Here is a 57671-nt window from a genome sequence, read left to right as displayed (position 1 = left end):
ACTCGAAGAATGTCAATGTACGCCCGCAAGAAGTGCAGGCGGAGCGACGATTCGCAAATGTCTGACCAGCTGGAACACTTAAACCGACAACGTTAAAGAATGAGCCTAAAATTAAGCCGAAGACGAAGAGATAGATATGGATAGCCATCATTTATACAAAGTGCATGAGGATTCGATTGCTTTTCTATGAAACCCTAATAAAAAAATCCCTTCCGCTATGTAATCGTCACTGGGGCTCTTCATGATCATTCATTCCTCCCGTCATTTCATTAAGTAGATCCTACTATTCATCAATCATGTAAAATCAATATATAAACATATTTTAACAAAAATACTTGGTGATTTGTTATCAATCACTCTATTAGAGTTTTTTCTTTTCAAACGGCTCTGTTAACAAGGGAAAAGGACCTTTGAAAAGGTCCTTTCAGACTGCAGACAAACTCGATGAAAATCGTGTTTGCTTTCATTTATGATTTGGTGAAAGATAGGTATTCAGAGATAGGAAGCCCAAGTATTGATCCAGTTATATTAGCCAAACTGACTTTCAGTCAATTTACCTTCGGTATTCGTTCAATTCTACAATTGAAGAAGTTGAAACAAATATGGCTTACCGTTGGTTCTTAGGCTTTGGTTTCCATGATAAAGCGCCTCATTTCTCAACAATCGGGAAAAATAATTAGTCCACCGGTAAAAGCACATCCCTTTAGGCATCTTCTCTGATTAGGAACTCCCTCACAAGTGAAAGGAAATGGAGCGACCCTGTGATGACAAGAATCTCTTTTTCCCCTGTTTTCCTTCTGCCTTCCGTTATCGCCGCCTGCCAATCCTTGTTTATCCGTTTATTGGGATGACTGCATTTTTCATATAGCGTTTTCGCATCCGCCGCCCGTTCATGGTCGAATTCGGTAATGATGATTTCCATCGCTTCAGTTTCCAGTCCATGAAGCATCTCGGAATAATTTTTATCTTTAAATGAACTGAATACGAATCGGTACTTATAGTCGGGGTAATGCACTTTTAGCGTTTCCTTCAGCACGTCGATGCCGGCAGGATTATGTGCACCATCGATGATCACCAACGGCTCATCCGATATTTTTTCAAAGCGGCCATCCCATTTCGCTTCGCCTATTCCTTTAAGGATGCTTCTTTTATCGATATTTTCCATCCCTAATGTGACAGCAGCAATGGCCAGTGCCGCATTCTCCATTTGATGACGTCCTAGCATCCGCATTTCCACATTTTCGATGGACCTGTCGGCAAGCGAAAATGAGAAACTTTGCCCTCGTTCACTTTGCTTTATATTGCCTATATGAAAGTCTTTACCTAATTGGTAATAAGGTACGCCTAATGATGACGCTTTTTCTTCAATTACTTTTGCTGGTTCCCCGGCTGTGACTCCGCTGATGATCGGCGCCCCGCTTTTAATGATGCCAGCCTTCTCAAAAGCAATTTCCCCAAGTGTGTTACCCAGGATGCTCGTATGTTCCAAAGAAATCGAGGTAATGATCGAAAGAAACGGCTGGATGACATTCGTTGTATCGAGCCTGCCTCCCAAACCGGTTTCCATCAAAACCAAATCCACTTCCTTTTTGCTAAAATAAGAAAATGCCACCGCAGTCAAAATTTCGAACTGAGTAGGACCGTCCCCTTTACTGTCCATCTCTTGTATAATCGGCCAAAGCTCACGGAAGACAGCGATAAAATCCTTATCACTGATTTCATCTTCATTAATCTTGAGCTGTTCATTCATCCGTATTAAATAAGGTGATGTGAAGGAAGCGACCCGAATCCCTTGGGCAAGTAGGATCTCTTTAATATATTGCAGTGTTGATCCTTTCCCGTTAGATCCTGCAATATGAATATATTGTAGCTCCTTATGCGGGTCTCCTAATTCAGTTAACAATGCTTCCATCCGTGATAGGCCAAAATTCATGCCCAATTGAACTTGGCGCCGTTCAAAAAAATGATTGATTTCTTTCATGGTCGTTACCATTATCGTTGTGCCTCCTCTTTCTTTATACCGCTCTTATGCGTTAAGATTATTTTATCAATATATGAACGATTAACCTAGATGAAAGGTAGTGTTTTACCATGAAACCTTCAGATTACCACTGTTGGATTGTCGTTAACGGCTATTTACAGCATGATAAGTTTTCCAGTTTAGCTTTGTTCATTAAAGAGGCGGCTGAAAGGAAAGATATCATGGCAACTCTTATCCGTAATTCAGATCTCATTCCCATAATCGAAAAAGGAGTGCCACTGCTTAAAGGAGCTTTTGATAAGCTTCCTGATTTTGTTCTGTTCATGGATAAAGACATTCATTTGGCACGCCATTTGGAATTGCTCGGCCTCCCCGTTTATAACAGCAGTAAAGCGATCGATATTTGCGACAGTAAAGCAAAAACACATCAAGCATTAACCGGGCATGGCATACCAATGCCGAAAACCTTATTTCCCCCTTTTACATACGAAGGGATTGAAAGGGTCAATATGGATGCTTTTATCCAAATCGGCAATGAGCTTGGGTATCCGCTTATCGTTAAGGAAGCATACGGTTCTTTTGGGGAACAAGTATATTTGATCCAAACAGAGGATGAGTTACTAAAGGCGATCCGTAATCTTGGCCACAAACCATTTATAATCCAGGAATTCATCGAGCACAGTAAAGGTCGGGATATTCGTGTGAATGTCGTGGGCAATCAAGTCATAGCAGCGATGCAACGCCATTCGGAGCAAGACTTCCGAGCTAATATGACTGCCGGAGGGCAGGCTGCACCATATATACCCACCAATGAAGAAGCACAACTTGCCATCCGATGTGCGCAAATTCTGGGTGCCGACTTCGCTGGCGTCGATTTGTTGTTCGGTGAAGAAGGTCCGCTTTTGTGCGAAGTGAATTCGAATTCGCATTTACTGAATATTTATGAATGTACAGGCATCAACATCGCTGAAAGCATGTTCGATTATATCTTGAAAGAATTAGGAAAAGGAAGTGCATCTGATGAAAAAACAAGCAGGCTGGTTGATTTATAACCGTGAGGATGCCTTGAAAAACAAAGGATACATAGATTGGATGCTTGACGAAGCCAGTAAGCTTGATCTTGATTTACACTTTCACTTTCGGGAAGACCTTAGGATCGGTCATCGTTTCAACGAGTTGTACGTGGAACATGAGACGCAGCCAATTTCATTGCCAGACTTCGCTATCGTCCGGACCATCGATCCTTTTTTTACAAAGCAACTTGAGCAACTGGGGATTGCTTGCTTTAACTCCTCCTTCGTATCGGAAATCGCGAATGACAAAGCAAAGACGCACCAATATATGTCCTCGCTTGGGATTCCAATGGCCGATACCGTATATTGTAACGGAAGACCGAGTGCCGATGACATGGAGTTCCCTTTCATTGCTAAAGAAACAAGTGGACGCGGCGGGAAACAAGTATATCTAATACAACATGCCGATGATCTTGCCATACTGAAAGATGGAAATTGGATTGTCCAAAAACCCGGCTTATTCGGTAAAGATATCCGCGTTTTTGTAATTGGAAAAAAAGTGAAGGCTGCTGTACTTAGGGAGTCCGCTTCAAGTTTCAAGGCAAATTATACGCTGGGCGGATCGGCTTCACTATATGAGCTATCTGCAACTGAATTAGCCCTTGTCGAAAAAGTAATGAAGTCGTTTGATTTCGGCCTGGTCGGAATCGATTTCATATTTGCCGAAGATGGCAGCCCCATGCTCAACGAAATCGAGGATGTCGTCGGCAGCCGGACATTAAGTGCATTAAGTGATATGAATATCGTATCGGAGTACCTTACATTCATAAAAGAAAGAATATCCTCCTAACGAAACACAAAAAGGATGAACCGGCATAAAGCTGGTTCATCCTTTTGTTTTACAGTTGTTTCAGTTCGCTGATCCTGTGGATTACAGAGTCGCGTTTTTCGCTATAGTCTTTTTCCTTGGCACGTTCTTCTTCGATGACGCTTGCCGGCGCCTTTTTGACGAAGCCCTCGTTGCCTAGTTTTTTCTGTACACGCTCAACTTCTTTATTAAGTTTGTCGAGTTCTTTTTCAAGACGTTTCACTTCTTCGTCAATATTGATCAGTCCTGTCAGCGGAAGGATCAGTTCTACGCCAGTTACGACAGCTGTCATGGCTTGAGCAGGTTCCTCGACTTCAATTCCGATTGTCAATTGTTCAGGATTACAGAAACGCTCGATATAGCTGCTGTTTTTCTGTAACGTCTCTAAGATTGACTCATCTTTCGCTTTTAAAATCAAATTGATTTTTTTGCTAAGCGGTGTGTTCACCTCAGCACGGATATTACGTACGGAGCGGATGATTTCAACAAGCAGCTTCATTTCCTCGGCTGCAGCTGTATCTGTCAATCCTTCATTCACTTCCGGCCAAGCGGCAACAGTGATGGACTCACCTTGATGCGGAAGGTTCTGCCAGATCTCTTCGGTAATGAAAGGCATGAACGGGTGTAACAATCTCATCGTGTTATCCAGTACATAAGCCAAGATCGAGCGCGTCGTTTTTTTAGCTGCTTCGTCTTCGCCATATAGCGGAAGCTTCGCCATTTCAATATACCAGTCACAGAAGTCATCCCAAATGAAGTTGTATAGCACACGGCCCACTTCACCAAACTCATAACGGTCCGCAAGTCTGGTTACGTTGGAAATCGTTTCATTCAAGCGCGTCAAGATCCATTTATCGGCTACAGACTTCTCACCGCTTAAATCGATTTCGTCATAAGTCATGCCATTCATGTTCATCAAAGCAAAACGGGATGCGTTCCAAATCTTATTGGAGAAGTTCCAGACCGCTTCCACTTTTTCCGTGCTGTAACGAAGATCCTGTCCTGGCGAGCTGCCAGTGGACAAGAAGTAACGCAGTGAATCGGCACCGTATTGATCGATGACATCCATCGGATCGACACCATTGCCAAGCGATTTACTCATCTTGCGCCCCTGTTCGTCACGAACGAGTCCGTGGATCAGCACATCTTCAAATGGTCGTTCACCCGTGAACTCAAGAGCTTGGAAAATCATCCGTGATACCCAGAAGAATATGATATCATAGCCTGTCACAAGTGCCCCGGTTGGATAGTAACGTTGGAAATCGATACTGTCCTTGTCAGGCCAGCCCATAGTCGAGAACGGCCATAATGCCGAGCTGAACCATGTATCCAGAACATCCGTATCTTGTTCCCAGTTTTCAGCGTCCGCAGGCTCTTCGTGACCTACATACACTTCACCTGTTTCTTTATGGTACCAGGCTGGAATGCGGTGACCCCACCAAAGCTGACGGGAAATGCACCAGTCACGGATATTTTCCATCCAATGCAGGTACGTTTTTTCGAAACGATCCGGTACGAAATGAACTTTTTCCTCATCGGATCCTTTTTGAAGCTCAACGGATGCATCAGCCAGCGGCTGCATTTTAACGAACCATTGCGTCGAAAGATATGGTTCAACAACAGCACCGCTTCTCTCTGAATGTCCGACTGAGTGAAGGTGATCTTCGCTTTTGAAGAGTACTCCTTCTTCCTGAAGGTCTTTGACGATTTGTTTACGGCATTCAAACCGGTCCATGCCTTCATATTTACCAGCCTTTTCATTCATCGAGCCATCTTCATGCATGACAAGGATGCGCTCCAAATCGTGACGGTTCCCGATTTCGAAATCATTCGGGTCATGAGCCGGAGTAATTTTGACCGCGCCTGAACCGAATTCCATATCGACATAATCATCACCGACAATCGGAATTTCCCGGCCTGTAATTGGCAATCGGACCATTTTGCCGATCAAGTGTTTATAACGGTCATCTTCAGGATGTACAGCAACAGCAGTATCACCAAGCATCGTTTCTGGACGGGTGGTGGCAATTTCGATTTCACCTGATCCGTCAACCAACGGATATTTCATATGGTAAAATGCGCCCTGCACATCTTTGTAAATAACCTCGATATCGGATAAGGCCGTTTTAGTCGATGGATCCCAGTTGATGATGTATTCGCCGCGATAAATCAAGCCCTTGTTATAAAGCGAAACGAACACTTCGCGCACAGCTTTTGAAAGCCCCTCATCAAGAGTGAAGCGTTCACGTGTATAATCAAGTCCAAGACCCAGCTTTGACCATTGTTCACGGATATGGCTCGCATATTCCTCTTTCCATTTCCATGTCTCTTCTACGAATTTTTCACGTCCAAGGTCATAACGGCTCACGCCTTCCGCACGAAGTTTCTGTTCTACTTTCGCTTGAGTGGCGATACCGGCATGGTCCATGCCCGGCAACCATAAAACATCATAGCCTTGCATTCTTTTCATGCGTGTTAAAATATCTTGAAGTGTCGTATCCCAAGCGTGACCAAGATGAAGCTTACCTGTCACGTTAGGCGGCGGGATGACAATCGTGTATGGTTCTTTTTTATCGTCACCCGTCGTTTCGAAAAACTTTCCATCAAGCCACCATTTGTAGCGGCCTTTCTCTATCGTCTGCGGATCATATTTAGTCGGCATAGAAATTTGGTTCTCTTCCATATCATTTCCTCCTTTTTAGGCATAAAAAAAACTTCCATCATCACAAAAGGACGAAGGAAGTTGTTCGCGGTGCCACCTTTTTTCCGAAAAAGAAAAAAACTCTTTCGGCTCTCAAATCGGATAACGGCTCTTCACCGGCCTTCGCTACTAAGAGGTTCACGAAGACTGCTCGCGGACGACTTCGGATGCTGCTGCCTGGAAACCTCGCACCAATTTGGTTTCCTCTCTGAAAAGTGCATATCATCTTACTATTTCCGGTCTTTGCATTGATTTATATTCATATGTAAATTCATTGAATGCATATAGTATATAGTACAAAAAATATGGGGCTCCAGTCAATCATCTTTTCGCTTACTTTCCCAGGAATCATCCCATTTGATACATTCAAGGTCGTTTTCTTTATTTTATCCTCCAGGAACAGTGAATGTGACGGCTTTATCACCTTTTCCACTGCCCACCCATAGAATATAAGAAGTCCTAAAAAGGAAGGTAATAATATGAAGCGAAGATATACTCCCTATACTTTACCGCCTTGGATGAAAAAATTCCGCGGTGTCTGCCAGCAGTTCATCGTCCCCTTTATCGTATTCCAAGGATTACGCACGTTGATTTTTCCGACTTTCTTCGATATGCTCCTGCTAATCGCATTTATTTTCCTGGCCATGTCTTTATATTTCGAATGGATATAATTATTCCCTTACAGCAAAAAAATATACATGACTGGAGATAATCCAATCATGTATATTTAGCTTGGAGGTGATTGTTCTTCTTTGGCAGCCTCGGCAGCAGCCTTTTTCTGCTGTTCGATCTCTTCGATTTTCATCACCATATATTCAATATTTTTCAGAAGCCAAAATTGCCGCTGCAGTTGAGTAACATTCTCAAGCTCTGAACGATGGATCCTGCCATCGGAATAACTCTTCACTAATTCCAAAGCTGATCCAGGGAATGCCAGATAACTTTGCATGAGCAGCAATTCTTCTTCCTTCAACGGAAAATAACGAAAATAGTTATATAGCCAGTCAACGCAGTCATCGCATTGGACAGGATAGGTCCTGGCCGATTTAACGAGAAATGGCAGTAAATCGAAATGCGGCGGAGCCGTATTCGAATTCTCAAAATTGATGAAGTAGCCATACCCCCGCTCATCATAAACGAAATGCTTCAAAGAAACCTTTCCGTGCGTGACCACGGTTCGCACCTTTTCACTATCCTTCGTTTTTTCATACCAGGTTTCAAACTTCTTGATCGAGTACTTCAGCGCCTGTGAAATATCAGTGTAGAAAGAACAAACCGTCATTTCGAATGGAGACATATACCACTTCTTTTCACAGCTGACAATATACTCATCCATAAAGTCCTTCTCGTTATTCCAGGCATCAAGCGTCCGCTCATAATGGGCTTCCCTTTCCTCAATATCCACTTGTATTTCCTTAACGGAAAGTGTATGCATCCGAGCAAGCTCCCTGAACATTTGCTTATGTTTTTCATCGCGCTCCCCGTCCCCCTCATTATTGAGCCAGGGCATCAGGTAATACAAACGGCCATTATGAAGAACGGCGTAACGCTGATCCATCGTTTGATAAATCGGAACGATCCGATTATAGCCACGATGGTACAGTTTTTGAACATTTTTGATAAAATCAATGCCGTTCTGCGGTAACATCGATTTCAAGGCAAATGTACCGCGATCACTGTACACTTTTTTCACACGCCCGAAGTCCTCGATATATTGTACATACATGGCATATTCCTTCAATACGGTTTCCGTGTCCCGATTCAGATTGGCAGGCTGCTGATTCTCGTTTTCCCTCACGAGACTCACTCACTTTCTCTAAAAAACTAAAGATTCTCCAGCACCTAAAAAACAGGAGCAGACCATATGCTCTGCTCTCTGTCCCGATCAATTCTTATATGCAACCGCCTTCGGTATATAGATGACTTGCCCTTCATGAACGTTTTGATTCGACTCCAATTCATTGCTGAAAAGTATCGATTGAACCGTAACATCATATCGTTGAGCCAAGTCATCAAGCGTTTCCCCTTGCTGAACAATGCAGACTTTCATCCTTACCAGTTCTTCTTCCTGTTTCCGTCCGAATAAATCCATGATGGAAGGCTGCTTCTCACCATGATCGGCCGTTTCTTTATCATCACGTTCCGCGGTTTGTTTCCTGCCTTTGAAATTCTTAACCTCCTTAGCCGGTGGCGCAGGTCTTTCCCTCTTTTTGAATAGATCGCTTAAGGACGAATGAGATTCCTCTTCCTGCTCCACCTTTACATGTTCATTTAGAATAGGACCCGCTGCAACGCCATCCTCCTCCTGCCGTATTACTTCCTCGGTTTCTAAATTGGAAACAGGGCTATTTTGATGGATGGCTGCTTGACTTGGCTCTTCTACTACTTCTTCTTCTACTTCTTCTACTTCTTCTTTCAATGTCACTCTAGGAATCTCTATCTTCTCCACTGGATCCTGCCTGCTTGGTTCTTCCTCCAGTTTCCCCTCTTCCATGGAAGGTACCTTATCCGTTGGGTCAGACGGATCTCCAATAACTTCTTCCTCTACAGCTTCAGCTTCTTCCTGTCTATGCACTTCCGTTTCCCACTCCTCCTCTTCAGGATATGGTGAAACGGGAATTTCAAAAACTGGGGCACTATGCTGATCGCTTAAATAAATCGGCTCCTCTTCCTCTTCTTTATTTGCTTCAGAAACTCGTTTTGACTCTGCAGAAAAGGGCGCGTATAACTCTTCTTCCTCCTCATCACGGAAAACAGGCTGAAAGTCCGGAATCGGCGGCACTGCAGCCGCATAAGGAATATACGACTCATTTTCCCCATCCGTTTCTTCTTGTTCCTCTGTTTCCCCAACTTCCTGCTCCGTATCGAACCGTTCTTCCACATATGAATCATTATAGATTCCGGTTATCAAAAGATCCGCCTGCAATTTCAAACAGTTATGCTCTGGCAGGGCATAATCAAAGCTTTGAATCGAGACATCGACCTCATCCAATGAGGCAATCCGATTATTCGGAATCGTTATGTCAACCGGAAAACGGTGTGTGAACTCATTTAGTCCATTGAGATGCCTCTCGACCTTTTGAACCGCTTTTGGCAAAAAGGTCTGCGAAAACTCCTCTTCTTCACCATTTTGCGAGTCTTTATATTCACCGCTTAAATCCAACGAGCCTCGTATAAAAACATATTGGTCACTTTCTTGAATCGTCACATTTGGATCAAGCGAAATGGAATATAGCTCAGCCACTTCCTGTCCCTTCTGGAACCAAACGGATTCCTCTAAAGAAAATCGTAAATACGATTCATTTTCTTGCGACAAAAACAACTCCTCCTTTCAGCTTCAGGAAACGGTACCTATACCAATATCAATCTATGAAGGAAGGAAGCCGATTATTCCTTAATTTCATATGCCACACTCGAGACCTTTTATTTCCTGAACCTTTTAAAAAGAAGGGATTCAAATATTTCAGGCTAAAATCATAAGGGATTGTAACAATGGGCATGAAAATCCTGAATGAAACCATTAATTCGACTTTCCACGTACTGATTGAATTCAAAAAAACTGGCTGCCCTTCTCCAAAAGTTCTTGGAAAAAGGCAGCCAGTTCAAAGTTATCATTATTCAATTTATCGGTAGTTCGTGAAGCCTTGCATCATTTTTTTAATTTTGCAAAAGCCTGTTCTGCCGCTGTAATGGTCTTTTCGATATCTTCATCACTATGTGCAGTGGAAAGGAATAAACCTTCAAACTGTGACGGCGGCAAGTAGATACCTTGATTCGCCATTTCCCTATAGTAAGAAGCAAAGAACTCTAAATCGGATGTTTTTGCTGTATCATAGTTTACCACTTCTTCATTCGTAAAGAAAAGTCCAATCATGGAACCGGCACGGTTGAATGTATACGGGACTCCGTACTTTTTCGCTGCTTCCCCAATACCTTTTTCGAGCATATCCCCTTTTCGGGTGAACTCATCATAAGATTCTGGAGTCAATTGGCTCAGCGTTTCAAGGCCGGCCGTCATGGCAAGAGGGTTACCCGACAATGTTCCCGCTTGATAGATCGTCCCACTCGGGGCAATTTGTTCCATGAATTCTCGCTTGCCTCCGAACGCTCCTACAGGCAAGCCGCCGCCAATAACTTTCCCAAGGCAAGTCAAATCAGGTACGATGCCAAAATAGCCTTGTGCACAATTATAGCCGACACGGAACCCTGTCATAACTTCGTCAAAGATCAATAGAGCCCCGTATTGGGTGGTCACTTCACGTAAGCCTTCGAGGAAACCAGGTTGTGGCGGAACCACACCCATGTTCCCTGCAACAGGTTCTACGATGATACAGGCAATGTCTTCGCCAAATTGTTCAAATGCGTATTTGGTCGCAGCTAGATCATTATATGCTACGGTAATCGTATTTTTTGCAATGCCTTCCGGTACTCCCGGGCTATCCGGTAAGCCTAATGTCGCAACTCCGGAACCCGCCTTGATCAGCAAGGAATCGCCATGTCCATGATAGGAGCCTTCGAATTTCAGGATTTTATCACGGCCTGTAATGCCTCGTGCCAACCTTAGTGCACTCATCGTCGCTTCCGTGCCTGAAGATACCATACGGATCATTTCAATCGAAGGCACCCGTTCAATGACCAGCTTGGCCAGTTCATTCTCAATCAGTGTCGAGGTCCCAAAGCTTGTGCCTGATTCCGCTACCTTTTTCAATGATTCCACGACACGGTCATTCGTGTGACCCAGGATAAGCGGTCCCCATGAAAGAACATAGTCGATATATTCATTTCCATCGATATCATACATTTTTGAGCCTTTTCCGCGCTCCATGAAAATGGGATCCATGTCCACAGATTTGAAGGCACGTACCGGGCTGTTCACGCCGCCTGGCATCAAATTTTTTGCTTCAGCAAACGCTTTTTTCGATTTTTCATATGACCGCATGATTCAATCCCCTTTTTCCATTACAGGTTATATTTTTATATCATTGATTATCTTCGTTTATCCAGCGTGCTACCTCTTTTGAAAAATACGTAATGATCAAGTCGGAACCTGCGCGTTTCAAGCCTGTCAGCATTTCCATCACTATCGCTTTTTCATCAATCCAGCCATTTTGGGCAGCTGCCTTAACCATTGAATATTCACCGCTGACATTATAGGAAACGATCGGAAGATTAAAGTTATTTTTAACGTCCCTGATGATGTCCATGTAGGAAAGGGCCGGTTTCACGATTAGGAAGTCCGCACCTTCAGCAACATCGGATTCAGCTTCACGGAATGCTTCAAGGCGATTGGCGGGATCCATTTGGTAAGTTTTCCTGTCGCCGAATTGCGGCGCACCATTTGCGGCATCACGGAATGGGCCGTAAAAAGCCGAAGAATATTTCACCGCATAGGACATGATTGGGATATCTTCATAACCCGCTTCATCCAGACCTGCACGGATGGCCGCAACAAAACCGTCCATCATGTTGGAAGGTGCAATGATATCGGCGCCGGCCTCTGCCTGGCTGATTGCCGTTTTGGCAAGAAGGTCAAGTGAAGCGTCATTGAGGATTTTTTCCCCTTCTACGACCCCGCAATGGCCATGGCTTGTATACTCACATAGGCAGGTATCCGCTATGACAATAACATCGGGATATTGTTTTTTAATAAAACGGGTTGCCTCTTGCACAAGTCCGTTATGGTGAAATGCCCCTGTACCCTGTTCGTCTTTATCATGATCAAAAGGGACACCGAATAAAATGACTGATTTAATGCCCAGACTCACGACTTCATCCATTTCGGCCCCCAGATTATCCATGGATAGCTGATAGATACCTGGCATGGAGTTGATCTCATTTTTCACATTTTCTCCGTCGATGACGAAGATCGGATAGATCAAATCCTCTTTATGTAATTGTGTTTCACGGACTAAAGCCCTCATGCCGGCACTTGCACGCAAGCGACGGTGGCGATTGAATGGAATGTTTTTCATTTTAAAGTTCCTCCTTTTTACTTCTTTTCAAAATGAAGCGTATTAACTCAGCAACCATGGCATCCGTCGTATAAACTTCTGGACAGACATCGACGGATAGCCCATGTTTTTCAGCCGTTTTAGCGGCAATCGGCCCGATGCAGGCGATGATGATCCGGTCTATGTATGTATCCAATTCATGGCGTTTCATGATCTGTAAAAAATGATTGACCGTCGATGAACTCGTAAAGGTTATGATGTCGATATCGTCGTTCCTTATAAGCTGCACCAGTTTTTTTTCACTGCTTCGAGGAAGCACGGTATGATAAATAATCACTTCATCACAGGATGCACCAGCTTCATTGATTGCCTCCGCAATAACCGCCCTTGCGAGATTTCCTTTTGCCAGCAACACGCGGGACCCTTTATCAAGCACGGCATTGAACTCCGCCACGAACCCTTCGGCAACAAACTGAGTTGGAACGAAATCCGCCTTATATCCAAGCCGTTTCAGGGCCGCTTCTGTTTTGGAGCCGATTACGGCTATTTTCGGAAGCTTTAAAGGCTGGTTACCAAGAAGCTTAAAGAAGAAATCCACCCCATTTTGACTGGTCAAAATGATCCAGTCATATGTAAGTAACTCATCTAACCGCTGTTGTACATCTTCCAAATGATCAGGAAGAGTGAACTCAAGCAATGGCACAAGAAGCGGCGTTCCGCCATTTTTTTCGATCGACTCTTTTAAACCATCTGCCTGTCCTTTCCCTCTGGTGATTAATACCTGATAATCCTTAAGAGGTTGAAAGGGATTCATTACTGATCAAGCTCTTCTTTTACGCGATCGATCAATTCTTTACCGCCCATTTCGCTAATCTGTTTGGCAGCAGCATGCCCAACCGCCTCGGGATCGGTTCCCTCAACCATTTCTTTATAAATCACCTTTCCATCCGGGGCAGCGACCAAAGCCGTCAAGGAAACGGATCCATTATCTTTTGCCACCGCAAATCCGGCAATCGGTACCTGGCATCCGCCTTCCATTTTATCCAAAAAGGCACGTTCCGCTTCAACCGTTCTTTTAGTTTTTTCACAGGTCAATTTCGCAAGTTCCGCCAGCAGCTCTTTGTCGTCTTCACGGCACTCAATGGAAAGTGCTCCTTGTCCAACTGCCGGAATGCAAATATCTTCATCTAAAAATTCCGTTACGATGTCCTTCTCCCAACCCATTCTTGACAGTCCGGCAGCAGCTAAAATGATAGCATCATAATCTTCCGTTTTCAGCTTATTCAGACGGGTATCGATATTACCGCGAATCCATTTAATTTCAAGGTCCGGCCTTCTAGCCAATATTTGCGCGCCACGGCGCAAGCTGCTTGTACCTATGATGGAACCCGGCTTCAGTTCGGAAAGATTTTCATGATTTTTTGAAATCAAGGCATCCCGATGGTCCTCCCTCGGTGGTATGCAGCCAATCGTCAAGCCTGGAGGCAGCACTGCTGGCATATCTTTCATACTATGTACAGCCATATCAATTTCTTTATCCAGCATCGCTTGTTCGATTTCTTTAACGAATAAGCCCTTTCCGCCTACCTTGGAAAGTGTTACATCAAGGATTTGGTCACCCTTTGTGACAATTTCCTTCACCTCGAAATCGTATGGGACCCCAAGCTCTTTAAGTTGATCGATAACCCAGTTAGTTTGGGTGATCGCTAATTTACTACGTCTAGAACCGACAATTATTTTTCTCATAGTTTCCTCCTATGTATTCCAAAAGTGGAATGTTGAAAGGCTTCCGAAAAGGAAAAAGTTTATTAACACAATCATGAAAGATCCAATATTCAGAAAGGCTAGCGTCCTTCCATACATTTGTTTCCGAATTTTCAAGTATAAAAACACACTGTAAGCGATAAGCAAAATAAATGAGCCGATGATCTTCATGTCCAGCCAGGATACCCCAGGCACTTTTATATATGCCCATTGAATCCCCAGGATAAGGGAAACCACTAATAATGGAACACCTATTACTGCGAGGACATAAGACATTTGCTCGAGCTTTGTTAGATCGCCGAGTCGAAGCAGGCGTTTTCCCCATTTCTTCCGTTTCAGTAAATCATATTGGATTAAGTATAAAAGTGAAAAAACGAAAGAAAGCGTGAATGCCCCATAGGATAGGATGGCAAAAGTGATATGTATGAGCAGTAGCTCTGAAACCAGGCGCTGTGCAAGCACTTGAGATTCTATCTGAACAGGTGCAAAGGTATGGATGGCCATAACCATGAAACCTAATACATTCGTAAAAAAGACCGTAAAATCGACTCTTAGCAATCGGTTAATGATTAAAGATAACGATATGAGGACCCATGCATAAAAATATAATCCTTCAAAAATCGTCAATACCGGGAACCTTCCCGTTTTCAACACATACAGAAATAAAAAAATTGTTTGCAGTACCCAAACAATAGAAAGCAACCAGAAGGCGACCCTGTTCGCCTTCTGGTTATTATTGAGGAAATCGATAAAATATAAAAGCATACTGATGGCATACAACAATACAGTGGCTTCATGCAATCTTGTCATTAGTAATTCCATATCTACCTCATTACTGGACAGGAACTGGATTCAATAGGGATGACTTGGAGCTGTTCCGTTCTTTTTCATCCGCAACCAGCTGGTCTTCAATCAATTCCTCTAAATGGAAGATTTTCACGAAATTATTTAATTGCTCTTTTGCATTCGGCTCATCTGCCAGCTCTTTTGCATAAAGAATCGGATCTTTCAGCATTTGGTTGATGATGCTTTTCGTATGCTTATTCAAAACTTTTTTGTCACGTTCGCTCAAATGCGGAAGCTTTCTTTCGATGCTTTCCATCGTTTCCTTTTGTATCGATAGGGATTTTTCCCGTAAAGAAGAAATGACGGGAACCACACCAAGTAAATTAATCCATTGATTGAAATCAACGATTTCTGATTCGATCATCAATTCTATTTTCTCGGCAGCTTTTTTACGTTCTTCGATATTGGCTTGCACGATCCCTTCAAGATCGTCAATATCATACAAGAAGACATTTTCCAGCTCAGCCAATGTTGGATCGAGGTCACGCGGCACTGCGATATCGACCATGAAAATAGGACGGCCTTTACGAAGCTTATTGACGAATGACATCATTTCTTTTGTTACAAGGAGATCTTTTGATCCGGTGGAAGTAATCAGGATATCAGCTTCCACTAAAGCGCATTGCAGCTCTTGAAGCTGTTTCGCCGTACCATTGAATCTTTCCGCCAGGTCGACCGCTTTCTGGAAGGTGCGGTTAATGACTGTAATGCTGTCGGCACCATTGCTATGCAGATTTTGAATGGCCAGCTCACCCATCTTACCGGCCCCAAGAATCAAGACATTCTTGCCGTTCAGGCCTCCAAAGATTTTCTTGGCAAGCTCGACTGCCGCATAGCTGACGGAAACGGCATTTGTATTGATTTCGGTTTCCGAATGAGCTTTTTTAGCCAATGTAAGGGCTTGCTTGAAGAGATGGTTAAAAACGGTACCGATCGTATCTTCCTTCTGCCCTAACAGATAGCTTGAACGTACTTGTCCCAAAATCTGAGTTTCGCCCAGTATCATGGAATTCAAGCCGCAGGTAACTGAAAATAAATGCTCAACAGCCCCATCGCCTTCATAAATGAACAGATATTTAGAAAATTCTTCTTTATCGATATTAAACCATTCCGAAAGAAATTCCTTTATATAATACCTGCTTGTATGAAGCTGGTCACCGACCGCATATATTTCCGTCCTGTTACATGTTGAAATAATAATATTTTCCAAGATGCTTTTTTTATTTTTAAGAGCTTTCATTGCCTCGGCAAGTTCGGCTTCGTTAAACGATAGTTTTTCCCGAATTTCTACAGGGGCAGTTTTGTAATTTATACCAACCGCTAGAATATGCATCCTTTTGTTTTGCACCCCCAAAATTTTTCATGTAAATTTATTATACCATGTACTAAAATGGTTTTACGCAAATAATATGAACAGTTTATGAATAACGTATGCTACCATGAAAAGACAGCCAAAACGCCCGAAATGCTACAAAAGGTGTCTTAGCAGGATTGGTAAGTTACATACATATTTCGACATTGTGTACAAAAGTACCATATCAAAAATGGCAAAAAACTTCAAGTAATCGAATTGCATAGGAGGATAAAATGAAAACGCAGCGTATTTTCCCAGGAATCGTATTAATCGGTTTCGGGCTCTATTTTTTTCTTGAACATTCCCAAATCGAAATCTTTCCAGGCTTTTTCAGCTGGCCCACTTTATTATGTATAGTTGGTGCAGCCTTCCTGATTCAGGCATATAGCGGTAATGAATATGAGTCCATCCTGCCAGGCGTCATCTTACTGGGTTTCGGGGCTCACTTCCATATCGTCGAGAATCTGGATATTTGGCCGGATAATATAGGTATCTTTATTTTAATCATCTCGCTGGGATTTATTCTCCGGGCACGTAAAACAAATTCTGGAATGTTTCACGGGCTGGTAATACTTCTCATCTCGATCACTTTCTTATTCTATGATCAAATCACTTCTTCTTTTGGGCTTGTTGAAACAAGCACTGCGAACATCGAAAGGTTTTGGCCATTTGCGTTGATGGCAATCGGCATTTATTTTTTGGTTCGAAAAAAGTGAGAATTGCCGATTCGCATTTTTGCAAATTCCGTGATGAAAAAGGGTATTCCAGATGCGGAATACCCTTTTCTTTTACATATATTTCTTAAGGACGCCCCAGGCTTGTTCCTTGCCTTCGCCTGTTTCACCAGAGAATAGAAGCAATTCATCTTCTTTCTCCATGTTTAGCGTTTGACGCGTGATTTTCAAGTGTTTCTGCCATTTGCCTTTTGGAATCTTATCCGCTTTGGTTGCAATGACGATCCGGGGCAGATCATAATGCTTCAGGAATTCATACATCGCGATATCATCCTTTGTAGGCGGATGACGCAAATCCACAATCAGAAGCGCAGCGCGGAGCTGGTCTCTGGAAGTGAAGTACGTTTCGATCATTCTTCCCCAAGCATCACGTTCCGTCTTGGATACTTTTGCATAACCATAACCCGGTACATCCACAAAATGGAGTGCTTCATTTATGATATAAAAATTCAAGGTCTGCGTCTTACCCGGTTTAGAGGATGTGCGCGCCAAGTTTTTTCGATTGATCATTTTGTTGATGAAACTGGATTTTCCAACGTTGGAACGGCCTGCCAAGGCAAATTCCGGTATTGGAGTATTGGGATATTGTTCAGGCTTCACAGCACTGATGACAATATCTGAACTTGTCACTTTCATTCGTTCACACCTACCAATGCATGCTCAAGGACTTCATCGACGTGTGAAACTGGAACAAATGTTAATGCTTTACGGACACTTTCCGGGATATCATCAATATCCTTTTCGTTATTTTGCGGGATGATGATTTTCGTAAGTCCTGCGCGATGGGCCGCTAAAGATTTTTCTTTAAGCCCGCCGATCGGAAGAACCCGTCCGCGTAATGTAATTTCGCCTGTCATGCCTACCTCTTTTCTGATCGGCCTATTTGTAAGGGCCGATATTAACGCTGTTGCAATCGTGATGCCTGCAGAAGGGCCATCTTTTGGGACCGCACCTTCAGGGACATGAATATGAATATCATATTTTTCATGGAAGTTCGAATCAATCTGAAGTTTCTCGGTTTTTGAACGGACATAACTGAAAGCAGCCTGGGCTGACTCTTTCATTACATCGCCAAGCTTTCCTGTCAGGATCAGCTTGCCTTTACCTGGTGATAAGGAAACCTCGATTTGCAGCGTATCGCCGCCTACCGATGTGTATGCCAATCCATTAGCTACACCGACTTGGTTCTCGACCTCCGCCTGTCCATAATGGAACATGGTTTTCCCTAAAAACTCCTCGACATTCTTTTCTGATATGACGACCCGCTTTTTATCTCCGGACACGATGATTTTCGCAGTCTTCCGACAGATGCCTGCAAGCTGTCGCTCCAAACTTCGAACACCGGCTTCCCGAGTATAATAACGGATGATTTTTGTAAGAGCTTCCTCACGGATTTGCAGTTGTGTCTTCGATAAACCATGGTTTTCCAGCTGTCTAGGCAGCAAGTGATCCTTGGCTATATGAAGTTTCTCTATCTCAGTATAACCTGCAATCGAAATGATTTCCATACGATCACGAAGCGGGCCAGGAATCGATCCCAAATTATTCGCCGTCGCCACGAACATGACTTTGGAAAGATCGTAAGTTTCTTCAATATAATGATCACTGAAATTATGATTTTGCTCTGGATCGAGCACCTCCAGCATCGCTGCAGATGGATCTCCCCTAAAGTCATTGGACATCTTATCCACTTCGTCCAGTAAAAAGACTGGATTGATCGTTCCAGCTTTTTTCATGCCTTGAATGATCCTTCCTGGCATCGCCCCTACATATGTACGGCGATGTCCGCGGATTTCTGATTCATCGCGCACCCCACCTAAAGATATACGGACGAAATTCCTATTCAGCGATGAAGCGATCGATTTAGCCAAGCTGGTTTTCCCGACCCCTGGAGGTCCCACCAAGCAAAGGATTGGTCCCTTCAATGAATTGGTCAATTGCTGGACGGCCAGATACTCAAGCACCCGCTCCTTCACCTTTTCCAAACCATGATGGTCCCGGTTCAGGATTTTTTCGGCTTTATGAATATTCAAGTCATCTTTGGTCGCTTTGGTCCAAGGAAGCGAGATCAACCATTCGATATAATTGCGGATGACAGAGCTCTCGGCCGAGCTGGAAGGAACCTTTTCATAACGGTCCAATTCCTTTAGTGCCGTTTCTTTGATGTGCTCAGGCATTTCCGCTTCCTCTATCTTTTCGTTGAGAACCTCAATTTCCCCTGTTTTTCCTTCCTTATCTCCCAATTCCTTTTGGATCGCTTTCATTTGTTCTCGTAAATAATATTCCTTTTGAGTCCGTTCCATCGAACGCTTAACACGCTGGCCGATCTTTTTCTCGAGAAAAAGAACTTCTTTCTCGTTATTGATGATCTCGATTACACGGCTTAAACGCTCTTTCATATCAATGGTCTCAAGCACTTCTTGCTTCTCCTTCAATTTCAAAGGCAAATGGGAAGCGATTATATCCGCTAATCGTCCAGGCTCTTCAATATCCGAAGTGGACGAAAACGTTTCACCGGTTATTTTCTTGGACATTTTTATGTATTGTTCAAAATAATCCAGTAAGGTGCGCATTAATGCCTGATGTTCAGCATCCTTTTCATCACTGTCTTCATATATTTTAATCTTGGCACCATAATGTGTCTCATAATCGTAAAATTCAATGACTTCTGCGCGGTTCAACCCTTCCACCAACACCCGGATTGTACCATTTGGAAGCTTCAGCATCTGTTTTACCTTTGTTAAAGTTCCCATTGTAAATAAATCTTCTTCACCTGGTTCGTCCAACGAAACATCTTGTTGTGTCGTCAAAAATATAAGATGGTCTTCCACCATTGCTTTCTCAAGGGCTTGTACCGATTTATCTCGGCCTACATCTAAATGAAGTACCATCGTTGGATATACAAGCAGTCCTCTAAGCGGCAGGAGGGGGACGATGATTTCTTTATCAGTCATTTCCTGACACCTCCATCTAATTAGTATCGTCGTTGTAAACTATTTACCCATGTTCTCAACCTTTTAACAATTCTATCCTATTTATATAGAAGTGTCTATTCGTTTACCTTAACACGTTTCGACTGCTATTATTATCTCCAATATTAGATAAAAAAGCACGTCTGAATGCGTGTTTATTTTATACTTCAGGTTTGTCCGGAACGCCAATATGGTCCTTAAAATGCCCCGGTTCTTGTTTTTCCCGGGGCATCTCCTTTATACACTTTCTTTTTTTGATAGGTCCAAGGTTGTGAGGATTTGTTCCGACATCAATTCTTTTTTCAATGCCTGATCCAGCACTTCTTTCACATTTGAAACGGGAATGATTTCTATATCCTTGATTTCAGATAGAAGTGGCTGCATGTTTTCAGCTGGGATGATTACTTTCTTTGCCCCGGCCAGTTTTGCCGCCTTGATTTTCGGAATGACACCGCCGATCGGTTTAACGCCGCCATGAATGCTTATTTCTCCAGTCATTGCCACTGTGTGATCAACAGGGATTTTATAAATGGCCGAGTATATGCCCGTGGCCATTGCAATTCCTGCAGAAGGGCCATCTACTGGACTTCCGCCTGGAAAGTTCACATGGATATCAAATTGACCGGCAGGCACTCCCATCGACCGTAAAACCGTAATGACATTTTCAATTGAACCTTTTGCCATACTCTTGCGGCGAACCGATTTGCCGCTTCCGCCGCCGATACTTTCTTCTTCAACGATACCAGTAATGTTTATCGATCCTTTTTCATCAGTAGCGGCCATGACCGTAACCTCGATTTCCAGCAATGCCCCGCTGTTGGGACCATAAACTGCAAGACCGTTGACAAGACCTATTTTAGAATTCGCTTCTATTTTTCTATCCATTCTTTGTGTCAGCTGACTGCTATGGGCCATCCAATCTATATCTTCTTCTCTGATAAAAGTCCTGTTTTCATTAATTGATATACCAGCAAGAGTCTGAATCATGTTGACAGCTTCCCTGCCATTTCGGGCATAATCGGAGATCGACTGCAAGCCTTTTTCACTGATGGTGATTCCCACTTTATCTGAGGCATTCTTAGCCACGGTGATTATTTCCTCACGGTCAAGTTCACGGAAAAACACTTCTATGCATCTTGAGCGTATCGCAGGCGCGATTTCATTCGGTGTTCTTGTTGTGGCCCCAATCAATCGAAAGTCAGCCGGCAGTCCATTTTTAAAAATATCATGGATGTGAGTGGGAATATTTTGATTTTCCTCTTGATAATAAGCACTTTCAAGAAAGACCTTACGATCCTCCAATACCTTTAACAGTTTATTCATCTGTATTGGATGAAGCTCCCCTATTTCATCTATGAACAGTACGCCTCCATGAGCATTGCTGACTGCACCCTGCTTTGGCTGCGGAATGCCTGCCTGTCCCATTGCCCCGGCTCCTTGATAGATTGGATCGTGCACAGAACCAATGAGCGGATCGGCAATCCCCCGTTCATCGAACCTGGCTGTGGTGGCGTCCAATTCAACGAAAACGGCTGAATTCTTAAAAGGGGACTTGCCATTTTTCTTCGCCTCTTCCAAAACAAGTCTGGCAGCTGCCGTTTTCCCTACCCCTGGAGGACCGTAAATTATCACATGCTGGGGATTCGGCCCGCATAAAGCAGCTTTTAAAGATTTAATCCCATCTTCTTGACCGATGATTTCATTAAATGTGCTTGGTCTTACTTTCTCTGCCAATGGCTCTGTTAACGAAATCGATCTCATTTTCCGTAATTGGTCCATCTCCTTACGTGAATCACGGTCAATGGAAACTTTTTGTGTCCGCTGGCCTTTCAATAAGTTCAAAAAATACAATCCAATAATAATCCCAAAAAACAGCTGGATAAACAACGCCAATCCTGTCCAATTCATCGTATTCCCTCCTGCACTCTCCTAGTTTGTCATTTCTGTTAGTATCTCCTTTGGAAGGGCGATATTATCCAAGAAATTCGTGTTGAAAATTTTGGCGTTTTTATTCTAAGTAACAACAAATTGAAAAAAAGACAAAGAAAAAGACTGCCAGGATGAACCGGCAGTCTCAGACTGTAAACAACTCGAAATTAACTGGTTTTACCCTATTGTTTTGAGGTTTTAACGTTGATTTTCACTACAGGCACTCGCTTTCCGCGGACGGTCCGGGAGCCTCCTCGGCGCTCTGCCCCTGCGGGGTCTCCCTTGGACGCGTATTCCCGCAGGAGTCTCGTACCTTACGTTACAATCAACTTTGGTCTATAAACAAAAAGACTGCCAGCATTAACTGGCAGCCTTTCTTTTCCATATTATCAAGCAGATGTTTTCTTTTCTTGTCCTTTGATGGTTGTACCGTCTTTAAGGACGAGCTTTGGAGATTCATTTTTCGAAATCGTGCTGCCTGTGATTACACATTTTGCTACATCATCACGTGAAGGCAGATCGAACATCACTTCAAGAATGATGCCTTCGATGATGGACCGCAGACCACGTGCACCAGTTTTACGTTCAATTGCCTTTTTAGCAATTTCACTTAGCGCTTCCTGTTCGAATTCCAATTCAACATCGTCTAGTTCAAGCAACTTTTGATATTGTTTAACAAGGGCATTTTTCGGTTTTGTCAGGATTTCAATCAACGCAGCTTCATCCAATTGCTCAAGAGTCGCAATTACCGGAAGACGACCGATGAATTCCGGAATTAATCCGAAACGAAGCAAGTCTTCAGGAAGGACTTTTGAAAGCAATTCTTTTTCTGCAACATCATCCTTTTTCACGTCAGAGCCAAATCCAATGACTTTTTGACCAAGACGGCGTTTGATGATCGGTTCGATGCCATCAAAGGCACCGCCGCAGATGAACAAAATATTGGTCGTATCGATTTGGATGAATTCCTGATGTGGATGTTTACGTCCACCTTGAGGCGGAACGCTTGCAACCGTTCCTTCAAGGATTTTCAATAATGCTTGTTGCACACCCTCACCAGACACATCACGTGTAATAGAAGGATTTTCCGATTTACGGGCAACTTTATCGATTTCATCAATATAAATGATGCCTTTTTCCGCTTTTTCCACATCATAATCAGCGGCTTGGATCAGCTTTAGAAGGATGTTTTCGACATCTTCCCCAACATATCCAGCTTCCGTCAATGAAGTGGCATCAGCAATCGCAAATGGAACATTCAGTAAGCGCGCCAATGTTTGCGCAAGAAGGGTTTTCCCGCTTCCCGTCGGTCCGATCAGGGCGATGTTACTTTTAGAAAGCTCCACATCGTCGACTTTGCTATTGGAATTGATACGTTTATAATGGTTGTAAACAGCGACAGCCAAAGATTTCTTTGCCTGTTCTTGTCCAATAACATATTCGTCAAGAATTTCACGGATTTCCATAGGTTTAGGAACATCCCTGAATTCTACTTCTTCATCAGTGCCCAGCTCTTCTTCGACGATCTCCGTACAAAGTTCTATACACTCGTCACAAATATAGACACCTGGACCAGCAACCAGTTTACGGACTTGTTCTTGTGTTTTACCGCAAAAAGAACATTTTAACTGTCCTTTTTCATCATTAAATTTAAACATGTACGTTCACCCCTTTAAATACTCTTCCAACTCTATTACATAGCGGTACCTAATCGTAATGAAAAAAAACGAGGCACACATCTACTTAAACATTCCAAAATCCCTAGTATGTTTTGCATTTTATCATGTTCTTGGAAGTTTAGTAACAAAAATGCTCACGCGTCCGAGTTGTTAAATAAGTACAATAATCAATCAATATGTATTTGCCCTTTACCAGTATGCCCAAAACTTTGGATTTTTAAAAGCAGGATTTGCTGTATAAATATGTATATGCGGTATTAGAACTAATCTACACTGAAATCCAAAAAAAATCAATCAGGAAATAACCGATATTTGAAATTTACACTAATTCTCAATATGTATAAAACAAGGCACGATTACTCGCGCCTTGTTTTTTAAAGGAAATATTTAAATCTACTTATTTATAAAAATTATTTTGCGTCAACTGTTTTGCTGTTTTCTACCAAGAAGTCAATTGCTTTCTTAATTTTAAGATCGCCTTTGATTCCTTCTAAGTTTCCAAGAGCTTGTTTGATCGCATCAACTTCCATATTGTACATAGTAGCCATTTGTGCAAGTTCAGCTTCTACGTCCTCGTCAGTCGCTTCAAGTTTTTCAACTTCAGCGATTGCTTCAAGAGTTAGGCTCGTACGAACTTGTCCTTCAGCTTCTTCTTTCATTTGCGCTTTTAAAGCTTCTTCGTCTTGACCTGAGAATTGGTAGTAAAGCTCCAAATTCAGACCTTGAGATTGAATGCGTTGAGAGAACTCATTCATCATGCGGTCAACTTCATTTGAAATCATCGCTTCAGGAACGTCCATTTCTGCGCCTTCAACAGCTTTACCAATTACAGTGTTTTGAATGAAGTTTTCTTCTTCGTGCTTTTTGTCATGCTCTAATTTATGTTTTGTTTTTTCTTTAAGTTCAGCCAAAGTTTCCACTTCGTCGTCGACATCTTTCGCGAACTCATCATCCAACTCAGGAAGTTGTTTTGTTTTGATTTCGTGAATTTTCACTTTGAATACTGCTGGTTTACCTGCAAGTTCAGCAGCATGGTATTCTTCAGGGAATGTAACTTCGATATCTTTTTCAGCACCAGTTTCAAGACCGACAAGTTGCTCTTCAAATCCTGGAATGAAAGAGTTTGAACCGATTTCCAATGAATGGTTTTCTGAAGCTCCGCCTTCGAATGCTTCACCATCAACGAATCCTTCAAAGTCAAGAACAACTGTATCGCCTTCAGCAACTTGTCCTTCTTCTTTAACGACAAGCTCAGCTTGACGCTCTTGTAAAGTTTTCAATTCGTTTTCAACATCTTCGTCAGTTACTTCAGTATTGAATTTTTCAACTTCAACACCTTTGTAATCTCCCAATTTAACTTCAGGCTTAACTGTTACAGTTGCAGTGAAGATCAGGTTTTCGCCTTTTTCCATTTTCTCGATGTCGATTTCAGGACGATCTACAGGCTGAATTCCAGCTTCTTCGACAGCATTTGCATAAGCATCTGGAAGAATGATATCAAGCGCATCTTGGTAAAGTGATTCTACGCCGAATTTTTTTTCGAACATTTGACGTGGCATTTTACCTTTACGGAAGCCAGGTACATTTACTTGTTTCACTACTTTTTTGAAAGCTGCGTCTAAACCTTCGTTTACTTTTGCAGCGTCAACTTCAATTGTTAGTACGCCTTGATTACCTTCTTGTTTTTCCCATTTTACAGACATGTGTTTCCCTCCAAAAAATCTATATACTTCAATAATAAGCATTGGATGAATATGCTTTGCAAGTGTTAACAAGTCATCCTTCAAATATACCCAAAAAATATTGGGGAAATCGTCAAAATTAGACGAATATACATTACAACCACTACATTATACCACAGGATTAATCTGTTACAACAGCAATAGCTTAAATAATGGGATAAGAAATTTCTTCAATTTCTTTTATATAGGAAAGAATATCCGCAATGCTTTCCTCATCAGCCTGGTACAGGTCCGCTAAGTCCCTACCGAAAACTTCCCCGGTCATGTATTCTTCCGCCAAGGCATGATAGGCAGCTGCCCATGCAGGCAAGCTTTCAGGTCCGGGTTCAAAAGGGAACAATAAAAAAGAATGACGTTCAATCAAACTATGGACCATTTCAAATAAGCTCGGATTATCCTGACTGATTTCCTCTTCGGTCAGTCCGGTTACCTTCTTATAGAAGTCCGTCTCCTTCAAACTTTTCAATCCCCTTGGTATGACCGACTTCGATTGATTGAATTTCCTCAACGTCACTTCCTCGTTATATTCCTGGTCGATAAGAATGTTAAGGAGCATCGTTTTAAAGAAAGGGTGTCCCTCTTCTTTTTGTAGAAATTTTTCGATTTGAGGGATAAATGGTCGAATATTGATATTCGTTAGTTTTGAAATGACCATTAGCATTTCATTATCCGTTTTCCCTTCAAAAAGTTCATCCTCCTGCAATTCCTCTGAAAGCTGCTGATTTTGCCTTTCCTTCTCCTCTTTTTTATCCTCAAGGGCCCTTTTACTGAACTGAAGCATCTTTTCGAAATGTTCCTCTTTATCAAAAGGAATTTGGCTTTCTTCAAATAGCAGTTCGATCGTCGTGACCATTTCCTGATGCTCGCCTAATTGCAGCAGAACCATCAAATAAATATTGATCAGTTGAAAATAGTCACCGATGCCTTTATTCAGCATCTCTATACACAACTCTTTTGACTCCTTGTAATGCTCAAGTTCGACTAGTGAGACCACTAGTCCCATGCAAACTTCATCATTCTCGGGCTCATACTCCCTGGCTTGGCTGAAAAGCTGTGCAGCCGCTTTAAAGTTTCTGTTTCCAAGCTCATCCAGTCCCTTTGCAATCAGCCTATCACCGAGATTTGGAAAGGCGATAATCTTGGTTTCTTCGGCCTTCTTTTGGTTATTCTCATTATCCATCCTATTTTCCGCCTCACCGTTCGCTTTTTGAGAAACAGTTTAGCATGTAATAGCATGAAACACAAAATTTATATGGGGCGGATGAACACCTTTCTTTCTTTCCCAGATAAAAAAATCCCGCATCCTTTCTAATCAAGAAAGGAGAACGGGATATGACCTTCTTCTATTAATATTAAATGCTCGAAACAGCCTTTTTTTGAGATTCATAGGCAGAAATCTCTTTATCATATTGAAGCGTTATCGAAATTTCATCCCAGCCTTTGATGAGCATTTCCTTCCAATATGGATGAATTTCAAAGCTTGTTTCAAACCCTTGACCATCATTCAATGTCTGATTGGGGAGGTCGATCGTCAACTCATAGTCAGGTGCCGACACTCTCTCCATTAAATAGTTTACTTCAGCCTGGGTTAAAGCGATGGGGACCATCCCATTTTTCATGCAATTACTTTTAAAGATATCAGCATAAGACGGAGCGATGATGATATCGAATCCATAATCTTTCAATGACCAAGGGGCATGCTCACGCGAAGAACCGCAGCCAAAATTTTCTCCTGCTATTAAAATGGACGTGTTTTGATTATGAGGCTGATTCAATTCAAAATCAGGACGCTTCTGTCCATTTTCATCAAAACGCCAGTTATAGAATAAAAATTCGCCAAATCCGCTTCGCTCAATCCGTTTTAAAAATTGCTTTGGAATGATTTGGTCCGTATCCACGTTTTTACGGTCAAGTGCCGCCGCTCTTCCTTTATATATAGTAATGGGTTCCATTCTATGCACCTCCGGTTAATTCGTATTCTTAATGGACTTGTTCAGTTCTTTTCAAATTCCTAATATCGACAAATTTCCCATGAATGGCGGCCGCGGCAGCCATAGCCGGACTAACCAGGTGCGTTCTTGCTCCAGCGCCTTGCCTGCCTTCGAAGTTCCGATTACTTGTGGAGGCACAATGCTCACCGGACGGAACCACGTCAGGATTCATGCTTAGGCACATGCTGCAGCCCGATTCACGCCATTCGAAGCCCGCAGATTTGAAGATTTCATCCAACCCTTCATCTTCCGCTTGCCTTTTGACGCTTTGTGAACCGGGAACGACCATCGCCCGAACTCCTTTTTGAACAGTTTGGCCTTCGATCATTTCTGCAGCTTGCCGTAAGTCCTCAATGCGCGAATTGGTACACGATCCTATGAAAACATGTTGTACGGGAATTTCCGTGATCGGCATGCCTTCCTTAAGACCCATATACTCAATGGCTCGATTAAGTTCCTTGGGATCCATGATATCTTCCGCGAAGGTAGGCACTTTACCGTCCACGCCACTAGCCATTCCAGGATTCGTCCCCCAGCTCACCATCGGTGGAATCAAACTGCCATCAAGAATGATTTCTTGGTCATAAACAGCATCCTCATCACTGGAAAGTGACTTCCAGTCCTGAACACATCGCTCGAACTCTTCTCCTTTCGGCAAATATTTACGACCTTTCAAATAAGAGAACGTGGTTTCATCGGGAGCTACCAGCCCCGCTCTTGCCCCGCCTTCGATCGACATATTGCAAACCGTCATTCTCTCTTCCATCGACATATCCCGGAAAACTTCCCCACAATACTCAATGATATGTCCAGTACCGAAATTGACGCCGAATTTAGAAATCACATATAAAATGACATCTTTCGCCATCACACCATGACCAAGCTTGCCATTAACCTCAAGCTTTAATGTTTTCGGTTTAGTTTGCCATAGGGTTTGTGTAGCCAAAACATGCTCGACCTCACTCGTACCGATTCCAAACGCAATCGAGCCAAACGCACCATGTGTGGAAGTATGACTGTCTCCGCAGACAATCGTCATTCCTGGCTGTGTAAGCCCTAATTCCGGCCCGATAACGTGAACGATACCTTGATCCGGGCTGTCTAAATCAGCAAGGCGGATGCCGAACTCCTTACAGTTTTGCTCAAGCGCCTCTAGTTGTTTCCTTGCAATATCATCCTCGATGAAATAGCGGTTAACGGTTGGCACATTATGATCCATTGTCGCGAAAGTACGGTCGGGTCTTCTGACTGTGCGTCCTTTTAATCTCAATCCTTCAAATGCTTGCGGAGAGGTCACTTCATGAATATATTGAAGGTCTATATAAATTAAATCCGGTTTATTCTCCTCTTCATTTACAATATGGCGATCCCATATTTTCTCTATTATCGACTTTCCCATCACTATCCCACCTCGATCAATCTTGTATTTTTTTAAAAAACACGGCCTATTGTTAGGCCGTGAAAGAAGTTTATGCGTAAGCTCCCATGATATTGGAAATAGCTTCCTGGTCTAAAAGATTTGCTTTTATTTCTGCGATCATCTCTGAAGTGGATGTAATATTTGGTTGGCCATTTGCGATGTCGCCTGTTCTTAAGCCATATTCAAGGACCGTTTCCACAGCCTGCTCAACGGCTTTCGCCTCATCTTCCAAACCAAAGGATAGACGCAGCATGGAAGCCGCTGATAAAATCGTCCCAATCGGATTAGCCAGGTTTTTGCCTGCGATATCCGGGGCGGAGCCATGAATCGGTTCATATAGATTAGGCCCATTTGTTGATATGGAGGCGGAAGGAAGCATTCCAAGCGAGCCAGTCAATACCGACGCTTCATCGCTTAAAATATCACCGAACATATTCTCCGTCACGATAATATCAAATTGTTTCGGGTTTTTGATCAATTGCATGGCCGCATTATCAACAAGCATATGTTCAAGGATTACATCCGGATAGTCCTTGGCAATTTCTTCAGCTGTCTCACGCCACATCCTGCTTGATTCAAGAACATTCGCTTTATCCACGGATGTTACTTTTTTCTTGCGATCCGATGCTAATGCAAAAGCAAGTTCAATGATGCGCTTCATTTCGCTTTTCTGATAGAAAAGTGTATCGACGACCGCCTCTTGCCCTTCTTTTTCCATGCGCTCACTTGGCTTTCCGAAATAAAGGCCGCCTGTCAGTTCCCTGACAATCACGAAATCCACATCTTCAATGAATTCCTTTTTAAGAGGAGAAGATTCCGACAAGCTGGAATAATAGCTGATTGGACGGATGTTAGCATAAAGATTCAAATCTTTGCGGATTTTCAACAAACCTCGTTCTGGTCTTAGGTGCGCAGGCTGGTCATCCCACTTAGGTCCTCCAACGGCCCCTAATAATACCGCATCGCTGTTTTTACAAATCTCCACTGTTTCATCCGGCAGGGGTGCACCTGTGTTATCGATGGCCCCGCCGCCAATCTCACCATATTGAAATTCAAAATCGTGTCCATATCTTTGGGCAACGGCTTCGAGGATTTCTACAGCGCCTCTTGTTACTTCTTTCCCGATGCCATCTCCTTGAAGCACCGCAATATTCCTTTTCATCGAAATCTCCCCTTCCTATTGTAATACTGCTTTTTCTTCCAGTTCCTTCATGATGATCACACGGTTCACAGCGTTCAAATACGCTTTGGCGGATGCTTCCAAGACGTCCTGATCAAGACCCCTGCCGCTTGTTTCCACACCGTTATAATCAATTTTTACAAAAACCTGAGCAAGGGCATCCATTCCGCCGCCCACCGATTGAATTCGATAGTCCAGCAAGCTGATCTCGCTGCCCAAACATCTTTCAAGCGTGTTATATAAGGCTTCTACACTTCCTGCACCTGTAGCCGCTTCCTGAATCTCTTCATTATCGCCTTTTTTCAGCGTGACCGTTGCTGTCGCCGTCTGATGGGTACCATGGGAAATCTGTAAGGAAATCATGTCATAAAAACTGATATCCGTCGCTTTCTCTTCAAGCACCAGCGCAACGATATCTTCATCCGTCATGTTCTTTTTATTATCGGCCAATTCCTTGAACTGAATGAATAATGAGTTCATTTCCTCATCCGTTACCGTAAAATTCAACTCTTGTAATCTTTCTTTGAAAGCATGACGTCCTGAATGCTTTCCTAAAACTAACGAATTGGACGAAACCCCGACAAGTTCTGGTGATATGATTTCGTATGTCGTTTTTTCTTTTAACACGCCATCCTGGTGAATGCCAGATTCATGTGCGTATGCATTGGCACCAATAATGGCTTTATTAGCAGGTACTTGCATTCCCGTAAGGCGGCTGACCAAATCACTGGTCCTTTTTATTTCATTCAATACAAGACCCGTTTCCGCTTGATAGAAATCTTTACGGATGTAGAGTGCCATGGCCACTTCTTCAAGGGCCACGTTTCCGGCACGTTCCCCAATTCCGTTGATTGTGCCTTCGACTTGCGTAGCTCCGCCTTCGATGGCAGCCAATGAATTGGCCGTCGCCATTCCAAGATCGTCATGGCAGTGTGCGGATAAACTAACTTTATCAATAGAAGGAACATGTTCACGAAGGTATCTGAAAATGTTTCCGTACTCGATTGGAGCTGCATATCCAACAGTATCCGGGATGTTAATGACCTTGGCACCAGCCTGAATGACCGCTTCAACGATTTCAGCCAAATAGTCAAGTTCTGTACGGCTTGCATCTTCTGCAGACCATTGTACGATCGGAAAACGCGCTGCCCCGTACTTGACCATATCAACTGCCTTTTCAATCACTTGCTGCTTCGTCATTTTCAACTTATATTCACGATGAATGGGCGAAGTGGCGATGAAAGTATGCAACCTTGGTTCTTCCCCGCCCCTTAATGAATCCCAAGCTGCATCGATATCTCCTTTTACAGCGCGCGCCAGCCCTGTGACAGAGCTGTTTTTGATTTTGCGCGCGATTTCCTGTACGGAGTTGAAATCCCCTTTGGATGCTGCCGGAAAACCGGCTTCGATAATATCAACACCCAATCTTTCAAGCTGATAAGCAATTTCAAGTTTTTCGGTAAAATTCAAATTTACACCGGCTGATTGCTCCCCATCTCGAAGTGTAGTTTCAAATATATTAATTTTTCGCAACGGCTACCACTTCTTTCTCTTTTTGTTGAGGTTTTACGAATGGCATCATTTTTCTTAATTCACGGCCAACCACTTCGATTTGATGTTGGTTTTCACGATTATTGATAGCATTAAAGACTGGACGATTCGCTTGGTTTTCCAAGATCCATCCTTTAGCGAACTCACCGTCTTGGATGTCTTTCAAGATCGCTTTCATTGCCTCTTTCGTAGTTTCCGTCACAACGCGTGGTCCAGAAACGAAATCTCCCCATTGAGCTGTGTCAGAAATGGAATAGCGCATGTTTTCCATACCGCCTTCATACATAAGGTCGATGATTAATTTAAGTTCATGCAAACACTCGAAATATGCTACTTCCGGTTGGTATCCAGCTTCTGTCAATGTTTCGAATCCAGCTTTCACAAGGGCAGTCAATCCGCCGCAAAGTACGGCCTGTTCTCCAAATAGATCCGTTTCCGTTTCTTCTTGGAATGTAGTTTCCAAACCGCCAGCTCTTAAAGAGCCGATTCCCCGAGCGTACGCAAGGGCCAAATCTTTTGCTTCACCCGTAACATTTTGATAGATGGCGAATAATGCCGGCACCCCTGCGCCTTGTTCATATGTACGGCGAACAAGATGTCCCGGACCTTTTGGAGCGACTAATAATACATCTACGTCTGCCGGAGGAACGATTTGATTGAAATGGACGTTGAATCCGTGTGCGAACATTAACGCTTGACCTGCGCGCAATACCGGCTTGATTTCTTCTTGGTATACTTTCGGCTGAGTTTCATCCGGTAATAGGTTCATGATCACGTCTGCCTGTTCAGCTGCCTCTTTCACCGTGTAAACATTGAAGCCGTCTTCCACCGCTTTATCGAAGGATTTACCTTTCCTGATTCCGATGATTACATCTACACCGCTGTCACGTAGGTTTTGTGCATGTGCGTGTCCTTGTGAACCATATCCGATTACCGCTACCTTTTTATTGTTGAAGAAATTCTCGTTTGCTTCTGCGTTATAATATACTTTTGCCATAATAATTACATCTCCCTTTTCATCATTGTTTTTTGTTTTGGTTTGTTTTGGTTTTTATTTCTATACGATTGTCGCACTCTTAGCGTGTGCAATTTGCATTCCACGCGGGATGGCGGCTGTCCCTGTCCTTGCCAATTCCTTGATGCCATATGGCTTGATCAGTTCAATGAAGGCTTCGATTTTATCCGATTCCCCTGTGATTTGAACTGTCAGGCTATCTTTACTGACATCAATAACTGAAGCTCGGAAGGGTTCGATGACTGAATAAATCTCGGCTCGGGTTTGTGTAGTCACCAATATTTTAATGAGTGCAAGTTCCCTCGCCACAATCGATTGATTCGTAATATCATATACTTTCAAAACATCGATCTGCTTATTCAATTGCTTGGTGATCTGTTCAATGACAGCTTCGTCATCAACATCGACCACGAAGGTCATCCTTGAAATGCCATCCTGTTCGGAAGGTCCGACAGTCATGCCTTCAATGTTATAATTTCTTTTCGTGAACAGGTTCGTAATCCGATTCAGGACGCCTGGCCTGTTGTTCACGGTGAGGCTAAGAATTCCCTTCATTGATTAAACTCCTTCCATTTCATCAAGCCCTTTTCCTTGTGCTACCATCGGAAAGACATTTTCATTTTGTTTTACCCGGAAATCAATCAACACTGGACCATCAGTCTTTAACGCTACATCCAGGCAGTTACTTGCTTCTTCCTCCGTCGTCACTTTGTACCCCGGAATTCCATAAGCATCGGCCAATTTCACGAAGTCCGGATGCGATTGAAAAATACTGTGCGAGAAGCGTTTATCATGAAATAGTTCCTGCCACTGTCTTACCATACCTAGTGCCCCGTTGTTGACGATGATGATTTTGATTGGCAGATTCATTTCGGCAATGACTGAAAGTTCCTGCAGGCACATCTGGAATCCACCATCCCCAGATATGGAAAGCACCGTCGCTTTCGGATTCGCCAGTTGCGCTCCGAGAGCCGATGGTAAGCCAAAGCCCATCGTTCCCAATCCACCGGAAGTGACCCATGAATTCGGTTTGTTAAATGGATAGTATTGCGCTGCCCACATTTGATGCTGTCCAACATCCGTCGTAACGATGGCTTCCCCATTCGTTTTTTCGTGAAGCATCTGGATGACCCGCTGAGGTTTCAATACGCCTTCTTCATGGGTATAACGCAATGGGAACTCTTCATTCCATGCAGTAAGCTGTGTTGTCCATTCATCAATTTCCGGTTTCTTGCCATTTTGCGCAATCAACTCTGCCAGTGCTTCCTTGGCACTTCCGACGACCGGAATTTTTGTCGGCACATTTTTACCGATTTCCGCTGGATCAATATCGATATGGGCCACCGTTGCATGCTGTGCGAATTTCGCTAGGTTCCCAGTCAATCGATCATCGAACCTGGCACCGATATTGATTAATAGATCACATTTCGCTAACGCCATGTTTGCTGCATAGCAGCCATGCATACCACCCATACCGATAAAGAGAGGATGTTCCGCCGGAAAGCCCCCAAGACCCAATAAAGTGTGGACGACGGGAATGCCTTGCTGCTCGACATATTCCTTTAATAGATGGGAGGCCTTTGCATGCAGGACACCTGCCCCTGCAAGAATGACCGGTCTTTTCGCCCCGCTTACTGCTTCAACAAGCTTTCTGATCTGTAAGTAATTCGGCTTGGTCGTCGGCTGATAGCCCGGGAGATTCATCTCTGGCTCCTCTTCAGTCGATACACCTTCTATAATGGCCATGTCCTTAGGTATATCGATTAATACTGGACCGGGCCGGCCGCTTGAAGCGATATAAAAAGCTTCTTTTATAATGCGCGGAAGGTCTTCCGGCCTCCTTACCTGATAGTTATGTTTTGTGATCGGGGTAGTAATCCCCAGTACATCAGCCTCTTGGAAAGCATCCGAGCCAATTACACTGGTAGCTACCTGACCCGAAATTACCACAAGCGGTAAAGAATCAATCATTGCATCGGCCAAACCGGTGACAATGTTCGTTGCCCCTGGACCGGATGTAACTATGACCACTCCCGGCTTGCCGGTAATCCTGGCGTATCCTTCCGCTGCATGAATCGCACCTTGTTCGTGCCTTGTCAAAATATGAAAGAGTTCTGAACTGTAAAGCTTGTCATAAATCGGCAATACAGAACCTCCCGGATAACCAAAGATGACTTCAACATTTTCCTTTTTCAATGCATTCAGCAGAAATTCAGCACCAGTATAATGTGTCTTTCCACTTTTCCGATCAGCAACAACTGACTTTTGTGTCATTTCGTAAAAAACCTCCTTCGCTTTTCTATTGAATATTTCTTAACATTCAGAATTTTCAGCTTTTTATGCATACAAAAAAGCCTTTTCACCCCAAATGTACTTGCACTCGGCAAGTTAAAGGGGTGAAAAGGCTTGATGAGCCAATCCACGGTACCACCCTTTTTCGCATGAAACTCCATGCGCACTTTGAATAGCCTACACTATTCTCTGTTTTGGTAACGGGTACTGGTACGCACCCGTTCAGCCCTACTAGTCTGACGTTCAAGCTGAAACTCCAAGGTGAGTTCATCTTTCGGGACAATACCGGCTCTCAGCTACCCGGCTCTCTGTGACTGCCTTTTTAAAAGACTACTTATCCTCTTCAATGCTTTTCGCATTATTCATATTTTTTGAAACGCTTATGTTTGATGTCTTGTATTTGTGATTATCTTACGTGTATTTCAGGTAGTAGTCAACAGGTTTTTTGAAATTTTTTGATAATTCTAAATTGAAAGATTTGTTGTATCCGCTTACATACCTATCATGACCACATTCTATAAAAAAAGTTTTTTCAATATTTAATTTTTAAAAACGTCAGATATCCCATTAAAATTATTAAAGTGATAACAAACTTCTCCACTGAAATATCCTCGCACTACGCACATGATGCCAGTCACTAGTATTAGTGTTCTCAAACAGCGGATCATCCATTTTCCCTTTCACTGTTCGCTGACGCCACTCTTGATATAAGATTCGGCCTCAATCCCTTTTGAAGATCTCTAGTGGATAAACCGCCTGACATTCCAAGATGCGGAAAATCACGGAACAATTCAAAATCCCCTCCCCAAACAAATCCCAGGGATTTTGCTATGGCCGCTACCCTTGTCCACTTTTCGCCCTCTGTCCACAATGTCCGCTTGCCGTCATCACTAACAATGACAAAATCTACAGCAAGTCCATAGTTATGCAAGGACTGGCCAGCTCTGGCATAAGTCACGATAGGCATTGATTTATTCGTTCTGCCCCGTTCATACAATTCATTTTGTTCTGGGAAACTTCGATAACCAGCTGTTATTTGAACAAATATCCCCGCTTCATAAGCTAATTTAACCACTTCGAGTATCGTCTCGTTCACGACCGGGTCCATACCGCCTCCCATATTTTCCTTTGCGCGATTCAATAGGGTTTGTAATTTGATGGCCATCCTAGCACCTCCCCTATATTAAATGCGAACAACACTGTAGGCGGAAAGGCATTTTTATATTTTTTTCTTGGGGAATTGATGGAGTGAAGATTATCTAAAAAAATGACAATGGGCTGAACACAGGTGATATTAATCATCCCCTGGTCCAGCCCTCTAGTTCATTTAGCCAATACATCCTCGTATTCTTCATTTTTTTCAAATTGTTTTTGAACGAACGAACATACCGGAACAATTTTCAGTTTTTCCTCCCTTGCGAATCCTATTACCTTTTCAACAAGGGCATTTCCTACCTTTTGTCCGCGCAGCTTGTCAGAAACAACGGTATGATCGACCGTGATTTCATCATCACCTGATTTAAAGAATGTGATTTCCGCTAATTTCTCACCAGATTCTTCGACAAAAAAAGAACTTTCACCTTTTCTAATATCAACCATGTTAATGACCTCCTTTTAGTTCCTCTTTATCATATCTCACAAAATGGAAATTAAACAAATATTTAAAATGCGATTGAAATTGAATAAAGTAAAGTACTTTCAAAAGTTTTAATGATAGCATTGTCCATGTGAAGTTTATTCACAAACTGATGGTGGCTAATATATATTTTTTCAAGAAAGGCAAAACTTGACCGATTTTTCCTTACCGCTTATATGCCCTTCCGGTACTTCAAATTTCACCATGGCTACGTGCACAACACTGTATTTAATGTAATAAAAAGGTTTTAATTATTCCAGTTTGTCGACAATAGGGTTCAGAAAATTTATCTTTCATCAAATGATGCCCCCGAATCAACGGACACAAAGTAGCCATACCTTCAAACCTTAAGTATGATTTCCATCTGAATTTTATTACGAAGTTGATTGTAGAGGAAGGTGCGAGACTCCTGCGGGAAAAGCGCGTCTAGAGGAGATCAGCCGAGGAGGCTCCCGGGCCGCCCGCGGAAAGCGAGTGCCTGGATCGGATATCAACGTCCAAATTGTAAACACCATAAAATTACTGCAGGCAACAGGTTTTCTTCGAATTTTCTACAGTCTGAATAATTCTTCATAACCTGAAATACAGTGTTTTTCAAGCTTTCGTTTTTTGATTGCATTTAATCAATGGAAGAAATCTTCCCGTAATGATGTAAGAATAAGTATATAATAGTAGAAATTGAAAAAAACTGCCCTTTAAATGTTAGGACAGTTTTACACTTTTATGAAAACAAAATATAAAATGATCATCGATAACAATATGACCATAAAAACAGCGATTAGAATAACGTCGAACTCGAGGGCCGGAATGTCCCTTCATTGATTTGCCGCTTCTTCTGAAGATAACCGAACTTCGCCAGCACTGTAATCACAAGGCCCAATGCACATGTAAACATCCCCAGCACGATACTAATCAGGTCAATCCGGGGATCCCGATGCACACCAAACGTAAAATGTATGCTAGTCGCAAGAAAACCAACCCCCACTATCGCAATCACCGTTCTTACCCAGGCTAAAAGGTACGTTCATTAGCCAGCTGCTGCTGGACATATTTCAATTGGTTTTTCTCCATGTCATCACCTTAATAAAATCAGTCATCTTTTCAGGAGTGAAAAGGCCCTGAACATAGACCCGACAAACATAAGCCCTGCACCGCCGAGCAATAAATATATACATAGAGTTTTATTAATAACATTCAAAGGATAAAGTAAGGCCCCCAGCGCTATGATTGCTCCTATCCCCGTTATGGTCCATCCTATTTTTTTCATTCGCAACTCCTAAAATAAATTATTTAGTGAAGGTCTCCACTGGTTTCCCCCTATTTCATAAACAGGACCCTCATTATTAGCTTAAACCATTTAAAAACTTACAACAAGTGAGATCCTCTGATTTTTTTCCCACAAAAAAAGAGCCACAAATGACTCCCTGTTTTAAAGGCCACTTACAAGTCAGTGGATTTCATTCTATTGTATCCCCGTTCTTCGTATGGCTGTATTTTTTCCATCCACATTTCTTCAAGTTTTTTCAATTCCCGTTTAACATCAAAAAATCCTGTTTCTTTCGGCTTCAATACTTCCAGCACCTCAAAAGAAAAAGCATCTTTCCCATATTGGTTCCACTCACCTTGCAGCACTTTATTGGTGTTTGTTCCGACTTCCAATTCAAATTGTTTCCCCTTCAACGTCTTTAAATTCCTCGTGCTTCCGATAAAAACTTTATTATTTACCGTATTTCTGATTTGGTATACACCTGCTTCAACTTTCGTTTCTTTATATAATTGCTTCAATTCTTTTTTACGATCCATTTTTCTTGCCTCCAGTCATCATTTCTTCAGCCAATATTGGCTCCCATCTGGCTTTCTATCCAAAAATCCATATTCTATTAAATACCTTCTCAAAAGAACGTAATCATGATAAACGGTACCCAAAATTTGATTGATTTCTTTTTCTTCGTATTTCCGCTCATTTTCAAATCGGTTCATAATTTCTTGAAGAATGATCAGCCTTTGTTTTTCCTTTGGCGGGAAAGACTTTAATGCATCCTGACTGCCTTTAGGGAAGTATTTTTTCAGTACAGTCACCTTTTCATCCTCGGTAACGTTATAACGATCATCAACCATCGTCGCTTTTTGATGAAGCGGGATAAATGCCGGCGCATGTTCATCTTTATCTTTCAAAAGTTCCATCAGGGCTAAAAACAACTTAGCCTGACGCTCTTTTTCTTTCAACACAAAACGATGGTTCCGAATGGTGGACGGACTACCTATCCCCATTTCCTCCTGAACCTCAGCATCATTCTTCCCTTGGTAAAATAGGCGAAGAAGGCGGTTTTGATGGTCCGTGAGACCTGTAAGTTTTTTATCGAGATCGATCAAGTATTCAAAAACGGAGTTGTGTGCATGTTCAATATGAATCCGCATATACCTCTTTGCTTCATAAAGAACCCCATCTTTCGGGTATACCACCCCCTTTTCAACTGCATTTCCGCACAGCAAACAAACATATTGGTTCTCACCTTCTATATACCCTTGTTTAAGCTCATCCTGAGATGCGCTCCAAAACATTTCAGCGTCCTTCATAAAACAAACACTTCCCTATAAAGTTTATAATATAATAAACATAATATTAATTCGTTTGCATTATGTCAATGTTTTTTCTAATTTAACTCCAGCAAATTATCCAAAGATGAACTTGATGGCCAGAGGGCTTCATAACATACAATACAGCTGACAGGCGCTACACCACCCATTAAACGAAACGATCCCCATGACACTATGCCGTATAGCACATTGAATAATAAGCTTAATTTCCCCAATAATATGCTATATAAGCGTGAATAAGCTTTAGAGGAGGATATATATTGAAAGATGAAAGCAATGCAATTGTTCCATCAATCCATAACACCGATTTACACAAGGCAATACAACATTTATCTGAACAATTCAAGGTATCACTGCCAGAATTACGCGATACGATTGAATTACTTATACAAAACCAATCAAGTGGGATGCAGCTTAGTTTAGGAGATGATAAAAGTTCACCCGTCGAAGAATTGAATACGGCAATAATCAAAAACCGTGAAATCATTAAAAAAAATCTCCAAACATTAAATAGAATTTGATATAGAAAAAAGGCATCCAATCATGGATGCCTGAGTTTGTGGAACATATGAAATTCCTAATATAAGTCCTTCGTTGAGCTCTTTAAGTATTAGCTAGGCACAAACTTAAGTATCCCTTCCAGATAAACACCTTGCTCTTTTCGTGTGCATTCCCTCAACTTGATTCTTCCTTCTTTCTCTAACTCCTTGGCTAATTGGACCACTTCTGTTCCATCTTCGGTTATTTCGACTGAGAAGAAATTGCCCCGAGTGGAAGTTTGAATGAACTTGAATAATCTATCTTTATTCATTTAAACATCTCCTTATTTATAACAAGTTCGACATAAAAGGTCATCCACCTGCGATAAATATGAAATAAAAAACTTCTTGTCGTCATACGAACTTTAACAGTTAAAAGGATAGCAAATTTAAATTACCCTCGTTGTCTTAAGCCAAAAGTAAAAAAGCCAAAACCTTTGAAGGTTTTGGCTTTTTTTAGTAGTGTCCCAGGAGAGATTCGAACTCCCGACCGACGCCTTAGAAGGGCGTTGCTCTATCCAGCTGAGCTACTGAGACGTTTATGATATAAGTTGCGGTAAAACTTATGTATTACCTTAACTGTTCCCTTAGGACACTTCTTATTATAGTAGGATATCAAAAGAAAGTCAACGCTTTTTCAAAAAAAGTTTTTTCTTTTTTTAATAACCAGGAAGCGGGGAAAAACGCTTCCTGTTCATTATACATGAAGTCATTCCATTTGATAAGCATTTCTTAGTTCTTCAACGATTTTTCCTTCAAGGTCATAATAGATGATTTCAAGTTGGTCATTTCCGATTTCCAAAATGGCATAGGTTTTTTCTTTTCGTCCACGCGGCTGACGTATGCTTCCCGGGTTGATGAAGAGCTTGCCGTCAATCAATTCAGAGCCTGCAGCGTGGGAATGACCAAAGCAAACAATATCCGCCCCAAGCTCTTCACTTTTATAAGATAGGTTCATCAAGGTCATATTTATGTTATAGAGGTGTCCATGTGTAAGGAAGAAACGCTTGCCTGCGATGTTCTCCACAATGTCATTCGGATATGCCGAATCATAGTCACAATTCCCGCGTACGGCTAAGAACCCCGACATGCGAGGGTCATTTCTTTCCAACTCTGAATCACCGCAATGGATCATGGCTGCAACCTCTTGTTTATGACGGTCGGTAATCATGCTGATTTCATGAGTTAAGCCATGACTGTCACTCATTATTAGCACTTTCATCGTCACATTCCTTCTTCCCTTTTTAGAAATAGATCAAGTTTTTCATCTAGAGCCCTCAATGCATTGGCACGGTGGCTGATTTTGTTTTTTTCCTCTTTTGTCAATTCTGCGTTTGTTTTACCCTGTTCCTCAACAAAAAAGATGGGATCATAACCAAATCCATTCGCTCCTGAAGGCCGTTCTGTAATCAAGCCTTCCATCGTTCCCGATACCGTAATCGTTTCCTGGTTGGGTGACGCTAGTGCCAATGCGCAATAAAACCTCGCCGTTCTATCCTCTTTTGGCACGCCTTCCAGTTCCCGGAGGACTTTTTCCGTGTTCGCTTCATCACTCTTGGACTCTCCAGCATAGCGCGCAGAATATACGCCTGGACGGCCCTCCAATGCATCTACAATCAATCCGGAATCATCAGCAATGACAAAACGGCCTAGCTGATGGGCAATGGCCTCTGCCTTCAGGATCGCATTTTCTTCAAATGTCGTCCCTGTTTCCTCAACATCCGGAGCATCCGGTACATCAAGAAGTGTTTTGACTTCATATCCTTTAGCAGAGAATAAGCTTTCGAACTCCTTTGCTTTCCCTTTATTTTTCGTTGCAATTATTACTGTCTTCATTTTTCATTTCACCCTTTTTCATTTTATCGGCATGTGAGCTCTTTTCGGGCTAAGAAAGAATTTGCTGTACTCATTATAATGTTAAGCCGCTTATTCTCCAGTGCCAAACGGACGAATTCAACGCTGCCTTTCATGATCAATAACGGCTGCTGAATTTTCCAGATAAGTTAAGTCTAACACAACTCCCTCATCTGCAATAACCTGAAACTTATAAACTAACGTTTGTAATTTTCACTATGTTCAATATGGATATTAACTTTTATGTTATTTATTGAAGTCTTATCAAAGGAATTAATAATTCTGTTATCCCACTTATTGACATGGTATCTGTATGCCTTTTCACTTATGTTAAATAGGTCTGTATTGATTTTCTCCCCCGTCTCCAATGTCTTCAAAATATCATGCTTAACTTTTGTTTCTACCTTTTTTTCGATTTTTTCCATATCCAAGTTAGCTATATTTTGTTTCAATATTCCATTTGCTCTAACCTCTAAGTCATATAAGGGTTTCTTTTGTTGTTCCAATACTATGATGTTTGTTTTAGGGTCCATGATTTCAACACTTACCTTTTGTTTGTTCAGGGAAAAAAACATTACTGTCGCCTTGTTTTCAACCCATTTTAAACCTATCAAATCTTGTTTACTTACGTACCCTTTATATTGTTGTTTTGATAAAACATAGCCGCCATTCAACGTTGGTATCTTCTTTTCTTTCCCGCCCTCTGAGTAATGATGCTCATTTATGACCAAAGAGGGAATTAAAATGGAACCAACCGGTTGATAAAACTTCGAAACCAGTTCACTGAATTTTAACGGGGAAATGAAATAGTTCTCGTTAATAACGGTCTCTGGCCTTTGAATGATCGTGAATAAGTTAGGTAGATTAAAGAAACTATCACTGTCAAACACCTTTTTAATATCCTTGTTCGTAACGAACAGCCATGAATTGTATCGCAATAAGGGCTCTTTTCCTACATATTCAATAAAATCCTTCATTTTATTCTTGATTACATTCTCACTTAAAATGAAGGAGTTAATATGCCCGATATAAAGCGGTAATGCGGCATGTTGTTCTAATTCGGTAAATGCTTCCTCGATACTTTCCCCTTTACCTTCCCCAATGACAACAGTAGATCTTTCTTGTAATGCAGTGGCCCCCTCTTGTTTTGCTATATCCGCAAAATTCAACGCTTGAAAGTATAAGATGAATTCACCCTCTTTATAATCGATCCCTAGAGCGGATCCATATGTTTGAGCTTGAATTTCCTTCATTCCCCAGCATCCTGTCGTCAATAAAAGTTGACAGCCAATAACCATGACTGCAATTAGCTTTCTCATTTGTTCGACTCCTTTTGCGGTTCATTATCACTGGACTGTATAGCTTGATTCCGCTGCCTTAACATCCCATACGGAAGCTTGAATAAGACTTTTAACATATCCGATTTATTTGGTTTGGAAAATGGATTCACAAAAGGCTGTCCGAAACTTTCCAAGGAAACCACAACAATCAAGATAAGGAATATTCCCATGAAGAATCCAAACAAGCCTAAAAACGCTGAACAAGCAAATATGAATAACCTTATAAGAACGATATTTCCAGCAATATTCTGATTGATTAAGGTATAGCTTGAGAGAACTGTAACAGCTATTACTACTAACATGGAGGGTGAAGTCAGCCCTGCCCGAATCGCTGCATCACCTATAATCAATCCACCCAACACAGAAACCGTCGGACCTACAGCTTTTGGCAGGCGAAGACCAGCTTCTTTAAATAGTTCAAACAATATGATCATCATGAATGCCTCTAAAGAAGCAGGTATCGGTAATCCTTGTCTCGTGATTGAAATCGTCGCAAGAAGCGAAAAGGGAATTTGGTCGAATTGATAGGAAACTAACGCTATAAAAAAACCCGGTAACGCAACCGTTACAAATAAGGCGACTACACGAATGATGCGCATAAAACTAATGTAAAAAAAGCTTGCATGTGCGTCATCAGCAGAATAAAGTAACTGATTAATACTGGTCGGTCCGATCAAGCATGTGGGATTCCCGTCCACCAGGATGGCAAAGCGTCCTTGATTCAAGGATTCAACAACATAGTCCGGTCGACCGATATAATCCATTAAAGGGAAGATGGAAAGTTGAGTATCATATAGGAGTTCTTCAACTTGGTAACTGCTGACTATGATATCAACATTTAATGAATCCAATCGTTTTTTGATATCCAAAAGAATCGAAGGATTAATAATGTCATCTATATAAAGTAGCAATATTTTGGTTTTACTTCTTTTCCCGATTGTATATTCAATGCATTTAAGTGTTGACGTTTTTAACCTTTGGCGAATTAAAGACATGTTATCCGATATATTCTCAATAAATCCATCTCTAGGTCCGCGAATGGAAGATTCTATATTGGACTCTTCCGGACTACGCTTAGGGGAATTAGCTAATGGAGTATAGTAAATTTCATTAGAAGATTCATTAATAATGATTAGGTCTCCTGAAAATAGAATGCTTTCTACTTCCTCTTTTAAATCGGAGTCTTTTTTTAGCGTACTGATCTCCATAATATTGCTTAATTGATCAATTGTTAATTCCCCATTTTCTTGAACCGCTTTTGATATTGTAGGCAGTATCACTTCATTGATAAATTGCATATCGACTAAGTTTGGCGCATATAAAAACCCCAACAAATAACGACCTTCAGGATCAAATGTTTTTTTTCTTAAAACAACATCAGAGGAATGTTCGAACCATTTTTGGATTTGGTCAATGCAAGAAGGAGTTCCATTCAATTTTCCCTTCCTCATAATGTTTCACCTTTTCCTTTTCCCTTTTTTATAATAAGGAATAACAGTATAATTGCAGCACTCAAGAGAAACAGACTACTGATCGGAAAGAAATATTTGTATATAAAATAAAAAAATGAAGTGGCATCCCAATGGATTAGCGTTCCAATAACAATTAATGAATATAGTGAGAGCAGTATCCACTTCTGATGTTTTGAATTTGAGATTAATTTATATCCTATAAATAAACATAAACTTATTCGAATCATGGCACCTGAAAGCCATTGGAAAATGGACAGGAAATCGAGTCGAGTAATATAATAGCCAAACCTTAACAGCTTCCACTGTTCATAAGCTGGATTCCTCATTTTAACTGCTTCCACGGAACCAAATTCTGCAATCGCCCCAATCAGGGGTCCTAACGTAAGCATGATTAAAATTACACTAACTAATAAAAGCCACTTGGCTTTTAGCTTATCTTTCAGGTAAGGAGTCAAAAATAAAAAAACGATAATTTCTAAATATCCTGCACTCGTATACAAAATACCATTTAGAGTATTGCGATACCCGCTTTCAAATATCGGGAACAATAATTCGTAATTCTTATTACTCGTATTCCCCAGCCCTACAAATATCCCAAAAAAAGTGACGAACGGAAGAAACAGGAGAGCCAAAGTACTTATGGTGCGTATTCCTTTATAAGTTGCAAAAATACAAATAAAAGTGAATAGGCTAACGACTACAATGTTCGGTATGTCATGAGTATAATTAGCTTTTGCCCAAATCACTGTAAACTTGACGGTAATGAAGGCGTTAAATATAAAGTACAACCCAAATGCTATAGTGAAAATATATGTAATAAAAGGTGTAGACCATTTTTTTAGAAAAGCGATTATATCTTCTTTATCTAGTTTTTTATAAATATAAAAAATAAATAGGGTCCAAACGATACATGGAACAACACTTATTATGACACTTATCCATGCGTCGCGTTGTGATGCGGTCAATATATTGGGAAGGAGTAGGACATGTACCATGAATCCTGTATTCATGATGATTAAAACATAGATGTGTAAAGCCTGAATGATCTTTTGATCCATAATATCCCCCCATTAATTACACGATTAAAAGTAATTTCCCCTTTTAAAAATTTATTTATGTAAAAACTTTCTCTTGATACTAGAAATGCTTGGCGGCGGTATTAGTATTCAACTAAAAACAATGTATACAACAGGTGCAATAACAGCGTGGTAACAATTGTGGAATAAAAAATAGAGGCAGCTGTAGGCTGCCTCATTGTGATTTCCAGATATAAATTGCTCTTTAAAAACTACCTGTGTTGACTTTCTCTGGACGGACCACTGGTTCGGATAATTTCTTGCCTTCTTCATTAAGAACATCTGCGCTGCCCTGCACTTGCACTTCAACGCTTTCAATTCCTTTCTGTTCCGTTAAGGAAAGGACCAAGGCATCAAGGACTTCTTGCGATACCTTTTTCTCTTTAAAGCTTCCAAGGATATTTTCATTAAAATTGAGGCTGACCTTACCTTCTGCGACTTTAGGCTCGTCAAGTAAAGCTACATCACTCATGAACCCTGTTTGCAGGCTTGAACCTGAAGGACTCTTCGTTAATTCCTGAATGACCGCTGTTACATTATCAGACACCGTTTCGCTGATCCTGCGTGTCACCGGAACATAATAGGTGTACTCCTCGTCACCGCCTACATAATAAACGGTCAGTGATTTGGTATTGGAAATGTCGACTACGTCACTCGTATCGATATTGATTCCTGACGACCTTGAGACATTTTCATCTATCGGTGTGCCATTGACAGGCATTTCGGATATATCTTCCCCATTAATTCTCATTTGGATTTTCTCGACCGAGTCGAATTGTGTCAGTGTCCATGTAATGGCTTGGAGGATTTTAAGTTCATCCTCTTTCTGATAATTTTTGAACTCCGGCGAAAAGTCCGCCACAGCCACTCCGTCTTTAATGTTCACGCTTATTTGGGTATCGGCAGGAATGACGGCCCTGAATCCATTCGGAAGTTTATCCGTGACAGGTCCGTTAGTGACAAGGTAATCAAGGGCCTGTTTGGCGACAGCTTCCGATTTAGGAAGTTCCAATGTTTGTGGAACCACATACCCGCTTTTATCAATTAAATATAACTCCGTCTTCACTGTTTTCGTTTCAACAGCGCCCTCTTCTCCATCAGTCGCGGGCTTTTCCTCACCATTCATTTCTGTTTCTTTTAATGAAGATTCATCCTCGACTAATGAAACATCCTTCGGCGGATCTATTTCCTTTTTCTCTTCACCGCCAAATAATCCGCAGCCTGAAAGCCAAAAAGAAGATGCCAGAATGGTCACAGCCATTGTTACTTTTGATTTATTGGACATAAAATCACTCCTAGGACAGTTTGTACTCCTATTTATACGAGCCCTAGGGGAAAATAGACCAATTATTTTTCTCTTTGATAATGGAGCTGGGCAATTTGCCCGTTTGTCAGCTTCACTGGGATTTCGGGACTACCTGAATGGAACAATCGAATCCGATTCCCCAATATAACCGGAATGATGGACAGAATCATTTCATCCACCTGCGTTTCCCTTATGAAATCACTCACTAATCCTGCACTGCCGACAAGCCAGATCCTTGAACCTTCTTTCTGTCTTCCGATGAAATCACCTACATCTTCGTCCGTAACCCTTTCGCACTTCTTGAAAGCAGGCTTTATGTTGATAGGGAAATTCTTGTTCCAAAATATGAATCTGTCATATGTCTCATAATCACCGTATCGATACTAACACCGTCTGTTCAAGACAAGAAAAAAAGACTTCCAAATGGAAGTCTTATAAGTGATCGATTTTAATTGTTTCAATGGTATTGACATGAATACCGAGCCAGCTCGACGCGATGGAACCAAACATATCTCTGGAACCGGTTGTATAAAAGCGATGAACTGGGCGGAGCTTGCTTTTATTGATTAATTTATAGTAATCCAAAATGACACTTGCCTCACGGGCGGTTTCTTCCCCAGAGGAAATGACTTGTACTTCATCCCCCATATAGGAAGAGATTACAGGCCCCAGCAGTGGATAATGGGTACATCCAAGGATCAATGTATCGATCTTCGTTTTCTTCAACGGGTTCAAGGTTTGTGCCACGACCCTATTGACGATACCCCCTTCAAACTCCCCGCTTTCTACGATTGGGACAAATTTCGGGCATGCTAAACTATCTACTTTCACATCGGAATTGATGGAGGCAAGCGCGTCGTCATATGCTTTGCTTTTCACCGTGCCTTCCGTACCAATCACACCAATATGCAAGGAATCAGAAACTTTCAATGCCGCCCTTGCCCCTGGATGGATGACACCCAACACCGGAATCGGAAGTGTTGCCCTGATTTCATCCAGTACAGCTGCAGTCGCTGTATTGCAGGCGATGATCAGCATTTTTATTTCCTTCTTCATCAAAAACCTCGTCATTTGCCATGTAAAGGTTTGGACATCTTTTTTGGTCCTCGGCCCATAAGGGCATCTCGCTGTATCACCTAAGTAAATTATATTTTCATTTGGAAGCTGACGCATGACTTCTTTAGCTACTGTCAAACCGCCTACCCCTGAATCAATGATGCCTATCGGTTGTTTCAAAAAACTCGCCTCATTTTTCTTTCATTTCTTGATGTAGTTTTACTAGAATCCCTTTGAGGGACATGATGTCAGATTCGTTAAAATTGACTAACACGCCACTCAAGTACTGCTGCCGTTTATTAATCACTTCTTCGATTATCCGTTCACCTTCTTCAAGAAGGTGAATTCGAACCACACGCCGGTCCTTTTCATCCCTGACACGCTGGACAAGCTGATGTTTCTCCATGCGGTCAATCAGATCCGTCGTTGTGCTGAAGGCGAGAAACATCTTCGTGGACAATTCGCCAATCGTCATGTCACCTGATTCAAAAAGCCATTGCAAAGCCACGAATTGAGGAATGGTAATTTTATAATCATGGAGAATTTCTCTTCCCCTTTGTTTAAGCCATGACGATACATAGCGCAATTCCCTCTCGATATCGGCTACATATGCCGCCTGCTTCTCTTCATCCATACACACAGCTCCCCACTTCATGAACTTATCATACTACCATTTTGGATGAAAGTGAAATGATTTTCAAGATTGATTACCTGGAATCATAATGAAACGCTCTCATAAAAATAAGCAGCATCCAAAGAAGTCAAAACAACCAAATTGTTTTGCCCTTCCTTATATGCTGCCAATGAACGGGAGAGAAAATATTTATTAGGCTTACGTATTAAGAGTTAACACATTAAAGCTTAAGTTCTCCCATACGAAGGAGTTCTATGACTGCCTGCGAACGTCCTTTAACTCCAAGCTTCTGCATCGCATTCGAAATATGGTTTCGAACTGTTTTTTCGCTAATAAACAATTCACCTGCGATTTCTTTTGTTGTTTTGTCTTGTACTAGTAACTCAAATACTTCTTTTTCTCTTTTGGTGAGTAGTGGCTTATGAGTGAATTCGTTCTCCTTCAAGTAATGTTACCCTCCTTGCCTTCACCAGCATAAAACCCGGAGTGGGTGTCTATTTAGTCAAGATATAGTATGTCGGCTGGGGCAATGGAGTGACTATTTTACTTGTCTAAATGGAAATATTTTTAGGAATGTTCCAGCACAGTTTGCCACATCGAGTGCTTCATCTCTTCCGTCCAAGGTATCGGCTTTCCGGTGGCCTTGGAGACTTGCACAATCGTCCCCCTGCCCGTTAAACAAATTGATCCATCCTGTTTGGTCCCCATATAATGTATGTCCACTGAAGAATTTCCGATATGGTCAGCTTTCACATGGATCGTCAATCGATCATTGAAAAAAACCTGCTTCAGGTAATCACACTGTAAGTTAGCAACAACCGGCATCTCACCGCATTCAGCAGAGGTCCAATCCGACATGAATCCCATGCTATTGAAATACTCAATCCGTGCTTCCTCAAAATAAGTAAAAGGAATCGTGTTATTCATGTGCCCAAACATATCAGTTTCTGAAAAGCGGACCTTAATCTCATGTTTAAAGGAAAAATCATTGATCCACTCCGTTATATTATCGATATATGATATTTTGCCCAACTTGTGCACACCCTTTCTGAAATGAATGACTATTCACTCATTTTATAAGAAAAAAGCCATAATGAAAAGTATTTTATATTGGAAGATGTTTAATTTTATCATTCTCACTTCATTAATTTAGTCATTCAGCATTTGCGGGTGCCACAAATCATTTTACACATCAATCCAAGCTATCAATCGATAAAAAAAGAACCCATATCAAAAGATATAGGTTCTTTCATGTTCATTATTAAACTTCATCGCTGCCGAAGAAGTTACGGAATTGTTGGATCGTAGTATCACGGTTCAACGCTGCAATCGAAGTAGTTAATGGAATGCCTTTAGGGCAAGACTGCACACAGTTTTGTGAGTTACCGCAGTTTGCAAGTCCTCCATCACCCATGATTGTATTTAAACGTTCAGCTTTGTTCATTGCACCTGTTGGATGTGCGTTGAACAACCGAACTTGTGATAATGGTTGTGGCCCCATGAAGTCTGAATTGCTGTTTACGTTCGGACAAGCTTCCAAACAAACACCGCAAGTCATACATTTAGATAACTCGTAAGCCCATTGACGTTTCTTTTCTGGCATACGCGGTCCCGGTCCAAGATTGTACGTTCCATCGATTGGAATCCATGCTTTTACCTTTTTCAATGAGTCGAACATACGGCTGCGATCGACTTGCAGGTCACGAACAACAGGGAATGTACGCATTGGAGCTAGACGAACTGGCTGCTCCAATTGATCGATAAGAGCTGTACATGATTGTCTTGGTTTACCATTGATAACCATTGAACAAGCACCACATACCTCTTCAAGACAGTTCATGTCCCATGCGATTGCTGTAGTGTGCTTGCCTTGTACAGTTACCGGATTACGACGAATTTCCATAAGAGCCGAAATTACGTTCATATTCGGGCGGTATGCTAATTCGAATTCCTCATCATAAGGAGCTGAATCCGGTGTATCTTGACGAGTGATTATAAAACGGACTGTTTTAGTCTCAGATTTAGTTTCAACCATTTTTTTGCTCCCCCTCTTTAGTGTTTCGTAGTGTAGTCACGTTTACGCGGTGCGATCAGTGATACATCAATATCTTCATAATGGAATTCAGGTGCTTGATCCAAGCCTTTGAATGTTGCCATAGTAGTTTTCATGAATTCCTCATCATTACGTTCTGGGAAATCAGGTTTGTAATGCGCTCCGCGGCTTTCGTCACGGTTTAACGCACCAATTGTGATTACACGAGCCAATTGCATCATGTTTTGCAGCTGTCTAGTGAATGCAGCTCCTTGGTTACTCCATTTAGCCGTGTCATTGATGTTAATTTTCTTGTAACGTTCCATCAGTTCAAGAATCTTGTTATCCGTTTCTTTCAGCTTGTCATTGTAACGAACTACAGTAACATGCTGTGTCATCCACTCACCAAGTTCTTTGTGAAGGACGTACGCATTTTCGTTACCATCAAGAGACATGACTTCATTCCATTTCTCTTGTTCTTGTTTTTCGTACCCTTCATACAATGAAGAAGGAATGGATTCTGAAGTTTTATCAAGGCCTTCAATATATTTAACGGCGTTCGGTCCAGCGACTGAACCACCATAGATTGCAGAAAGAAGTGAGTTAGCACCAAGACGGTTACCGCCATGTTGTGAGTAATCACACTCACCTGCAGCGAATAAACCTTTGATGTTAGTCATTTGGTCATAATCCACCCAAAGTCCGCCCATAGAATAGTGAACGGCAGGGAAAATTTTCATTGGAACTTTACGAGGATCTTCACCCATGAATTTCTCGTAGATTTCAATGATTCCGCCAAGTTTAATATCAAGTAATTTCGGATCTTTATGTGATAGATCCAGGTAAACCATGTTTTCTCCATTAATGCCAAGCTTCATGTTCATGCAGACGTCGAAGATTTCACGAGTCGCGATATCACGAGGTACTAGATTACCATAAGCAGGGTATTTTTCTTCAAGGAAATACCAAGGTTTTCCGTCTTTATATGTCCAGATACGTCCACCTTCACCACGAGCGGATTCACTCATTAGACGAAGTTTGTCATCTCCAGGGATTGCTGTCGGGTGAATTTGAATGAACTCACCATTTGCATAATTTACACCTTGTTGATAAACGATGGAAGCTGCTGAACCTGTATTGATCATTGAGTTAGTTGATTTACCGAAAATGATTCCAGGGCCGCCGCTCGCCATGATGACTGCGTCTCCAGGGAATGATTTGATTTCCATTGATGTCAGGTTTTGAGCTACGATACCGCGTGCTGTTTGCTCATCATCGATTACAGCTCCAAGGAATTCCCAGCCTTCATATTTCGTTACAAGGCCTTCAACTTCATAACGGCGAACCTGCTCGTCCAATGCGTAAAGTAATTGCTGACCAGTTGTTGCACCAGCGAATGCTGTACGGCTATGTTGAGTACCACCGAAACGACGGAAATCAAGAAGACCTTCCGGAGTACGGTTGAACATAACACCCATACGGTCAAACATATGGATGATCGATGGTGCTGCTTCGCACATCGCTTTAACCGGCGGTTGGTTAGCCAAGAAATCTCCGCCATAAACTGTATCGTCGAAGTGGATATATGGAGAATCCCCTTCACCTTTTGTATTTACTGCCCCGTTGATTCCGCCTTGGGCACAAACTGAGTGAGAGCGTTTAACAGGCACTAAAGAAAATAAATCAACCTGTTGTCCCAGCTCTGCTGCTTTGATCGTAGCCATTAATCCAGCTAGACCTCCACCAACGATAACTATTTTACCTTTACCCAATTCTGTCACTCCCTTATTTCCATTAGCCAAGCTATGTTTTTCCTAATTCTTATAAATGAACTCTATCTTCTTATACGAAAGCGAAAATTGCGCTGATTCCGATATAAGAAAGAAGAACGAAAACGATCAATGTAAAGTAAGTCATGATTCTTTGCGATCTTGGTGAAACTGTAAGACCCCAGCTAACTGCAAATGACCATAATCCATTAGCAAAGTGGAAGATTGCCGAGATAATACCAACAATATAGAACACAATCATAAATGGACTAGAGAAAATTTCAGCCATCATGTCAAAGTTAACTTCAGCACCCATAGCTGCTTGAATTCTAGTTGCCCATATATGCCAAACAAGGAAAATCAACGTTATGATTCCAGTTAGACGTTGTAGCATGAACATCCAGTTACGGAAGAAACTAAATCTGCCTAAATTGTTTTTTGCTGTAAAGGCAATATAAATTCCGTACACAGCATGGAAAATGAGCGGTAGATAGATGACGACCCATTCTACCAGAATCTTCACGGGCGTATACTCAATTAAATGAACTGCCCCATTAAAAGTCTCTTCTCCTTTTGTTGCCATAAAGTTTACCGATAAATGAAAAATTAGGAATAGACCAATTGGAATTACTCCTAGAAGTGAATGAAGCCTGCGATTCCCAAACTCACGATTTTTTGCCACTAAGTGCCCCCCCTTAATTTGTGAAAAATCATGCAAAGATAAACTGGTGGCTACCTTTTATCTCCGCGTGAAAATACAGTATAGAGTCAAAAAAAACTCCTCTATACTTCCTTTACAATTATGTGACATGTCCATTTTACTCCTGACTTCTATATGCGTCAAGAAAACGGATACAAGAAATCTCTTTTTCAGAATAGATTTTATTGGATTAAATTAGCTATTTTTTGTATGTCAAGATGATATTTTGAATAAATTTCTAATTTAACTATTAATATCTCGATATAATTTCTCATTTTTTTCCAATTGTTATTTAAATAAATAAAAAACAGTATAATTTGCAAAAGAAATACGTTTATAATAGATTTACAGAAAGAGGCGATAAATTATGAAAAAAAATATTGCTGCTGCGATAGAAGAAGAGATTCAAACTGAAGAAATTCAAACTGAAGAATTCCTGGTTCCAGCTTTCGGATACGAATTAATCAGAGAAGTTCTATTGAACGATATTCTCGGAAAAGACTCTAATCAAATCCTCTATTGGGCAGGTAAACAATTAGCAAGAAAATTCCCATTGAATGGCGATCAGGAAGTGATTGAATTTTTCCAAAGCGCTGGATGGGGCAATCTGGAAATCTTGAAATATACGAAACACGAGATGGAATTATCCCTGACGGGTGAAATAATCAGCCGCCGCCTGGATTTACACCCTGATTGTCACTTCCAACTTGAAGCCGGTTTCCTTGCCGAGCAGTTTACACTGCAAAAAAAATTCCTCAGCGAATCAACGGAAGAAATTAAACGCCGCGCAAAAAAAGTGATATTCACCATCCAATGGGATCCCAGAGATCCAATCTAATGAGCCCTTAAAACAGACTTACCCTTTTTACCGGAAGTCTGTTTTTTATTGGACTCCTGACACTTAAGCTAGCACATTTGCATGCTGACCTAGTTTAAATGCTTCATGAAGAGATTCGACCGCCTTCACCATTTCCTTTTCATTGACGACAGTCGAAACTTTAATTTCCGATGTGCTGACCATTTTCACCTGGATGCCTGTATTGGCCATCACTTCAAACATCTCGGCAGCCACTCCCGGATTGGATACCATACCAGAACCGACGATGGACACTTTTGCCAATCCGCTCTCCGTTTCGACTCGGTCGAATCCCAATTGTTCTTTATTATTTTCCAGCACGATCAAGGCCGCTTCCGTATCTTCACTTTTTGTGGAAAAAGATAGATTGGTCGTATCCTCGGCAGTCATGCTTTGAATGATGATGTCCACATTAATCCGGTTTTTCGCAAGTGTTGTGAAGATTGTGGATAATGCACCAAGTGATTGGGGCAAACCATATATTGTGACCCTCGTAATACTGTCTTCAAAAGCAATCCCGCGTACAATTAAGTTTTCTTCCATAGTTGCTTCCTCCTCAATGATCGTTCCTGATTCTCTCTCCATGCTTGAACGGACTTCAAGCGGTATTTGATAATTTTTTGCATATTCGACAGCCCTTGGATGAAGGACGCCCGCCCCCAAGTTGGCAAGTTCCAGCATTTCATCATAAGAAATCGATTGGAGTTTTCGTGCGCCTTTTATGTAGCGAGGGTCCGTTGTGAAAACACCCGTTACATCCGTATAAATATCGCATCTATCCGCATTCAGCGCTGCAGCTATGGCAACCGCTGTCGTATCGGAACCGCCTCGCCCTAAGGTAGTGATTTCCCCATTTGCATCGTTCCCCTGGAAACCAGCCACGACCACTATTTTCTTCTCCTGAAGCTGAGCTTGGATCCTCGTGGCATCGATGTTTAAAATCCGGGCATTCCCATGAACGGATTCCGTTTGCATGCCAGCCTGCCAGCCAGTATACGAAATGGCTTCATGTCCTTCTTCAATCAATGCCATCGTTAACAGGGAAATCGTTACCTGTTCCCCCGTAGTCAATAGCATATCCATTTCCCTCTTGCTCGGGGTTCCGGAAATATCCCGGGCCATGGAAACCAATTGATCCGTGGTTTTCCCCATGGCTGAAACAACGACGACTACCTCATTTCCATTCTGCGCTTCCTCGATTACCCGATTGGCAACATTTTTGATTTTTTCTACGCTTCCGACGGATGTTCCGCCAAATTTTTGAACGATTAATGCCATCCTCATGCACCCTCTCTACCTTTTTAGGCAATAAAAAAAGCAATGAGAAATATCTCATTGCTGTGATCACATATCTAAATACTGTAAACACAGTGAGATAGCTCTCCAGGGTATAAACCCTGACAATCCGCCATTTATTAAATGTCGGACCAGGAAAACAAGGTATGAGTCTTGTCTTCCTTCGGCGTCATCCCCTTTCAAAACCTTTCATGGAAGCTCATACTTCTCCAGGTTTTTACTCTTGAATTCCGCACCTCTATCAGCACTTTTAAGTTGTCTAGTTAAAAATTCTTTTTAATCATAGCATAGAGATTTATCGGTAGCAAGATTATTCTTGTAATTTTCTAACGATTCCCTCTGCTACCCCTTTTGGCATGCCAGCTTCCATGATTTCCTCGGCGGTTGCCTCTTTGATTTTCTTCAATGATCCAAAATGCCTTAATAATTGCTTCCTTCGCTTTTCCCCGACTCCTGGAATATCATCAAGCTGGGAGTGAACTGCATTTTTCCCGCGTAGCTGACGATGGAATGTAATCGCGAACCGATGCACTTCATCCTGAATTCTTTGCAATAGGTAAAATTCCTGGCTCCGTGAATCAAGAGGTACGATTTCAAGCGGATTTCCGATCATCAATTGCGAGGTCCTATGCTTTTCATCCTTAATGAGGCCTGAAAGTGGAATATCAAGGCCCAATTCATTTTCCAGAATATCCCGTACGGCTTCCACATGTCCCTTTCCGCCATCAATGATGATCAAGTCCGGAAGCGGCAGCCCTTCTTTCAATACCCGTGAATACCTTCTTCTGACCACTTCACGCATCGATTCATAATCATCAGGCCCTTGGACCGTCTTGATCTTATATTTGCGGTACTCCCTTTTTTCCGGCTTTCCATCAATGAACACGACTAAAGCGGAAACTGGGTCACTTCCCTGGATGTTGGAGTTATCGAAAGCTTCAATTCGATGCGGGGTGTAGATACCCAGTTGCTTCCCGAGGTTTTCCACCGCATTGATCGTTCTTTCTTCATCCCTTTCAATCAAAGAGAATTTTTCCTGAAGCGCGATGGAGGCATTTTTATTCGCCAATTTAAGCATGTCTTTTTTCGCTCCCCGTTTCGGGTGAATCGTTTTGACACCAAGCAGCCCTTCGGCCATTTCGGCATCCACTGATTCAGGCAGCAAGATTTCCTTTGGTTTAAAGTGGTTCGTAATCTCGTAAAACTGACCGAGGAATGTAAGAAGTTCCTGTTCGGGTTCATCGTAGACCGGAAAAAGTGAAACATCCCTTTCTATTAATTTACCCTGCCGGACAAAAAATACCTGAACGCACATCCAGCCTTTATCATAGGCAAAACCAAATACATCCCTGTCGATGAAATCTGTCGTCATCATTTTCTGCTTCTCCATCGTAATATCGATATGGGCAATTTTGTCGCGGAACTCCTTGGCCCTCTCGAAATCGAGATCTTCCGATGCCTCCAGCATTTTTTCAGTCAGTTCTTTTTTTATTTCAGTATGCCCACCGTTCAAGAACCTGTTGATATCATCCACCATTTTTTTATATTCCTGTTCCTCTACATCATATACACATGGGGCCAGGCACTGGCCAAGGTGATAGTAGAGACAAACGCGATCAGGTAAAGTATTGCATTTTCTTAGGGGATAGATGCGGTCGAGCAATTTTTTCGTTTCGTTAGCTGCAAATGCATTCGGATAAGGACCGAAATATTTACCTTTGTCTTTTTTGACTTTTCGCGTAATGATTAGACGTGGGTGGCGTTCCGCAGTCAGCTTTATGAAGGGATACGTCTTATCATCCTTTAGCATGACATTATATTTTGGGTCATGTTTTTTGATTAAGTTCAACTCTAAAATAAGAGCCTCGATATTGGAAGAGGTGACAATATATTCGAAATCCTCAATTTCATTCACGAGCCGGAATGTTTTTCCGTCATGAGATCCCGTGAAATAAGAACGGACACGATTTTTCAACACTTTCGCTTTGCCTACATAGATGATCGTTCCCTGACGATCTTTCATTAAATAACAACCAGGTTGATCGGGAAGAAGGGCAAGTTTATTCTTTATTTGTTGATTCATGCATTCAGCCTCCTGTTCTCCCTTTTTTACAATTATTATATATCAAGATAGCGAAAAAAGCTTCAAGTCCGCAGACTTGAAGCTTTTTTTAGCTAACCTACTATTACGCGTGTTTTGAAATAAGTTCAGCAAGTGCTTCTTTAGGTTGGAAACCAACAACCTTATCAACCACTTCACCGTCTTTAAGCACGATTAATGTCGGGATGCTCATCACACCAAATTTTCCAGCTGTTTCTTGGTTTTCATCCACATCCACTTTTACGATTTTTGCTGTATCGCCAATTTCAGTATCAAGCTCTTGAAGAACAGGAGCGATCATTTTACAAGGTCCGCACCATGGAGCCCAAAAATCTACAAGAACGACACCTTCGCTAGTATCTGTTGTGAACGTTTGGTCAGTTGCATTTATAATTGCCATATATATTTCCTCCTCAAATTTAC

At 41.9% G+C, this 57671-nt stretch carries 54 protein-coding genes, 1 tRNA gene, 1 pseudogene, 1 riboswitch and 2 other annotated features (1 of these 59 only partly in view); of the genes and pseudogenes, 7 read left to right on the top strand and 49 right to left on the bottom strand.

Annotated features, from left to right (window positions below; genetic code table 11):
- On the bottom strand, nt 1-151 hold the 5' end (the start) of the coding sequence (locus LQ188_RS10840; RefSeq protein ID WP_230176795.1) for an A24 family peptidase. It extends 602 nt beyond the left edge of the window; the window shows 151 of its 753 coding nt (coding positions 1-151); its start codon is at nt 149-151; its stop codon lies beyond the left edge, outside the window.
- 299 nt (nt 152-450) lie between these two features.
- On the opposite strand from LQ188_RS10840, the pseudogene LQ188_RS10835 reads away from it, so the two are divergent.
- Nucleotides 451-674: pseudogene (locus LQ188_RS10835) on the top strand (transposase); the annotation flags it as partial.
- A gap of 29 nt (nt 675-703) precedes the next feature.
- On the opposite strand, the gene LQ188_RS10830 reads toward LQ188_RS10835, so the two are convergent.
- Complete coding sequence (locus tag LQ188_RS10830) at nt 704-1993, bottom strand: folylpolyglutamate synthase/dihydrofolate synthase family protein (protein WP_230176794.1); 1290 nt, start codon at nt 1991-1993, stop codon at nt 704-706.
- Nucleotides 1994-2091: 98 nt separating this feature from the next.
- Here LQ188_RS10830 and LQ188_RS10825 point away from each other — a divergent pair, with 98 nt between their 5' ends.
- Nucleotides 2092-3033 carry a RimK family alpha-L-glutamate ligase gene (locus tag LQ188_RS10825; RefSeq protein ID WP_230176793.1) on the top strand — a complete coding sequence of 314 codons (942 nt, stop codon included), beginning with the start codon at nt 2092-2094 and terminating at the stop codon, nt 3031-3033.
- Nucleotides 3002-3844, top strand: a complete 843-nt coding sequence (locus tag LQ188_RS10820) for an ATP-grasp domain-containing protein (RefSeq protein ID WP_230176792.1) — start codon at nt 3002-3004, stop codon at nt 3842-3844. Before LQ188_RS10825 ends, LQ188_RS10820 begins: the two co-directional genes overlap by 32 nt.
- 49 nt (nt 3845-3893) lie before the next feature.
- Here LQ188_RS10820 and LQ188_RS10815 read toward each other — a convergent pair whose 3' ends face one another.
- Nucleotides 3894-6545, bottom strand: coding sequence for a valine--tRNA ligase (locus LQ188_RS10815; RefSeq protein WP_230176791.1), 2652 nt, complete (start codon nt 6543-6545; stop codon nt 3894-3896).
- Nucleotides 6546-6588: 43 nt separating this feature from the next.
- Nucleotides 6589-6816, bottom strand: a binding site (T-box leader).
- Between the two features lie 226 nt (nt 6817-7042).
- Between LQ188_RS10815 and LQ188_RS10810 the strand changes: the two genes are divergently transcribed.
- Nucleotides 7043-7234: a hypothetical protein gene (locus LQ188_RS10810; protein WP_101222799.1), complete on the top strand. Its 192-nt coding sequence runs from the start codon at nt 7043-7045 to the stop codon at nt 7232-7234.
- Between the two features lie 56 nt (nt 7235-7290).
- Here the strand turns inward: LQ188_RS10810 and ysxE are convergent, their stop codons facing one another.
- The 8 genes from ysxE to hemA all read right to left on the bottom strand — a co-directional run bounded on the left by ysxE (nt 7291) and on the right by hemA (nt 16457).
- Complete coding sequence (gene ysxE, locus LQ188_RS10805) at nt 7291-8361, bottom strand: spore coat protein YsxE (protein ID WP_230176790.1); 1071 nt, start codon at nt 8359-8361, stop codon at nt 7291-7293.
- An 87-nt stretch (nt 8362-8448) separates the two neighbouring features.
- Nucleotides 8449-9879 (bottom strand): stage VI sporulation protein D, encoded by a 1431-nt coding sequence (gene spoVID / locus LQ188_RS10800; protein ID WP_230176789.1) that lies wholly within the window; start codon nt 9877-9879, stop codon nt 8449-8451.
- Nucleotides 9880-10212: 333 nt separating this feature from the next.
- On the bottom strand, nt 10213-11502 hold the full coding sequence (gene hemL / locus LQ188_RS10795; protein ID WP_230176788.1) for a glutamate-1-semialdehyde 2,1-aminomutase: 1290 nt from the start codon (nt 11500-11502) through the stop codon (nt 10213-10215).
- Nucleotides 11503-11542: 40 nt separating this feature from the next.
- Entirely contained in the window at nt 11543-12535 is a 993-nt protein-coding gene (hemB, locus tag LQ188_RS10790; protein WP_230176787.1) for a porphobilinogen synthase, read from the bottom strand.
- A 1-nt stretch (nt 12536) separates the two neighbouring features.
- Nucleotides 12537-13328 (bottom strand): uroporphyrinogen-III synthase, encoded by a 792-nt coding sequence (locus LQ188_RS10785; protein ID WP_230176786.1) that lies wholly within the window; start codon nt 13326-13328, stop codon nt 12537-12539.
- Entirely contained in the window at nt 13328-14260 is a 933-nt protein-coding gene (hemC, locus tag LQ188_RS10780) for a hydroxymethylbilane synthase (protein WP_101222805.1), read from the bottom strand. The genes LQ188_RS10785 and hemC overlap by 1 nt, the downstream gene beginning before the upstream one ends.
- A gap of 9 nt (nt 14261-14269) precedes the next feature.
- Nucleotides 14270-15100, bottom strand: a complete 831-nt coding sequence (locus tag LQ188_RS10775) for a cytochrome c biogenesis protein (protein WP_133349505.1) — start codon at nt 15098-15100, stop codon at nt 14270-14272.
- A 10-nt stretch (nt 15101-15110) separates the two neighbouring features.
- On the bottom strand, nt 15111-16457 hold the full coding sequence (gene hemA, locus LQ188_RS10770) for a glutamyl-tRNA reductase (protein WP_101222807.1): 1347 nt from the start codon (nt 16455-16457) through the stop codon (nt 15111-15113).
- Between the two features lie 254 nt (nt 16458-16711).
- On the opposite strand from hemA, the gene LQ188_RS10765 reads away from it, so the two are divergent.
- The gene (locus LQ188_RS10765; protein WP_230176785.1) at nt 16712-17194 is read left to right on the top strand and encodes a DUF5668 domain-containing protein; all 483 of its coding nucleotides are present in this window, start codon (nt 16712-16714) and stop codon (nt 17192-17194) included.
- A 72-nt stretch (nt 17195-17266) separates the two neighbouring features.
- On the opposite strand, the gene yihA is transcribed toward LQ188_RS10765, so the two are convergent.
- From yihA to LQ188_RS10670, 19 genes are all read right to left on the bottom strand, one after another.
- Nucleotides 17267-17848 (bottom strand): ribosome biogenesis GTP-binding protein YihA/YsxC, encoded by a 582-nt coding sequence (gene yihA / locus LQ188_RS10760; RefSeq protein ID WP_063232814.1) that lies wholly within the window; start codon nt 17846-17848, stop codon nt 17267-17269.
- Nucleotides 17845-20166, bottom strand: a complete 2322-nt coding sequence (gene lon / locus LQ188_RS10755) for an endopeptidase La (RefSeq protein ID WP_101222809.1) — start codon at nt 20164-20166, stop codon at nt 17845-17847. The genes yihA and lon overlap by 4 nt, the downstream gene beginning before the upstream one ends.
- A gap of 255 nt (nt 20167-20421) precedes the next feature.
- Nucleotides 20422-22092 (bottom strand): ATP-dependent protease LonB, encoded by a 1671-nt coding sequence (lonB, locus tag LQ188_RS10750; protein WP_101222810.1) that lies wholly within the window; start codon nt 22090-22092, stop codon nt 20422-20424.
- Between the two features lie 410 nt (nt 22093-22502).
- Entirely contained in the window at nt 22503-23771 is a 1269-nt protein-coding gene (clpX, locus tag LQ188_RS10745; protein ID WP_101222811.1) for an ATP-dependent protease ATP-binding subunit ClpX, read from the bottom strand.
- A gap of 431 nt (nt 23772-24202) precedes the next feature.
- Nucleotides 24203-25495, bottom strand: a complete 1293-nt coding sequence (tig, locus tag LQ188_RS10740) for a trigger factor (protein WP_101222812.1) — start codon at nt 25493-25495, stop codon at nt 24203-24205.
- A 184-nt stretch (nt 25496-25679) separates the two neighbouring features.
- The gene (locus LQ188_RS10735; protein WP_230176784.1) at nt 25680-26714 is read right to left on the bottom strand and encodes a tetratricopeptide repeat protein; all 1035 of its coding nucleotides are present in this window, start codon (nt 26712-26714) and stop codon (nt 25680-25682) included.
- Nucleotides 26715-26886: 172 nt separating this feature from the next.
- Entirely contained in the window at nt 26887-27486 is a 600-nt protein-coding gene (gene leuD, locus LQ188_RS10730) for a 3-isopropylmalate dehydratase small subunit (protein ID WP_101222814.1), read from the bottom strand.
- 28 nt (nt 27487-27514) lie between these two features.
- Entirely contained in the window at nt 27515-28924 is a 1410-nt protein-coding gene (leuC, locus tag LQ188_RS10725) for a 3-isopropylmalate dehydratase large subunit (RefSeq protein WP_101222815.1), read from the bottom strand.
- A gap of 70 nt (nt 28925-28994) precedes the next feature.
- Nucleotides 28995-30107, bottom strand: a complete 1113-nt coding sequence (gene leuB, locus LQ188_RS10720; protein WP_101222816.1) for a 3-isopropylmalate dehydrogenase — start codon at nt 30105-30107, stop codon at nt 28995-28997.
- A 15-nt stretch (nt 30108-30122) separates the two neighbouring features.
- A complete protein-coding gene (locus LQ188_RS10715; RefSeq protein ID WP_101222817.1) occupies nt 30123-31658 on the bottom strand; it encodes a 2-isopropylmalate synthase in 1536 nt (511 codons plus the stop codon).
- Nucleotides 31645-32673 (bottom strand): ketol-acid reductoisomerase, encoded by a 1029-nt coding sequence (gene ilvC / locus LQ188_RS10710; RefSeq protein ID WP_101222818.1) that lies wholly within the window; start codon nt 32671-32673, stop codon nt 31645-31647. Before ilvC ends, LQ188_RS10715 begins: the two co-directional genes overlap by 14 nt.
- Before the next feature lie 60 nt (nt 32674-32733).
- Nucleotides 32734-33246, bottom strand: a complete 513-nt coding sequence (ilvN, locus tag LQ188_RS10705) for an acetolactate synthase small subunit (protein ID WP_101222819.1) — start codon at nt 33244-33246, stop codon at nt 32734-32736.
- Between the two features lie 3 nt (nt 33247-33249).
- Nucleotides 33250-34965, bottom strand: a complete 1716-nt coding sequence (gene ilvB, locus LQ188_RS10700) for an acetolactate synthase large subunit (RefSeq protein ID WP_101222820.1) — start codon at nt 34963-34965, stop codon at nt 33250-33252.
- A gap of 115 nt (nt 34966-35080) precedes the next feature.
- Nucleotides 35081-35339, bottom strand: a binding site (T-box leader).
- Nucleotides 35340-35647: 308 nt separating this feature from the next.
- Nucleotides 35648-36148: a M15 family metallopeptidase gene (locus LQ188_RS10695; RefSeq protein ID WP_101222822.1), complete on the bottom strand. Its 501-nt coding sequence runs from the start codon at nt 36146-36148 to the stop codon at nt 35648-35650.
- A gap of 158 nt (nt 36149-36306) precedes the next feature.
- The gene (locus LQ188_RS10690; protein WP_101222823.1) at nt 36307-36582 is read right to left on the bottom strand and encodes a GNAT family N-acetyltransferase; all 276 of its coding nucleotides are present in this window, start codon (nt 36580-36582) and stop codon (nt 36307-36309) included.
- 815 nt (nt 36583-37397) lie between these two features.
- Entirely contained in the window at nt 37398-37604 is a 207-nt protein-coding gene (locus tag LQ188_RS10685; RefSeq protein WP_230176783.1) for a hypothetical protein, read from the bottom strand.
- Between the two features lie 108 nt (nt 37605-37712).
- The gene (locus LQ188_RS10680) at nt 37713-37886 is read right to left on the bottom strand and encodes a hypothetical protein (RefSeq protein ID WP_202190575.1); all 174 of its coding nucleotides are present in this window, start codon (nt 37884-37886) and stop codon (nt 37713-37715) included.
- A gap of 173 nt (nt 37887-38059) precedes the next feature.
- Nucleotides 38060-38422: a GIY-YIG nuclease family protein gene (locus LQ188_RS10675; protein ID WP_101222824.1), complete on the bottom strand. Its 363-nt coding sequence runs from the start codon at nt 38420-38422 to the stop codon at nt 38060-38062.
- Between the two features lie 18 nt (nt 38423-38440).
- A complete protein-coding gene (locus LQ188_RS10670) occupies nt 38441-39196 on the bottom strand; it encodes a DUF2087 domain-containing protein (protein ID WP_101222825.1) in 756 nt (251 codons plus the stop codon).
- 281 nt (nt 39197-39477) lie between these two features.
- Here LQ188_RS10670 and LQ188_RS10665 point away from each other — a divergent pair, with 281 nt between their 5' ends.
- On the top strand, nt 39478-39738 hold the full coding sequence (locus LQ188_RS10665) for a hypothetical protein (protein WP_101222826.1): 261 nt from the start codon (nt 39478-39480) through the stop codon (nt 39736-39738).
- A gap of 89 nt (nt 39739-39827) precedes the next feature.
- On the opposite strand, the gene LQ188_RS10660 is transcribed toward LQ188_RS10665, so the two are convergent.
- The 16 genes from LQ188_RS10660 to LQ188_RS10585 all read right to left on the bottom strand — a co-directional run bounded on the left by LQ188_RS10660 (nt 39828) and on the right by LQ188_RS10585 (nt 52977).
- Nucleotides 39828-40028 (bottom strand): hypothetical protein, encoded by a 201-nt coding sequence (locus LQ188_RS10660; RefSeq protein ID WP_048688856.1) that lies wholly within the window; start codon nt 40026-40028, stop codon nt 39828-39830.
- A gap of 191 nt (nt 40029-40219) precedes the next feature.
- Nucleotides 40220-40293, bottom strand: a tRNA-Arg gene (locus tag LQ188_RS10655).
- A 172-nt stretch (nt 40294-40465) separates the two neighbouring features.
- On the bottom strand, nt 40466-40978 hold the full coding sequence (locus LQ188_RS10650; RefSeq protein ID WP_230176782.1) for a metallophosphoesterase: 513 nt from the start codon (nt 40976-40978) through the stop codon (nt 40466-40468).
- A 2-nt stretch (nt 40979-40980) separates the two neighbouring features.
- Complete coding sequence (locus LQ188_RS10645) at nt 40981-41592, bottom strand: XTP/dITP diphosphatase (RefSeq protein WP_101222828.1); 612 nt, start codon at nt 41590-41592, stop codon at nt 40981-40983.
- Nucleotides 41593-41807: 215 nt separating this feature from the next.
- Nucleotides 41808-42929: a Ger(x)C family spore germination protein gene (locus LQ188_RS10640; RefSeq protein WP_230176781.1), complete on the bottom strand. Its 1122-nt coding sequence runs from the start codon at nt 42927-42929 to the stop codon at nt 41808-41810.
- A complete protein-coding gene (locus tag LQ188_RS10635) occupies nt 42926-44401 on the bottom strand; it encodes a spore germination protein (protein ID WP_101222830.1) in 1476 nt (491 codons plus the stop codon). The genes LQ188_RS10640 and LQ188_RS10635 overlap by 4 nt, the downstream gene beginning before the upstream one ends.
- Nucleotides 44398-45480: an endospore germination permease gene (locus tag LQ188_RS10630; RefSeq protein WP_230176780.1), complete on the bottom strand. Its 1083-nt coding sequence runs from the start codon at nt 45478-45480 to the stop codon at nt 44398-44400. Before LQ188_RS10630 ends, LQ188_RS10635 begins: the two co-directional genes overlap by 4 nt.
- A 223-nt stretch (nt 45481-45703) precedes the next feature.
- The gene (locus tag LQ188_RS10625) at nt 45704-46783 is read right to left on the bottom strand and encodes a GerMN domain-containing protein (protein WP_101222832.1); all 1080 of its coding nucleotides are present in this window, start codon (nt 46781-46783) and stop codon (nt 45704-45706) included.
- Between the two features lie 62 nt (nt 46784-46845).
- The gene (locus LQ188_RS10620) at nt 46846-47064 is read right to left on the bottom strand and encodes a dihydrofolate reductase family protein (RefSeq protein WP_290370115.1); all 219 of its coding nucleotides are present in this window, start codon (nt 47062-47064) and stop codon (nt 46846-46848) included.
- Between the two features lie 172 nt (nt 47065-47236).
- The gene (racE, locus tag LQ188_RS10615; protein WP_101222834.1) at nt 47237-48040 is read right to left on the bottom strand and encodes a glutamate racemase; all 804 of its coding nucleotides are present in this window, start codon (nt 48038-48040) and stop codon (nt 47237-47239) included.
- A gap of 10 nt (nt 48041-48050) precedes the next feature.
- Entirely contained in the window at nt 48051-48494 is a 444-nt protein-coding gene (locus LQ188_RS10610; RefSeq protein WP_101222835.1) for a MarR family transcriptional regulator, read from the bottom strand.
- Nucleotides 48495-48714: 220 nt separating this feature from the next.
- The gene (locus LQ188_RS10605) at nt 48715-48939 is read right to left on the bottom strand and encodes a response regulator transcription factor (protein WP_028392149.1); all 225 of its coding nucleotides are present in this window, start codon (nt 48937-48939) and stop codon (nt 48715-48717) included.
- 122 nt (nt 48940-49061) lie between these two features.
- Nucleotides 49062-49526: a thioesterase family protein gene (locus LQ188_RS10600; RefSeq protein ID WP_230176778.1), complete on the bottom strand. Its 465-nt coding sequence runs from the start codon at nt 49524-49526 to the stop codon at nt 49062-49064.
- A gap of 229 nt (nt 49527-49755) precedes the next feature.
- On the bottom strand, nt 49756-50529 hold the full coding sequence (gene sdhB / locus LQ188_RS10595) for a succinate dehydrogenase iron-sulfur subunit (protein WP_048689018.1): 774 nt from the start codon (nt 50527-50529) through the stop codon (nt 49756-49758).
- Nucleotides 50530-50546: 17 nt separating this feature from the next.
- Nucleotides 50547-52298, bottom strand: coding sequence for a succinate dehydrogenase flavoprotein subunit (sdhA, locus tag LQ188_RS10590; RefSeq protein ID WP_095390769.1), 1752 nt, complete (start codon nt 52296-52298; stop codon nt 50547-50549).
- Between the two features lie 70 nt (nt 52299-52368).
- Nucleotides 52369-52977 carry a succinate dehydrogenase cytochrome b558 subunit gene (locus tag LQ188_RS10585; protein WP_034308986.1) on the bottom strand — a complete coding sequence of 203 codons (609 nt, stop codon included), beginning with the start codon at nt 52975-52977 and terminating at the stop codon, nt 52369-52371.
- Nucleotides 52978-53362: 385 nt separating this feature from the next.
- On the opposite strand from LQ188_RS10585, the gene LQ188_RS10580 reads away from it, so the two are divergent.
- Nucleotides 53363-53833 carry a YslB family protein gene (locus tag LQ188_RS10580; protein WP_101222837.1) on the top strand — a complete coding sequence of 157 codons (471 nt, stop codon included), beginning with the start codon at nt 53363-53365 and terminating at the stop codon, nt 53831-53833.
- A gap of 63 nt (nt 53834-53896) precedes the next feature.
- Here LQ188_RS10580 and LQ188_RS10575 read toward each other — a convergent pair whose 3' ends face one another.
- The 3 genes from LQ188_RS10575 to trxA all read right to left on the bottom strand — a co-directional run bounded on the left by LQ188_RS10575 (nt 53897) and on the right by trxA (nt 57648).
- Entirely contained in the window at nt 53897-55129 is a 1233-nt protein-coding gene (locus LQ188_RS10575; protein ID WP_101222838.1) for an aspartate kinase, read from the bottom strand.
- Between the two features lie 90 nt (nt 55130-55219).
- Nucleotides 55220-55396: riboswitch (Lysine riboswitch) on the bottom strand.
- Nucleotides 55397-55457: 61 nt separating this feature from the next.
- Entirely contained in the window at nt 55458-57230 is a 1773-nt protein-coding gene (uvrC, locus tag LQ188_RS10570) for an excinuclease ABC subunit UvrC (protein WP_230176777.1), read from the bottom strand.
- A 103-nt stretch (nt 57231-57333) separates the two neighbouring features.
- Complete coding sequence (gene trxA / locus LQ188_RS10565; RefSeq protein WP_101222840.1) at nt 57334-57648, bottom strand: thioredoxin; 315 nt, start codon at nt 57646-57648, stop codon at nt 57334-57336.
- Nucleotides 57649-57671 lie beyond the last annotated feature (23 nt).

The sequence above is a fragment of the Peribacillus sp. Bi134 genome, from assembly GCF_918698065.1.
GTDB lineage: Bacteria > Bacillota > Bacilli > Bacillales > DSM-1321 > Peribacillus.
Note: the sequence above shows the minus strand (reverse complement) of the source record. Positions and strands in the feature narration are given on the sequence as shown.

Bases quoted from the DNA above. Each gene is read 5' to 3' on its own strand.
- yihA (WP_063232814.1), bottom strand. From the start codon at position 17,848: ATGAAAGTGACAAGTTCAGATATTGTCATCAGTGCTGTGAAGCCTGAA.
- LQ188_RS10660 (WP_048688856.1), bottom strand. From the start codon at position 40,028: ATGAATAAAGATAGATTATTCAAGTTCATTCAAACTTCCACTCGGGGC.
- LQ188_RS10675 (WP_101222824.1), bottom strand. From the start codon at position 38,422: ATGGATCGTAAAAAAGAATTGAAGCAATTATATAAAGAAACGAAAGTT.
- LQ188_RS10775 (WP_133349505.1), bottom strand. From the start codon at position 15,100: ATGGAATTACTAATGACAAGATTGCATGAAGCCACTGTATTGTTGTAT.
- hemA (WP_101222807.1), bottom strand. From the start codon at position 16,457: ATGCATATTCTAGCGGTTGGTATAAATTACAAAACTGCCCCTGTAGAA.
- clpX (WP_101222811.1), bottom strand. From the start codon at position 23,771: ATGTTTAAATTTAATGATGAAAAAGGACAGTTAAAATGTTCTTTTTGC.
- lonB (WP_101222810.1), bottom strand. From the start codon at position 22,092: ATGAATTGGACAGGATTGGCGTTGTTTATCCAGCTGTTTTTTGGGATT.
- LQ188_RS10645 (WP_101222828.1), bottom strand. From the start codon at position 41,592: ATGAAGACAGTAATAATTGCAACGAAAAATAAAGGGAAAGCAAAGGAG.
- LQ188_RS10650 (WP_230176782.1), bottom strand. From the start codon at position 40,978: ATGAAAGTGCTAATAATGAGTGACAGTCATGGCTTAACTCATGAAATC.
- ilvB (WP_101222820.1), bottom strand. From the start codon at position 34,965: ATGACACAAAAGTCAGTTGTTGCTGATCGGAAAAGTGGAAAGACACAT.
- uvrC (WP_230176777.1), bottom strand. From the start codon at position 57,230: ATGAATCAACAAATAAAGAATAAACTTGCCCTTCTTCCCGATCAACCT.
- LQ188_RS10670 (WP_101222825.1), bottom strand. From the start codon at position 39,196: ATGAAGGACGCTGAAATGTTTTGGAGCGCATCTCAGGATGAGCTTAAA.
- hemC (WP_101222805.1), bottom strand. From the start codon at position 14,260: ATGAGAAAAATAATTGTCGGTTCTAGACGTAGTAAATTAGCGATCACC.
- LQ188_RS10680 (WP_202190575.1), bottom strand. From the start codon at position 37,886: ATGAAAAAAATAGGATGGACCATAACGGGGATAGGAGCAATCATAGCG.
- hemL (WP_230176788.1), bottom strand. From the start codon at position 11,502: ATGCGGTCATATGAAAAATCGAAAAAAGCGTTTGCTGAAGCAAAAAAT.
- ilvN (WP_101222819.1), bottom strand. From the start codon at position 33,246: ATGAAGGGAATTCTTAGCCTCACCGTGAACAACAGGCCAGGCGTCCTG.
- LQ188_RS10635 (WP_101222830.1), bottom strand. From the start codon at position 44,401: ATGAGGAAGGGAAAATTGAATGGAACTCCTTCTTGCATTGACCAAATC.
- LQ188_RS10785 (WP_230176786.1), bottom strand. From the start codon at position 13,328: ATGAATCCCTTTCAACCTCTTAAGGATTATCAGGTATTAATCACCAGA.
- leuD (WP_101222814.1), bottom strand. From the start codon at position 27,486: ATGGAACCCATTACTATATATAAAGGAAGAGCGGCGGCACTTGACCGT.
- LQ188_RS10630 (WP_230176780.1), bottom strand. From the start codon at position 45,480: ATGGATCAAAAGATCATTCAGGCTTTACACATCTATGTTTTAATCATC.
- lon (WP_101222809.1), bottom strand. From the start codon at position 20,166: ATGACTGATAAAGAAATCATCGTCCCCCTCCTGCCGCTTAGAGGACTG.
- LQ188_RS10695 (WP_101222822.1), bottom strand. From the start codon at position 36,148: ATGGCCATCAAATTACAAACCCTATTGAATCGCGCAAAGGAAAATATG.
- LQ188_RS10640 (WP_230176781.1), bottom strand. From the start codon at position 42,929: ATGAGAAAGCTAATTGCAGTCATGGTTATTGGCTGTCAACTTTTATTG.
- hemB (WP_230176787.1), bottom strand. From the start codon at position 12,535: ATGAAAAACATTCCATTCAATCGCCACCGTCGCTTGCGTGCAAGTGCC.
- tig (WP_101222812.1), bottom strand. From the start codon at position 25,495: ATGTCTGTAAAATGGGAAAAACAAGAAGGTAATCAAGGCGTACTAACA.
- LQ188_RS10625 (WP_101222832.1), bottom strand. From the start codon at position 46,783: ATGTCCAATAAATCAAAAGTAACAATGGCTGTGACCATTCTGGCATCT.
- LQ188_RS10580 (WP_101222837.1), top strand. From the start codon at position 53,363: ATGAAAAAAAATATTGCTGCTGCGATAGAAGAAGAGATTCAAACTGAA.
- leuC (WP_101222815.1), bottom strand. From the start codon at position 28,924: ATGGGAAAGTCGATAATAGAGAAAATATGGGATCGCCATATTGTAAAT.
- LQ188_RS10610 (WP_101222835.1), bottom strand. From the start codon at position 48,494: ATGGATGAAGAGAAGCAGGCGGCATATGTAGCCGATATCGAGAGGGAA.
- trxA (WP_101222840.1), bottom strand. From the start codon at position 57,648: ATGGCAATTATAAATGCAACTGACCAAACGTTCACAACAGATACTAGC.
- leuB (WP_101222816.1), bottom strand. From the start codon at position 30,107: ATGAAAAGGAATATTGCGGTGCTTCAAGGAGATGGCATCGGGAAAGAA.
- sdhB (WP_048689018.1), bottom strand. From the start codon at position 50,529: ATGGTTGAAACTAAATCTGAGACTAAAACAGTCCGTTTTATAATCACT.
- LQ188_RS10815 (WP_230176791.1), bottom strand. From the start codon at position 6,545: ATGGAAGAGAACCAAATTTCTATGCCGACTAAATATGATCCGCAGACG.
- LQ188_RS10690 (WP_101222823.1), bottom strand. From the start codon at position 36,582: ATGGTTGATATTAGAAAAGGTGAAAGTTCTTTTTTTGTCGAAGAATCT.
- LQ188_RS10765 (WP_230176785.1), top strand. From the start codon at position 16,712: ATGAAAACGCAGCGTATTTTCCCAGGAATCGTATTAATCGGTTTCGGG.
- LQ188_RS10830 (WP_230176794.1), bottom strand. From the start codon at position 1,993: ATGGTAACGACCATGAAAGAAATCAATCATTTTTTTGAACGGCGCCAA.
- LQ188_RS10575 (WP_101222838.1), bottom strand. From the start codon at position 55,129: ATGGCATTAATCGTTCAAAAATTTGGCGGAACATCCGTCGGAAGCGTA.
- ilvC (WP_101222818.1), bottom strand. From the start codon at position 32,673: ATGGCAAAAGTATATTATAACGCAGAAGCAAACGAGAATTTCTTCAAC.
- LQ188_RS10810 (WP_101222799.1), top strand. From the start codon at position 7,043: ATGAAGCGAAGATATACTCCCTATACTTTACCGCCTTGGATGAAAAAA.
- LQ188_RS10820 (WP_230176792.1), top strand. From the start codon at position 3,002: ATGAAAAAACAAGCAGGCTGGTTGATTTATAACCGTGAGGATGCCTTG.
- LQ188_RS10825 (WP_230176793.1), top strand. From the start codon at position 2,092: ATGAAACCTTCAGATTACCACTGTTGGATTGTCGTTAACGGCTATTTA.
- LQ188_RS10735 (WP_230176784.1), bottom strand. From the start codon at position 26,714: ATGGATAATGAGAATAACCAAAAGAAGGCCGAAGAAACCAAGATTATC.